71 protein-coding genes and 1 tRNA gene (1 of these 72 cut by a window edge) are annotated in these 53524 nt (G+C 65.9%); 27 read left to right on the top strand and 45 right to left on the bottom strand.

Annotation, left to right across the window (positions count from 1 at the left end; all coding sequences use genetic code 11):
• Window positions 1-55: the end of a methyl-accepting chemotaxis protein gene (locus tag ACYYG1_RS13840; protein ID WP_461210916.1), read on the top strand. It extends 2252 nt beyond the left edge of the window; 55 of the gene's 2307 nt are visible here — the last part of the coding sequence; its start codon lies beyond the left edge, outside the window; the stop codon is at window positions 53-55.
• Between the two features lie 183 nt (window positions 56-238).
• Here the strand turns inward: ACYYG1_RS13840 and ACYYG1_RS13835 are convergent, their stop codons facing one another.
• From ACYYG1_RS13835 to ACYYG1_RS13800, 8 genes are all read right to left on the bottom strand, one after another.
• Window positions 239-1387 (bottom strand): iron-containing alcohol dehydrogenase, encoded by a 1149-nt coding sequence (locus ACYYG1_RS13835; RefSeq protein WP_461210915.1) that lies wholly within the window; start codon window positions 1385-1387, stop codon window positions 239-241.
• A 156-nt stretch (window positions 1388-1543) separates the two neighbouring features.
• On the bottom strand, window positions 1544-2860 hold the full coding sequence (locus tag ACYYG1_RS13830) for an aminotransferase class III-fold pyridoxal phosphate-dependent enzyme (RefSeq protein WP_461210914.1): 1317 nt from the start codon (window positions 2858-2860) through the stop codon (window positions 1544-1546).
• A gap of 212 nt (window positions 2861-3072) precedes the next feature.
• A complete protein-coding gene (locus ACYYG1_RS13825; protein ID WP_461210913.1) occupies window positions 3073-4293 on the bottom strand; it encodes a YgeY family selenium metabolism-linked hydrolase in 1221 nt (406 codons plus the stop codon).
• 18 nt (window positions 4294-4311) lie between these two features.
• Complete coding sequence (locus ACYYG1_RS13820) at window positions 4312-5379, bottom strand: branched-chain amino acid ABC transporter permease (protein ID WP_461210912.1); 1068 nt, start codon at window positions 5377-5379, stop codon at window positions 4312-4314.
• A 2-nt stretch (window positions 5380-5381) separates the two neighbouring features.
• Window positions 5382-6245: a branched-chain amino acid ABC transporter permease gene (locus ACYYG1_RS13815; RefSeq protein WP_461210911.1), complete on the bottom strand. Its 864-nt coding sequence runs from the start codon at window positions 6243-6245 to the stop codon at window positions 5382-5384.
• Between the two features lie 56 nt (window positions 6246-6301).
• Window positions 6302-7522, bottom strand: a complete 1221-nt coding sequence (locus ACYYG1_RS13810; RefSeq protein ID WP_461210910.1) for a substrate-binding domain-containing protein — start codon at window positions 7520-7522, stop codon at window positions 6302-6304.
• Window positions 7523-7588: 66 nt separating this feature from the next.
• Entirely contained in the window at window positions 7589-8299 is a 711-nt protein-coding gene (locus ACYYG1_RS13805; RefSeq protein ID WP_461210909.1) for an ABC transporter ATP-binding protein, read from the bottom strand.
• Window positions 8293-9033: an ABC transporter ATP-binding protein gene (locus ACYYG1_RS13800; RefSeq protein ID WP_461210908.1), complete on the bottom strand. Its 741-nt coding sequence runs from the start codon at window positions 9031-9033 to the stop codon at window positions 8293-8295. The genes ACYYG1_RS13805 and ACYYG1_RS13800 overlap by 7 nt, the downstream gene beginning before the upstream one ends.
• Before the next feature lie 314 nt (window positions 9034-9347).
• Here ACYYG1_RS13800 and ACYYG1_RS13795 point away from each other — a divergent pair, with 314 nt between their 5' ends.
• Complete coding sequence (locus ACYYG1_RS13795) at window positions 9348-9914, top strand: helix-turn-helix domain-containing protein (RefSeq protein ID WP_461210907.1); 567 nt, start codon at window positions 9348-9350, stop codon at window positions 9912-9914.
• A 157-nt stretch (window positions 9915-10071) separates the two neighbouring features.
• Here ACYYG1_RS13795 and ACYYG1_RS13790 read toward each other — a convergent pair whose 3' ends face one another.
• Window positions 10072-10524, bottom strand: a complete 453-nt coding sequence (locus ACYYG1_RS13790; protein WP_461210906.1) for a tRNA (cytidine(34)-2'-O)-methyltransferase — start codon at window positions 10522-10524, stop codon at window positions 10072-10074.
• Window positions 10515-11087, bottom strand: coding sequence for a hypothetical protein (locus ACYYG1_RS13785; RefSeq protein WP_461210905.1), 573 nt, complete (start codon window positions 11085-11087; stop codon window positions 10515-10517). Before ACYYG1_RS13785 ends, ACYYG1_RS13790 begins: the two co-directional genes overlap by 10 nt.
• Window positions 11088-11449: 362 nt before the next feature.
• Here ACYYG1_RS13785 and ACYYG1_RS13780 point away from each other — a divergent pair, with 362 nt between their 5' ends.
• The 3 genes from ACYYG1_RS13780 (at window position 11450) to ACYYG1_RS13770 (ending at window position 12477) form a co-directional block, all read left to right on the top strand.
• On the top strand, window positions 11450-11680 hold the full coding sequence (locus tag ACYYG1_RS13780; protein WP_461210904.1) for a hypothetical protein: 231 nt from the start codon (window positions 11450-11452) through the stop codon (window positions 11678-11680).
• A gap of 109 nt (window positions 11681-11789) precedes the next feature.
• Window positions 11790-12161 (top strand): GrlR family regulatory protein, encoded by a 372-nt coding sequence (locus ACYYG1_RS13775; protein ID WP_461210903.1) that lies wholly within the window; start codon window positions 11790-11792, stop codon window positions 12159-12161.
• Window positions 12162-12273: 112 nt separating this feature from the next.
• Window positions 12274-12477 carry a hypothetical protein gene (locus ACYYG1_RS13770; protein ID WP_461210902.1) on the top strand — a complete coding sequence of 68 codons (204 nt, stop codon included), beginning with the start codon at window positions 12274-12276 and terminating at the stop codon, window positions 12475-12477.
• A 64-nt stretch (window positions 12478-12541) separates the two neighbouring features.
• Here the strand turns inward: ACYYG1_RS13770 and ACYYG1_RS13765 are convergent.
• Window positions 12542-12618: transfer RNA gene (locus ACYYG1_RS13765), tRNA-Val, on the bottom strand.
• A gap of 294 nt (window positions 12619-12912) precedes the next feature.
• On the opposite strand from ACYYG1_RS13765, the gene rfbB reads away from it, so the two are divergent.
• The 18 genes from rfbB to recJ all read left to right on the top strand — a co-directional run bounded on the left by rfbB (window position 12913) and on the right by recJ (window position 32258).
• Complete coding sequence (gene rfbB / locus ACYYG1_RS13760) at window positions 12913-13935, top strand: dTDP-glucose 4,6-dehydratase (protein ID WP_461210901.1); 1023 nt, start codon at window positions 12913-12915, stop codon at window positions 13933-13935.
• Window positions 13932-14804: a dTDP-4-dehydrorhamnose reductase gene (rfbD, locus tag ACYYG1_RS13755; RefSeq protein WP_461210900.1), complete on the top strand. Its 873-nt coding sequence runs from the start codon at window positions 13932-13934 to the stop codon at window positions 14802-14804. The genes rfbB and rfbD overlap by 4 nt, the downstream gene beginning before the upstream one ends.
• 70 nt (window positions 14805-14874) lie before the next feature.
• On the top strand, window positions 14875-15915 hold the full coding sequence (gene hrcA, locus ACYYG1_RS13750) for a heat-inducible transcriptional repressor HrcA (RefSeq protein WP_461210899.1): 1041 nt from the start codon (window positions 14875-14877) through the stop codon (window positions 15913-15915).
• A 17-nt stretch (window positions 15916-15932) separates the two neighbouring features.
• Entirely contained in the window at window positions 15933-16493 is a 561-nt protein-coding gene (locus ACYYG1_RS13745; RefSeq protein WP_461210898.1) for a nucleotide exchange factor GrpE, read from the top strand.
• 181 nt (window positions 16494-16674) lie between these two features.
• Window positions 16675-17250, top strand: a complete 576-nt coding sequence (locus ACYYG1_RS13740) for a TetR/AcrR family transcriptional regulator (protein ID WP_461210897.1) — start codon at window positions 16675-16677, stop codon at window positions 17248-17250.
• A 6-nt stretch (window positions 17251-17256) separates the two neighbouring features.
• Complete coding sequence (locus ACYYG1_RS13735; RefSeq protein ID WP_461210896.1) at window positions 17257-18432, top strand: MBL fold metallo-hydrolase; 1176 nt, start codon at window positions 17257-17259, stop codon at window positions 18430-18432.
• A gap of 270 nt (window positions 18433-18702) precedes the next feature.
• A complete protein-coding gene (gene dnaK / locus ACYYG1_RS13730; protein WP_461210895.1) occupies window positions 18703-20604 on the top strand; it encodes a molecular chaperone DnaK in 1902 nt (633 codons plus the stop codon).
• A gap of 117 nt (window positions 20605-20721) precedes the next feature.
• A complete protein-coding gene (locus tag ACYYG1_RS13725; protein ID WP_461210894.1) occupies window positions 20722-22854 on the top strand; it encodes a penicillin-binding protein activator in 2133 nt (710 codons plus the stop codon).
• A gap of 20 nt (window positions 22855-22874) precedes the next feature.
• Window positions 22875-23159, top strand: a complete 285-nt coding sequence (gatC, locus tag ACYYG1_RS13720; protein WP_461210893.1) for an Asp-tRNA(Asn)/Glu-tRNA(Gln) amidotransferase subunit GatC — start codon at window positions 22875-22877, stop codon at window positions 23157-23159.
• Window positions 23160-23177: 18 nt separating this feature from the next.
• Window positions 23178-24641: an Asp-tRNA(Asn)/Glu-tRNA(Gln) amidotransferase subunit GatA gene (gene gatA, locus ACYYG1_RS13715; RefSeq protein ID WP_461210892.1), complete on the top strand. Its 1464-nt coding sequence runs from the start codon at window positions 23178-23180 to the stop codon at window positions 24639-24641.
• A gap of 127 nt (window positions 24642-24768) precedes the next feature.
• Complete coding sequence (locus ACYYG1_RS13710) at window positions 24769-25812, top strand: tRNA-specific 2-thiouridylase (RefSeq protein ID WP_461210891.1); 1044 nt, start codon at window positions 24769-24771, stop codon at window positions 25810-25812.
• The gene (locus ACYYG1_RS13705) at window positions 25809-27143 is read left to right on the top strand and encodes a MiaB/RimO family radical SAM methylthiotransferase (protein WP_461210890.1); all 1335 of its coding nucleotides are present in this window, start codon (window positions 25809-25811) and stop codon (window positions 27141-27143) included. The genes ACYYG1_RS13710 and ACYYG1_RS13705 overlap by 4 nt, the downstream gene beginning before the upstream one ends.
• Window positions 27140-28021, top strand: a complete 882-nt coding sequence (locus ACYYG1_RS13700; protein WP_461210889.1) for a YicC/YloC family endoribonuclease — start codon at window positions 27140-27142, stop codon at window positions 28019-28021. Before ACYYG1_RS13705 ends, ACYYG1_RS13700 begins: the two co-directional genes overlap by 4 nt.
• Window positions 28022-28045: 24 nt before the next feature.
• On the top strand, window positions 28046-28303 hold the full coding sequence (locus ACYYG1_RS13695; protein WP_461210888.1) for a DUF370 domain-containing protein: 258 nt from the start codon (window positions 28046-28048) through the stop codon (window positions 28301-28303).
• Complete coding sequence (gene gmk, locus ACYYG1_RS13690) at window positions 28296-28925, top strand: guanylate kinase (protein WP_461210887.1); 630 nt, start codon at window positions 28296-28298, stop codon at window positions 28923-28925. The genes ACYYG1_RS13695 and gmk overlap by 8 nt, the downstream gene beginning before the upstream one ends.
• Window positions 28925-29629, top strand: coding sequence for an orotidine-5'-phosphate decarboxylase (pyrF, locus tag ACYYG1_RS13685; protein ID WP_461210886.1), 705 nt, complete (start codon window positions 28925-28927; stop codon window positions 29627-29629). The genes gmk and pyrF overlap by 1 nt, the downstream gene beginning before the upstream one ends.
• A 7-nt stretch (window positions 29630-29636) precedes the next feature.
• Window positions 29637-30563: a tetratricopeptide repeat protein gene (locus ACYYG1_RS13680; protein ID WP_461210885.1), complete on the top strand. Its 927-nt coding sequence runs from the start codon at window positions 29637-29639 to the stop codon at window positions 30561-30563.
• Window positions 30564-32258, top strand: coding sequence for a single-stranded-DNA-specific exonuclease RecJ (gene recJ / locus ACYYG1_RS13675; protein WP_461210884.1), 1695 nt, complete (start codon window positions 30564-30566; stop codon window positions 32256-32258).
• 291 nt (window positions 32259-32549) lie between these two features.
• On the opposite strand, the gene ACYYG1_RS13670 is transcribed toward recJ, so the two are convergent.
• Entirely contained in the window at window positions 32550-33038 is a 489-nt protein-coding gene (locus ACYYG1_RS13670) for a DUF2059 domain-containing protein (protein WP_461210883.1), read from the bottom strand.
• Between the two features lie 362 nt (window positions 33039-33400).
• On the opposite strand from ACYYG1_RS13670, the gene ACYYG1_RS13665 reads away from it, so the two are divergent.
• From ACYYG1_RS13665 to ACYYG1_RS13650, 4 genes are read left to right on the top strand one after another with little or no spacing between them, the layout of a single operon-like run.
• Window positions 33401-33889 (top strand): caspase family protein, encoded by a 489-nt coding sequence (locus tag ACYYG1_RS13665; RefSeq protein ID WP_461210882.1) that lies wholly within the window; start codon window positions 33401-33403, stop codon window positions 33887-33889.
• The gene (locus ACYYG1_RS13660) at window positions 33886-34386 is read left to right on the top strand and encodes a caspase family protein (protein ID WP_461210930.1); all 501 of its coding nucleotides are present in this window, start codon (window positions 33886-33888) and stop codon (window positions 34384-34386) included. Before ACYYG1_RS13665 ends, ACYYG1_RS13660 begins: the two co-directional genes overlap by 4 nt.
• Window positions 34387-34397: 11 nt before the next feature.
• Window positions 34398-34847, top strand: a complete 450-nt coding sequence (locus tag ACYYG1_RS13655; RefSeq protein ID WP_461210881.1) for a hypothetical protein — start codon at window positions 34398-34400, stop codon at window positions 34845-34847.
• A 3-nt stretch (window positions 34848-34850) separates the two neighbouring features.
• Window positions 34851-35306, top strand: coding sequence for a hypothetical protein (locus ACYYG1_RS13650; protein ID WP_461210880.1), 456 nt, complete (start codon window positions 34851-34853; stop codon window positions 35304-35306).
• A 32-nt stretch (window positions 35307-35338) separates the two neighbouring features.
• Here the strand turns inward: ACYYG1_RS13650 and ACYYG1_RS13645 are convergent, their stop codons facing one another.
• The 33 genes from ACYYG1_RS13645 to ACYYG1_RS13485 form a co-directional block, all read right to left on the bottom strand.
• Window positions 35339-36880: an ASKHA domain-containing protein gene (locus tag ACYYG1_RS13645; RefSeq protein ID WP_461210879.1), complete on the bottom strand. Its 1542-nt coding sequence runs from the start codon at window positions 36878-36880 to the stop codon at window positions 35339-35341.
• Between the two features lie 33 nt (window positions 36881-36913).
• On the bottom strand, window positions 36914-37966 hold the full coding sequence (gene selD / locus ACYYG1_RS13640) for a selenide, water dikinase SelD (protein WP_461210878.1): 1053 nt from the start codon (window positions 37964-37966) through the stop codon (window positions 36914-36916).
• 38 nt (window positions 37967-38004) lie between these two features.
• On the bottom strand, window positions 38005-38913 hold the full coding sequence (locus ACYYG1_RS13635; protein WP_461210877.1) for a selenium metabolism-associated LysR family transcriptional regulator: 909 nt from the start codon (window positions 38911-38913) through the stop codon (window positions 38005-38007).
• A gap of 100 nt (window positions 38914-39013) precedes the next feature.
• Window positions 39014-39580 (bottom strand): 50S ribosomal protein L17, encoded by a 567-nt coding sequence (gene rplQ / locus ACYYG1_RS13630; RefSeq protein ID WP_461210876.1) that lies wholly within the window; start codon window positions 39578-39580, stop codon window positions 39014-39016.
• A complete protein-coding gene (locus ACYYG1_RS13625; protein ID WP_461210875.1) occupies window positions 39570-40613 on the bottom strand; it encodes a DNA-directed RNA polymerase subunit alpha in 1044 nt (347 codons plus the stop codon). The genes rplQ and ACYYG1_RS13625 overlap by 11 nt, the downstream gene beginning before the upstream one ends.
• Window positions 40614-40625: 12 nt before the next feature.
• The gene (rpsD, locus tag ACYYG1_RS13620; RefSeq protein ID WP_461210874.1) at window positions 40626-41252 is read right to left on the bottom strand and encodes a 30S ribosomal protein S4; all 627 of its coding nucleotides are present in this window, start codon (window positions 41250-41252) and stop codon (window positions 40626-40628) included.
• A gap of 25 nt (window positions 41253-41277) precedes the next feature.
• Entirely contained in the window at window positions 41278-41667 is a 390-nt protein-coding gene (gene rpsK, locus ACYYG1_RS13615) for a 30S ribosomal protein S11 (RefSeq protein WP_461210873.1), read from the bottom strand.
• 63 nt (window positions 41668-41730) lie between these two features.
• Entirely contained in the window at window positions 41731-42102 is a 372-nt protein-coding gene (gene rpsM / locus ACYYG1_RS13610; RefSeq protein ID WP_461210872.1) for a 30S ribosomal protein S13, read from the bottom strand.
• A gap of 17 nt (window positions 42103-42119) precedes the next feature.
• Window positions 42120-42233, bottom strand: coding sequence for a 50S ribosomal protein L36 (gene rpmJ / locus ACYYG1_RS13605; protein WP_126376079.1), 114 nt, complete (start codon window positions 42231-42233; stop codon window positions 42120-42122).
• Between the two features lie 80 nt (window positions 42234-42313).
• Window positions 42314-43081 carry a type I methionyl aminopeptidase gene (map, locus tag ACYYG1_RS13600; RefSeq protein ID WP_461210871.1) on the bottom strand — a complete coding sequence of 256 codons (768 nt, stop codon included), beginning with the start codon at window positions 43079-43081 and terminating at the stop codon, window positions 42314-42316.
• A gap of 2 nt (window positions 43082-43083) precedes the next feature.
• Window positions 43084-44400, bottom strand: a complete 1317-nt coding sequence (secY, locus tag ACYYG1_RS13595) for a preprotein translocase subunit SecY (protein WP_461210870.1) — start codon at window positions 44398-44400, stop codon at window positions 43084-43086.
• Window positions 44401-44406: 6 nt separating this feature from the next.
• Entirely contained in the window at window positions 44407-44853 is a 447-nt protein-coding gene (rplO, locus tag ACYYG1_RS13590) for a 50S ribosomal protein L15 (RefSeq protein WP_461210869.1), read from the bottom strand.
• Window positions 44853-45029 carry a 50S ribosomal protein L30 gene (gene rpmD, locus ACYYG1_RS13585; RefSeq protein ID WP_461210868.1) on the bottom strand — a complete coding sequence of 59 codons (177 nt, stop codon included), beginning with the start codon at window positions 45027-45029 and terminating at the stop codon, window positions 44853-44855. The genes rplO and rpmD overlap by 1 nt, the downstream gene beginning before the upstream one ends.
• Before the next feature lie 9 nt (window positions 45030-45038).
• Window positions 45039-45587: a 30S ribosomal protein S5 gene (gene rpsE / locus ACYYG1_RS13580; protein ID WP_461210929.1), complete on the bottom strand. Its 549-nt coding sequence runs from the start codon at window positions 45585-45587 to the stop codon at window positions 45039-45041.
• A 24-nt stretch (window positions 45588-45611) separates the two neighbouring features.
• Window positions 45612-45971, bottom strand: a complete 360-nt coding sequence (gene rplR, locus ACYYG1_RS13575; protein WP_461210867.1) for a 50S ribosomal protein L18 — start codon at window positions 45969-45971, stop codon at window positions 45612-45614.
• Window positions 45972-45983: 12 nt separating this feature from the next.
• A complete protein-coding gene (rplF, locus tag ACYYG1_RS13570) occupies window positions 45984-46523 on the bottom strand; it encodes a 50S ribosomal protein L6 (protein ID WP_461210866.1) in 540 nt (179 codons plus the stop codon).
• A gap of 13 nt (window positions 46524-46536) precedes the next feature.
• The gene (gene rpsH, locus ACYYG1_RS13565; protein ID WP_461210865.1) at window positions 46537-46920 is read right to left on the bottom strand and encodes a 30S ribosomal protein S8; all 384 of its coding nucleotides are present in this window, start codon (window positions 46918-46920) and stop codon (window positions 46537-46539) included.
• A gap of 10 nt (window positions 46921-46930) precedes the next feature.
• A complete protein-coding gene (locus tag ACYYG1_RS13560; RefSeq protein ID WP_461210864.1) occupies window positions 46931-47116 on the bottom strand; it encodes a type Z 30S ribosomal protein S14 in 186 nt (61 codons plus the stop codon).
• Window positions 47117-47129: 13 nt separating this feature from the next.
• Window positions 47130-47669 carry a 50S ribosomal protein L5 gene (rplE, locus tag ACYYG1_RS13555; protein WP_461210863.1) on the bottom strand — a complete coding sequence of 180 codons (540 nt, stop codon included), beginning with the start codon at window positions 47667-47669 and terminating at the stop codon, window positions 47130-47132.
• A gap of 11 nt (window positions 47670-47680) precedes the next feature.
• Complete coding sequence (gene rplX, locus ACYYG1_RS13550) at window positions 47681-48004, bottom strand: 50S ribosomal protein L24 (protein ID WP_461210862.1); 324 nt, start codon at window positions 48002-48004, stop codon at window positions 47681-47683.
• An 11-nt stretch (window positions 48005-48015) separates the two neighbouring features.
• Window positions 48016-48384 (bottom strand): 50S ribosomal protein L14, encoded by a 369-nt coding sequence (rplN, locus tag ACYYG1_RS13545; protein WP_461210861.1) that lies wholly within the window; start codon window positions 48382-48384, stop codon window positions 48016-48018.
• Between the two features lie 9 nt (window positions 48385-48393).
• The gene (rpsQ, locus tag ACYYG1_RS13540) at window positions 48394-48657 is read right to left on the bottom strand and encodes a 30S ribosomal protein S17 (RefSeq protein ID WP_461210860.1); all 264 of its coding nucleotides are present in this window, start codon (window positions 48655-48657) and stop codon (window positions 48394-48396) included.
• A 3-nt stretch (window positions 48658-48660) separates the two neighbouring features.
• Complete coding sequence (rpmC, locus tag ACYYG1_RS13535; RefSeq protein WP_461210859.1) at window positions 48661-48855, bottom strand: 50S ribosomal protein L29; 195 nt, start codon at window positions 48853-48855, stop codon at window positions 48661-48663.
• Complete coding sequence (gene rplP, locus ACYYG1_RS13530) at window positions 48856-49269, bottom strand: 50S ribosomal protein L16 (protein ID WP_461210858.1); 414 nt, start codon at window positions 49267-49269, stop codon at window positions 48856-48858.
• Window positions 49269-49913 (bottom strand): 30S ribosomal protein S3, encoded by a 645-nt coding sequence (rpsC, locus tag ACYYG1_RS13525; RefSeq protein ID WP_461210857.1) that lies wholly within the window; start codon window positions 49911-49913, stop codon window positions 49269-49271. The genes rplP and rpsC overlap by 1 nt, the downstream gene beginning before the upstream one ends.
• A gap of 10 nt (window positions 49914-49923) precedes the next feature.
• Complete coding sequence (gene rplV, locus ACYYG1_RS13520) at window positions 49924-50256, bottom strand: 50S ribosomal protein L22 (RefSeq protein WP_461210856.1); 333 nt, start codon at window positions 50254-50256, stop codon at window positions 49924-49926.
• Window positions 50257-50272: 16 nt separating this feature from the next.
• On the bottom strand, window positions 50273-50554 hold the full coding sequence (gene rpsS, locus ACYYG1_RS13515) for a 30S ribosomal protein S19 (RefSeq protein ID WP_461210855.1): 282 nt from the start codon (window positions 50552-50554) through the stop codon (window positions 50273-50275).
• An 8-nt stretch (window positions 50555-50562) separates the two neighbouring features.
• Entirely contained in the window at window positions 50563-51393 is an 831-nt protein-coding gene (gene rplB / locus ACYYG1_RS13510) for a 50S ribosomal protein L2 (protein WP_461210854.1), read from the bottom strand.
• A 3-nt stretch (window positions 51394-51396) separates the two neighbouring features.
• Complete coding sequence (gene rplW / locus ACYYG1_RS13505) at window positions 51397-51687, bottom strand: 50S ribosomal protein L23 (protein WP_461210853.1); 291 nt, start codon at window positions 51685-51687, stop codon at window positions 51397-51399.
• Window positions 51687-52307, bottom strand: coding sequence for a 50S ribosomal protein L4 (rplD, locus tag ACYYG1_RS13500; RefSeq protein ID WP_461210852.1), 621 nt, complete (start codon window positions 52305-52307; stop codon window positions 51687-51689). The genes rplW and rplD overlap by 1 nt, the downstream gene beginning before the upstream one ends.
• 4 nt (window positions 52308-52311) lie before the next feature.
• Entirely contained in the window at window positions 52312-52953 is a 642-nt protein-coding gene (gene rplC / locus ACYYG1_RS13495; RefSeq protein ID WP_461210928.1) for a 50S ribosomal protein L3, read from the bottom strand.
• 15 nt (window positions 52954-52968) lie between these two features.
• Window positions 52969-53286, bottom strand: a complete 318-nt coding sequence (gene rpsJ / locus ACYYG1_RS13490; RefSeq protein ID WP_461210851.1) for a 30S ribosomal protein S10 — start codon at window positions 53284-53286, stop codon at window positions 52969-52971.
• 5 nt (window positions 53287-53291) lie between these two features.
• A partial coding sequence (locus tag ACYYG1_RS13485; RefSeq protein ID WP_461210850.1) for an EF-Tu C-terminal domain-related protein occupies window positions 53292-53524 on the bottom strand: 233 nt, incomplete at its 5' end.

The raw sequence follows: 53524 nt of genomic DNA, 5'->3' as shown, positions 1-53524 counted from the left end.
GGAGGAGCTGAACGAGCTCTCCATACGCCTCAAGGACCTTGCAGGCCACTCATAAGGCGCGATCTGCTTCGTTGCTGCGGAAATTCAAACCCTCGCGTATGAGAATACGCGTCGGTCTTGAATTTCCCTTGCGCCTCGCATCTCACACCTTCTGAGCGGCCTGCGGCATAGTGGAGCTAGTTGAAAAAAGAAAAAGGCCCGGAACCGATGGTCCCGGGCCTTTGTCGGGTGTGGTTGCCTACAGTACTGCCAGGTACAGGGTCCGGATGTCTTCCTTGGTGGGGATGCGGGGGTTGACCCGGCAGCTGGCGCTGGCGAAGGCGTCCGCGGTGAGCTTGTCCAGGTCCGACTCCTTGATGCCGAACTCGGACAGCCGCGAGGGCAGGTCCGTTTCCCGGAAGATGGCGGCCATGGCCTTCACGGCCAGCTCGCCGGCCTCGCGCACGGGCAGGCCCTCGGTGTTCTCGCCGAAGGCCTTGGCCAGCTCCACGAAGCGCTCGGGCGCGGACGGGCGGTTGTACTCCATGACCGTGGCCAGAAGCATGGCGTTGGCCTTGCCGTGGGGCACGCCGAAGTGCGCGCCCAGGGGCCGGGCCATGGCGTGCACCAGGGCCGTGGCCGCGTTGCCGAAGGCGTAGCCCGCCTCCATCTGGCCCAGGAGCATCTGCTCCCTGGCCGCCACGTTGCCGCCGTTCAAGGTGGCGGGCACCAGGGCCCCGGCGATGAGCCGCACGGCCGCCAGGGCGTGGATGTCCGTGAGCGGCGTGCCCACGCTGGAGAGGTAGGCCTCGGTGGCGTGGGTCAGGGCGTCCATGCCCGTGGCCGCGGTCACGGACGGGGGCATGGACATGGTCAGCTCGGGGTCCAGCACCGAAACCTTGGGGATCAGCCCGGGCCCCTGCAAGAGCATCTTCACGGTGCGCTCGGTGTCCGTGATGACCGTGAAGCGGGTGATCTCGCTGCCCGTGCCCGCCGTGGTGGGCACGGCGATGATGGCGGGTCCGTCGATCCCGGGCGATTTGAACTCGTAGTCCACGATGGCGCCGGGGTTGGCCAGCATCATGGAGATGCCCTTGGAGGCGTCCAGGGGGCTGCCGCCGCCCAGCGCCACGATCACGTCGCAGCCCTCGGCCTTGGCCAGCTCCACGCCCGCCTCCACGCTGGGTACGTCGGGGTCCGACGGCACCTTGTCGTACAGGGCCACGCCCACCCCGGCCTCCTTGAGGGAGTCCAGGACCTTGTCCAGGGCGCCGCTCTTCTTGGAAGAGCTGCGGCCGGTGACCACCAGGGCCTTGGTCCCGAAGCGGGCGGCCTCGGCCCCCACCCGGGTCACGGCTCCCGCGCCCAGGACCAGGCGCGAGGGGGATTGGAACAGGGAGATGCTCATTGGGAGACTCCTTACAAATCAGACAGGCGGTTCAAAAAATGAGGGCTGCCGCGATGTTGTCGGCGGACGCCGACCGGTGGACCCGGCCGGCGACCGCCCCTGTGCATTGCCCTCGCACATTTTCAAACCGCCTGGAAGACGATTTTCAAACGGCGTCTAGCCGAGGATGGCCTTCTCGGCCTCGCCGATGCTGGATTCGATGCGGGCCATGGCGTCCCTGAGCTCCTCCTCATTGATGATGATGGGCGGAGTCAGGAAGATGTAGTTCCAGCGCAGGTAGGCGGACACGCCCGCCTCGTCGAAGCGCTTGCCGAACTCCACCATGGGGCCGGCGGGGCCGTTCCAGGGGGTCAAGGGCTCGCGGGTCTCGCGGTCCTTGACCAGCTCGATGGCGCCGAACAGCCCGATGGAGCGCACGTCGCCCACCAGGGGATGCTTCGCCTTGATGTCGGCCAGCAGTTCCGCGAACAGGCCGCCGAGCTTGCCGGAGTTCTCGATGTGGCCCTCGTCCTCGTAGGCGTCGATGGTGGCCAGGGCCGCGGCGCAGGACACGGGGTGCCCCGAGTAGGTCAGGCCGCAGTAGAGCATCTTGTCGTCGAAGAACTTGGCGATCTTCTTGGTCACGGCCACAACGCCGAGCGGCACGTAGCCGGAGTTCACGCCCTTGGCCATGGTCACGATGTCCGGAACGATGTCGAAGTTCTGGAATCCGAACCACTTGCCCGTGCGGCCAAAGCCGGTCATGACCTCGTCGCAGATCATCAGGATGCCGAACTCGTCGCAGATCTCGCGGATGCGCTCCATGTAGCCCTTGGGCGGCGGGAAGATGCCGTTGGTGCCGGTGACGGACTCCATGAGAATGGCGGCCACGGTCTCGGGGTTCTCGTAGAGCAGGACCTCGCGCACGTGCTCGGCGCACTCCATCTTGCAGCTCTCGGGCTTCTGGCCGAAGGGGCAGCGGTAACAGTAGGGGTCCAGCACCCGCACCACGCCGGGGATGCCGGGCTCCACCGGGGGCCTGCGCGGGTCGCCCGTCAGGGTGATGGCCCCGTAGGTGGCGCCGTGGTAGGAGCGGTAGCGGGTCACCAGCTTGTGGCGGCCGGTGACGGCCCGGGCGATCTTGATGGCGTTCTCGTTGGAGTCCGCGCCGCCCAGGGTGAAGAAGCACTTGCCGAACTCTTCGGGCAACAGCCCGATGACGCGCTTGGCCAGCTTGCCGCGCGACTCCTCGGCGAAGCCGGGGGCCACATAGCACAGCTTGTCGGCTTGGGCCTTGATGGCCTCCACGACCTTGGGATGCTGGTGGCCGATGTTCAGATTCACCAGCTGGGAGGCGAAGTCGTAGTAGCGCTTGCCGTCCTCATCCCAGAAGAACACGCCCTCGCCTCTGGTGATGACCTTGGGCTTGAGCTGGCCCTGCACGGACCAGGAATGCAGCACGTATGCTCGGTCGTTCTCGTATGCTTCGGACATCTTCTTTTCCTTTATTGAAAGTAAAGGGTTGTTGAACATTTTACGCGGGCCGTTCAAAAACAGTGAGACGCAAGGCGCAAGAAAAATTCAAGACCGAAGCGTACTCCCCGTACATGAGGGTTTGAATTTTTCGCAGCAGCGAAGCGACGCAGCAGATTGCTGTTTTTCAACGGCCTGCCAGAAGTCAGGGCCGCTTGCGCGGCCCGTGCCGATCAGGCGGAATAGGCCATGGCGATGGCGGCGTAGCCCGCGGTGCCCTTGACCATCTTCTCGATGTCGCAGCGGTCGATGGGCGTGTGGGCGTACTTCTCCTCCATGGGCGAGTAGCCGATGGAGGGAATGCCCATCACGGCCGTGATCTGGCTGCAGTCGGTGCCGAAATCCCAGTAGTGGATGCCCGGGTTCTGGCCGATCTCCTTGAGGGCGGCCAGGCAGGTCAGCACGGCCGGATGGTCCTCGGGGATGACCCATGCGGGCATGTACTTCTCCACGCGCTTGCTCACGCCGGTGTAGGAAGTCTCGGTCACGGCGCGCATGCGCACCTCGGCCTTGAGCTCGGGGTCCTTGGCGACCAGTTCGTCCACGATGGCCTGGATCTCGCCCAGAGCTTCCTCCCTGGTCTCGCCGCGAACCAGGCGGCGGTCAAGAGAAACCGTGCACTTGTCGGGAATGATGGACAGTTCGCCCGGGGAGCAGGAGATGCGCGTGAGCGTCAGGGAGGCCTTGCCCAGGATGGGGTCCTCGGGCAGGGTGTCGACCTTTTCCCGCACCTTTTCCAGGATGGGCAGCATCTTGAACACGGCGTTGATGCCGCGCCAGGGGGCGCTGCCGTGGCTGGTGCGGCCGGTGGTCTCCACTTCGATCTCGGCGCGGCCCTTGTGGCCTGCCACCAGGTCGAGGTCCGTGGCCTCGGAGCTGATGTGCAGGTCGAACGTGATGCCCTTCTCCGGGAAGGTCTTGTCCAGGAGGTAGGTCATGCCGAACATCTCGGCGGGCTCTTCCTGGACCACGGCGGCGAAGATGTAGTCGCCCTTGAGCGGCACGTTCAGGCGCTTCAGGATGTGGCCCGCGTAGATCTGGCAGGCCAGGCCGCATTTCACGTCGCTGGCCGCGCGGCCGTGCACGAAGCCCTCGGCGACCTCGCCGCTGTAGGGGCCATACTCCCAGAGGTTCTCGTCGCCGGGCAGCACGTGGTCCATGTGCGAGTCGTACATGGCCGAGGGGCCGGTGCCGTCGCCCTTGATGATGCCCACCACGTTGCCGATGCCGTCCACGAAGACCTCGTCGTAGCCCAGGTCCTTGAGGGCCTTCTCGATGATCGCCGCCACCTTGCCCTCGGTTCCGCCGATGCTGGGGGTCTGGATCAGGGTGCTGGACAGCGCCACGATGTCGTCCTTGAGTTCCTCTGCGAGCTTGCTGAACTGGGAATACATGGAAATAACCTCTGTGTGTTAGTCGTTGGTGCGCGCGGCGCAGGTGGCCACCCCGAGTTCCCCGGGGAGCTCGCGTTCCGGTTCCTCCACGGCCGCGGGGGCCTGGCTGGAGGAGAATTTCTCCTGGACGGACCTGAGGATGCCCCAGATGCCGCCGCGTGCGAACAGGACGAAGACGATGAAGATCACGCCCTGGATGATCATCCAGCGGTCCCACAGTGTGCTGGCGACCTCCGAGGCGACGGTAAGCAGAAGCGAGCCCACGAACGGCCCCACCAGGGTGCCCATGCCCCCGATGAGGACCATCATCACGATGTTGCCCGAGGTCTCGAAATGCACGTTGTGGATGTGGGCGAAGTTGATGTGCATGCAGTACAGGCTGCCGGCCAGGCCCATGAACAGGCCGCCCAGGGCGAAGACCGCCACCTTGTACAGGCGCACGTTGTAGCCCAGGGCCTGGGCCCGGACCTCGTTCTCGCGGATGCCCTTGAGCACGGCCCCGAAGGGCGAAAGCGTGATGCGCTGGATCAGGGCGAAGCTCAGCAGGAAGACCACGGCGGCGAACACGTAGTAGGCCAGCGAGGACTGGATATCGATGCTGAACAGGCCGGGGATCTCGATGTTCGGCCTGGGCACGCCCGTGAGGCCGTCGTCGCCGCCCGTCACCGCGCTCCACTGGTAGGCGATGAAGTAGATCAGCTCGTTGAAGGCCAGGGTCAGGAGCACGGAATAGCTGCCCGAGCGCGACGAGGCCAGCCAGCCGAAGAACAGGGCCAGGACCGTGGCGAAGCAGACGCCCGCGGCCACGCCCACGAAGATGTTCTGGCTGACGTGGATGAGCGTCAGGGAGGTGACGTAGACGCCGGTGCCGAAGAACGAGGCCTGGCAGAACATCATCACCCCGCTGAAGCCCAGGCAGAGATCGAAGGCCACGGCGGCCAGGGCGAAGAGCACGATCTCCGTGGCCAGGGCGTTGTAGGGCAGCACCAGGGGCATCGCCACCAGGGCCAGGGCCACGCCCGCGAGCATGCAGGCCTCGGAACCGGACATCAAACCGAACGAATGTGTGGTTGACTTGCTGGTCATGATCAATCCCTTATTCCCATGAGTCCCCGCGGCCGGATGAGCAGGATGCCGGCCATGACCACGAAGACGATGATGACGGAGGCGCTGGGCAGGACCAGGGTGATGAGGCTCTGGCAGAGCCCCACGATGAGGCCGCCCACCACGGCGCCGAAGAAGCTCCCCATGCCGCCGATGACCACCACGGCGAAGCAGATGCCCAGGATCAGGTCGCCCATGAAGGGCTCCACCCCGCGCATGGGCGCGGCCAGCACCCCTCCCAGCCCGGCGATGGCCATGGCCAGCCCGAATATCAGGGTGAAGACCAGGGAGATGTTGATGCCCAGGCAGCTGACCATGTTGGCGTTCTCGGTGCCCGCGCGGACGATGGAGCCGTAGCGGGTCTTCTCGATGAGCAGCCACATGCCCACGGTGAGCACGATGACGAAGAGGAAGATGAACAGCCGGTAGCGCGGGAAGAACAGCGAGCCCATTTTGATCACGCCCATGAGCGCGTGGGGCATGGTGAAGCTCTTGCCCACCGGGCCGTAGCCCAGGATGATCAGCTCGCGGCCGATCATGGCCAGACCGAAGGTCATCAGGATCTGGAACAGGATATTCTCACCGTAGAGCTTTCGCAGGAGCAGGCGCTCCAGGATCATGCCTATGAGCGCCGTGCCCAGGGGCACGACCAGGAGCGCGCTCCAGAAGTCGCCCGTGAGCTGCACGTAGGAGTAGGCCAGATAGGCGCCCAGGGCGTAGAACAGCCCGTGGGAAAAATTGATGATGTCCATCATCCCCCAGACGATGGACAGGCCCATGGCCAGGAGCACGTAGATCATGCCCAGCACGAGGCCGTTGAAAATCTGCAGCACGATGAGGTTGGTCATATCCGTATCCCGTATGGGCGGCGCGGCCCGGGGCCGCGCCGCCGTTGATGGTTTGCTCAGCTCATCTTGCAGCCGTTGAGGCCGCTCGCCTGGAAGTTGACCGAGCTGCCGATGATGTCGGCGAAGTCCTCGGGTGTCTTCATGGCCGAGGGAGCCTTGCACTGCAGGGAGTAGTAAGGCTTCAGGCACTGGTGGTCGCTGCCGCGGTAGACTTCCTCGCCGGTGATGCCGACGTATTTGTGGTCCTCCAGGGCGGCGATGACCTTGGCCGGATCGTCGCTCCCGGCGCGCTTGACGGCGTCGAGGATGGTCATGGTGGAGGCGTAGCTCATGGCCGTGACGTAGGGCGGAACCTCGCCGTACTTGGCCTTGAAGGTCTCCACCAGGCGCTTGTTCTCGGGGGAATCGATCTTGTAGAAGTACTGCAGGCCCCAGATGACGCCTTCCAGGGTCTCGGCGCCGATGGCCTTCATCTGGGTGATGCCGGAGCCCCAGGCGCAGGCGATCTTGGAGACCTGCTTGAGGCCGAAGTTGGTGGCCTGCTTCAGGGCGTTGACGGTGTCGCCGCCGAAGTTCAGGAACAGCACGCAGTCGGCCTGGGCGGCCATGGCCTTGGTGATGTGCGAGCTGAAGTCGGCCTCGCCCAGGCTGTGGAAGGAGTTGCCCAAAAGCTTCAGGCCGCGCTCCTCCAGCACTTCCCTGGTGTTGCGCAGAAGGTCCTCACCGAACACGTACTTGGGCGTGATGGTGTAGAAGGTCTTGGCGTCGTATTCCTTGATCACGCGGGGAACGACCTCGCGGATGGCGCCCCAGGTGGGCACCTGCCAGCGGAAGGTGGACTTGTTGCAAGCCTCGCCGGTGATCTTGTCGCTGCCGCCGTGGCCGAAGAGCACGGCGCCCTTCTTCTTGGCATACTCGGCCACGGCCAGGATGGTGGAGCTGCTGGGGGCGATGGTCAGCAGGTTGCAGCCCTGGTTCTCCACGGCTTCCTGCGCCTTGCGCACGCCCTCGGCGGGATTGGGGGTGTCGCGCTCGATGAGCTCGATGGGACGTCCCAGCACGGAGCCGCCGAAGTTCTCGATGGCCAGCTGCATGCCCCGGGAGGTGTACATGCCGGACGAGGCGTAGGCCCCGGACATGGTGCAGCCCAGGAACAATTTCACGGGTTTGTCAGACGCATGGACCAGCCGGGGCATTCCCAGGCCGCCGACGGTCAGGCAGGCGGCCGTGGCCGCGGTGGACTTGATAAAGGTTCTGCGGTTCATCTTCTTGGACATTGTCATGGCCTCCGTAATGGTTGTCTCAAATTCCCGGTCCAGGTTCCGGCCTGAATGCGCGGGCGGTCACACGCCAAGATATCGTTCCTTCAGCTCGGGACGAGCCGTGAACTCCTCACAGGTGCCCTTGAACACCGCCAGCCCCTGCTGCAGGATGCAGTAGTGGTCCGTGACCACCAGGGTGGCGTTGACGTTCTGTTCCACCAGGATGATGGTCACGCCTTCCTTCTTGATGTGCTGGATGGTCTTGAGCAGGGTTTCGACGATGAGCGGGGCGAGGCCCTCGGTGGGCTCGTCCAGGAGCAGAAGCGCCGGGCCGGTCATCAGCGCGCGGGCGATGGCCAGCATCTGCTGCTCGCCGCCGGAGAGCATGTTGCCCATGTTCCTGCGGCGTTCGGCCAAGCGGGGGAACAGTTCGTAGATGCGCATGAGCGTCCACTCGGAGCCCTTGCGCTCGGCGATGAGCAGGTTCTCCTCCACGGACAGGGCCGAAAAGATCTGGCGTTCTTCGGGCACGTAGCCCAGGCCCAGGCGGGCGATCTGAAAGGGCTTCATGGCCGTGGTTTCCTGGTCCATGAAGGTGATGCGTCCCCGGGACGGGGGCACCAGGCCCATGATGCTGCGCAGGGTCGTGGTCTTGCCCGCTCCGTTGCGGCCCAGGAAGGTGAAGCACTCGCCCTTGTCCACGGCGAAGGACAGGCCCTGGATGATGTGGCTCTTGCCGTAGAAGGAATGGATGTCCTCGGCGCGCAAGAGGGGTTGGCTGGACGCTACCATGAGGTCTCTCCGAGATACGCCTTTTTCACGACGTCGTTGTTTTGGATTTCATCGGGCGTGCCCTTGGCGATGATCTTGCCCATCTGCAGCACGCTGATGGTGTCGGAAATGGACATGACCACGTTCATGTGATGCTCGATGAGCACGATGGTGTACTTTTCCGAGAGCTTGGCGATGAGGTCCACCATGCGCAGGGTGTCGTCGGGGCTCATGCCGCTGGTGGGCTCGTCCAACAGCAGCAGGTCCGGGTCCGTGCCGATGGCGATGGCCACGTCCAGGGAACGCTGGCTGCCGTAGGGAATGGTCCCGGCCAGCTCGTCGCGCAGCCTGATGATGCCCATGAATTCGAGGATGGCGTCGGCCCGGTCGTTGACCTCGGCGTTCCCGGCCGCGGGGCGGAACAGGCACTTGCCCAGGCCGCACTTGGCCTGCACGGCCAGGCGCACGTTCTCGGCCACGGTGAGCTCGGGGAAGATGCTGGTGACCTGGAAGGAACGTCCGATGCCCCGGGCGCAGCGCTCGTGCACCGTGAGCTTGGAAATGTCCTGGCCCTTGAAGAGGACCGAACCCGAGGTGGGCGGAAAGATGCCCGCCAGAAGGTTGAAGAGCGTGGTCTTGCCCGCCCCGTTGGGGCCGATGATGGAATGAATGGTCCCCTGGCGCACCTCCAGGTTCACCTCGTGGGTGGCCACAAGGGCGCCGAAGGATTTACAGAGCAGTTGGGTTTGCAGCACAGCGGGCTCCAGTTTCTGGACTTTTGTTCAAGTTACTTGAATCCCATTAGATGCCTAGATCATGCCAACTAAAATACCACATTAAATTTCGATTAGTTACAAATTCAATTCAAGCGAAGACGTCTTTCAGGGCCTAATTTCGCACCCAATTTTTAACAAAAATAGAAATTTTGACCTTTTCGTTTCCAAACCGATGCCGAGATTTCACTGGGTGAAGGAAAATGCGGGATGTGGCGGCCCCACTACAGGAAAGCAACTTGAATTTTTCTCAAGCACCCGGTACAGGCTTCAGACCACACATGGAGGACACGACTGTGAGCGAATTGGAAAGCAATCTGGGGGTGCGCATCCGGCACCGAAGGACCCTGATGAACATGCGGCTGGCGGATCTGGCCGCGGAGGTGGGCTGCTCAGAGAGCATGCTCTCCAAGATAGAACACGGAAAAGCCAACCCTTCCTTGAAGATGCTGCACCGCATCGCCAAGGCCCTGGACATCGCGGCGGGGGCCCTGTTCTACCAGAGCGACGAGGAGGACTGCCTGGCACGCAAGGGCACGCGGCCGCTGTTGAGCATCTCCACCCTGCGCTCGGGCACGGACATCGTGCTGGAGGCCCTCATTCCCCACGCGGCGGGCCGGCTCCTGGCCTCCAACATCCACATCGTCCAGCCCGGCGGGCACACCGACGGCGAATACACCCACGAGGGCGAGGACCTGGGCTACATCCTGGAAGGCCAGCTGGAGCTGCACCTGGACGACAAGGTCCATATTTTAAATGAGGGAGATTCCTTTTATTTCCAGTCGGATAAGAAGCACGGCTACCGCAATCCCGGGACCACGGTAGCCAAGGTCCTGTGGGTCAACACGCCACCTAGTTTCTAGTTTTTCGTTTTCGTATAAAAATACACAGCTGATATTTTCCCGAATTGTTAATTTAGCATTTTTTAGATCATGAGGCGGAATCCACCGCCCGGACGCCAAAAGGGGCCGCCAACGATGGCGGCCCTTTTTTGGGGCCCAAACTGAAATTCGGGGGGAACTATTCCGGCAGGGAGCCGGAGATGCGCAGGGCCTCGAAGAGCAGGATGCCCGCGCTGGTGGACATGTTCAGGCTGCGGATGCCGTCGCGCATGGGGATGCGCACGTGGTGGGGATGGGCGTCGAACAGGTCCTGGGGCAGGCCGCGCGTTTCAGGGCCGAGCACTAGGAGGTCGTCGGGCAGGAAGGGAAAGTCCTGGCAGGCGGTTTCGCGCCGCGCCCCGGCCAGGACCAGCCTGCGCCCCCCGGCATGGGCCAGCAGCGCATCCCAGTCCGCGTGCACCAGCACATCCAGATGCCGCCAGTAGTCCAGGCCCGCGCGGCGCAGGTACTTGTCCTCCAGGCTGAAGCCCAGGGGCTCCACCAGGTTCAGGCGAACCCCCATGGCCGCGCACAAGCGGGCCACGTTGCCCGTGTTGGGCGGGATCTCGGGTTCGAAAAGCACTACTTCCACGGTTTGCCTCCCTTGCGCGCCGGGTGCGGCAAGGGGATGTACAACGCCTCCCGGCCAGGGGCAAGGTCAACGGGCCAGGCCTCGCGCACCTTGGCCGGGTCGTGGGCCGCGCGCAGGCCGTCCAGGCGCGGGGCCCGGGCCCAGCCCGAGCCGTCGGCGTACAGGGTCAGCTCGAAGCCCATGCCCAGGTAGAAGGCGCTGCGCAGGGGGCTGTGCTGGCGAGCGAGGAGATGCAGGGCGCGCACCCGCGCCCCGCCGCAGCCCCGGCCCACGGCGCGGCGCACCAGGGCGCAGAGGATGTAGGTTCCGAGCCCCAGGCCGCGCAGCGCCTCGGGCAGCAGGAGTTCGCGGCTGAATCGCGCCCGGCGCGGGTCCGCGTCCAGGGCCAGGGCCTTGGCCCGCAGCCTTTCCCAGGCCGGGCCGCTCCAGCCCGGACCGCCCGGCGCGCTCACGGCCAGGGGCGTGATGCGCTGGGCCAGCAGCCCACCGGCAAGCTCCAGGCGATGCTCCAGGAGCACCAGCAACTCCCCGCTCCCCACGGCCACCACGCCCATCCGGTGCATGCGCCCTCCCCCGCCGCCCGACGCGGCGCCTGCCCCAGCCTACACCCCGGGGCGGGAAAAAGGCCAGCGCCCGGAACCGGGGACGGGCCCTCGGCCGGAAGCGCGGCCGCCCCTGACACGGCAATGCGATGATACAGAAAAGCGTCGTCCACCAGCATAGCGATAGTCTCATGATTATAGACGCATTCAAAACAATACTTCGCGGATCACCGCGCGAAAAACAGCGATCAGCGTTGATATACGAATGCAAAAGCCAAATGCGACGGACAAACATGCCCGGTTTTTCTCCCATCCTGTTTACCAACATCAAGATATCATGCTACAAGGCAGTACGTCGCACTTTCAAGCAAGGAGGGGACGAGATGTCCGAGGCGACTGTTTTGCAGACGATGATCGAGGAATTCAGGCAGGAGCTGCGGCAGGCCACCGAGCGCATCGTGGCTTCCAACGAAAAGGCGGCGGCCTCGAACCGGGCCCTGGCCCAGGCCATCAAGGAAGCCGGCGGCGGCGGTGAAGGGGCGCGTCCGGCCATGATGTCCGGCGGGCTCACCGACGGCATGGTCTTTTTCGGCCACATCAACCGCACCGAGTAGGGCGCTGGCCGGACACCCCGGGGACGGCGGCCGCCATGTGGGCGCCGTCCCGCAGACGCGACACCGCCAGAGGGGACCGCGGGGCTTGCCCCCGGGGGACGGATGTGCCATGGGAACGAACCCCAGGACATCGACCCCCGAGAAGACCATGATCTCAGGCCTGTTCGGACTCACCTACCATCTAGGCAACAAGGGCAATTCCTCCACGGCCGTGCTCAGGGACGGCCGGATTCGCGGAGGGGATTCCACCTATTTCTACGTGGGCACCTATGCGGAGGAAAGCGGATTCATTCGCGGCGAGGTCCTGGTTACCCACTGGATCGGCCCCATGGATCTCGTGTTCGGCCAGTTCCGCCAGATCCGTCTGATCCTGGCCCTTGAAATCCAGGGCCAGGGGCGGGCCTTCGCGGGGTACGCCCACCCGCCCCACGAACCGGCGCAGAAGATGTCCCTCAAAGGCGTCCTGCTGGCCGACGCGTAACCCCTTCCCGGCGCAGGGCCGCCCCCTGTTTCTTCGCTCCCGGTTTACCCGTTCTCCCGGCTGTGCCATACTGGAGGCAATCCCTTCACTGCAGCAGACAGGAGAAACAACCATGTCGGGACGGACCAGAGAGGATTTGCTGGACCGGGCGGGCCTTGACGAGAAGCCCCAAAATTACCAGCTGGCGTACATCATGGCCCTGGAATTCGCCAAGAACAGCACGGAAAAGCCGACCCCGGCCTTCATTTTCCAGGACACCCTCAAGATCCTGAACCTGGCCGACGCCAAGCCCGAGACCTTCGGCCCCCGGGACTAGAGGGCCGGACGCGGGCCGCAAAAAAAGAACCCCAGGCTAATTACCTGGGGTTCCGTGATTTCGGTGGTGGGCGATACTGGATTTGAACCAGTGACTTCCACCGTGTGAAGATGGCACTCTGACCAGCTGAGTTAATCGCCCACTTTCAAGGATGTGCTAGCACATCACCGCCCGGGATGGCAACGGCGCTGGCCCATCGGGGCCGGGGTCGCCGCCGCGTTTTCCTTGGCGCGGGAGGAGATAGCTACCAACCTTCCCCGCCGCTATCAAGCATTTTTTTCATCCTGCCGCATATTTCCCGCCCGACGCGGTTCGGGGGGCGTTTTCCGGGCCCCGGGGCCGGGCTTTGCTGCGCGACCGTTTTGGGATAACGTGCCTCCAGCGCCGCTCCCGGCGGCCCGGCAACATCGCCCAAACACTGCCAGGACAACATATATGACACTGCTCGTCACCGGCGGGTGCGGATTCATCGGCACCAATTTCATCTATCATATGCTCGGCGCGCGCCCGGACCTGCGCGTGGTCAACCTGGACAAGCTGACCTACGCGGGCAACCGGGCCAACCTCGCCCCCCTCGAAGAAAGCGGGGACGGGCGCTACGCGTTCGTGCGCGCGGACATCGCGGACCCCGAGGCCGTGCCCCGCATCCTCAAGGAATACGCCGTCACCGCGGTGGTCAACTTCGCGGCCGAGTCCCACGTGGACCGCTCCATCTCGGACCCCTCGCCCTTCGTGACCACCAACGTGCTGGGCGCGCAGAACATGATCCACGCGGCCATGGAGGCCGGCATCGAGCGCTACGTGCACGTCTCCACGGACGAGGTCTACGGTTCCCTCGGCCCCGGGGACCCGGCCTTCACGGAAGCCACGCCCCTGGCCCCCAACAGCCCCTATTCGGCGTCCAAGGCCTCGGCGGACCTCTTGGTGCGCTCCTATTGCAAGACCTACGGCTACCCCGCCGTGGTCACCCGCTGCTCCAACAACTACGGCCCCTGGCAGTTCCCGGAGAAGCTCATCCCCCTGATGTTCGGCCTGGCCCGCGCGGGCAAGCCCCTGCCCGTGTACGGCGACGGCGAGAACGTGCGCGACTGGATCCACGTCACGGACCATTGCCGCGGCGTGGAGCTGGCCCTGGCCAAGGGCCGCCCCGGGGCGGTGTACAACCTCGGGGGCAACGCGGAGCGGAGCAACCTGGAGGTGGTGCGCGCCATCCTGGCCGTGGCCGGAGCCGACGAGGGGCTCATCAGCTTCGTCAAGGACCGCCCGGGCCACGACCGGCGCTACGCCATGGACTATTCCCTGGCCGCCCGCGAGCTGGGCTTCGCCCCGGCCTACGAATTCGAGGCCGGGCTGGCCGAGACCCTGGCCTGGTACGAGGCCAACAGCGCCTGGACCGCGTCCATCCAGAGCGGCGAGTACCGCTCCTTCATGGACGCCTGGTACGGGGAGCGCCAGTGACCCCGCACCGCGCCCTGGTGCTCGGCGGGGAGACGGGGCTCTTGGGCCGCTCCCTGACGGCCCTTTTGGAGAAGCAGGGCTGGGAGGCCTCGGCCACGCCCCGCCCCGGCCCCAAGGCCTGGGACTACGAGGCCCTGGGCGCGTTCCTGGACCACTACCAGCCCGACGTGATCTTCAACACCTGGGCCTACACCCAGGTGGACAAGGCCGAGGACGAGCCCGCCGAGGCCCGGCGCGTCAACGCCGCCCTGCCCGAGGCCCTGGGCCGCGCGGCTCTCGGCCGCGACATCACCCTGGTGCATTTTTCCACGGATTTCGTGTTCGGCGGCCCGTCGGAGACGCCGCGCACCGAAGAGGACGACCCCTGCCCCGAAAGCGTGTACGGCCGAACCAAGCTGGAGGGCGAGATGGCCCTGCTGTCCCTGGGCATGCCCTCGCTCCTGGTGCTGCGCACGGCCTGGCTCTTCGGGCCGGGCAAGGGCAACTTCGTGCGCACCATGCTCAACCTCGCGGCCGAGCGCGAGAGCATCAACGTGGTCCACGACCAGGTGGGCTCGCCCACCTACACGCCGGACCTGGCCGAGTACACCCTGGCCCTGGTCAACGCCGAGGCCACGGGCCTCTACCACGTGGCCAACGCGGGCAGCGCCTCCTGGTGCGAGCTGGCCAGCGAGGCCCTGCGCTGCATGGACACCACCTGCGCGGTGCACGCCATCACCTCGGCCGAATATCCCCAGAAGGCCAAGCGCCCGGCCTACTCCGTGCTGGACACGGCCAAATTCACCAGAGCCACGGGCATCACCCCCCGGCCCTGGGTCCAGGCCGTGCGCGACTACGTGTACCGAGAGACCTCGCTGGGCGATGGCTGAGCGCCCGGGCGTTGACACCCCCCCGAGCCGTGATTAGTCAGCAGCGTAAGGCAGAACAGGACGGGTCCGCATGCAGTTGACCAACAGGGAACACGCCGTGCTGGCGACCATCGTCGAGCACTTCATCCGCGACGCGAAGCCCGTGGGCTCTCGCACCGTGGCCCGCGACAGCGGCCTGTCCCTGTCCCCGGCTAGCATGCGCACGGTCATGGCCGACCTCACGGACAAGGGCTTCCTGGAGCAGCCCCACACCTCGGCCGGCCGCGCGCCCACCCCCCGGGCCTTCCGCTGGTATCTTTCCGCCGTGCTCGCGCCCCAGGACCTGGACGGCGAGGCGAGGCGCACCATCCAGGACTCCCTGGACCTGGCCGGGCTGGACATGCCCGAAATGCTGCGCCGGGCCTCCCACGCCCTGTCCTCCTGCGTGCGCCAGGTGGGCATGGCCCTGGCCCCGGGCGGCTTCGACGTGCGCTGGCGGAGCATCGACTTCGTGTCCGTGCGCTCGGACCTGGTCATGGCCGTGCTGGTGCTGGACGGCGGCGTGGTGCAGAACCGCATGCTGCCCGTGCAGGAGGAGCTTTCCAGGGACGAGCTGGTGCGCTTCGGCAACTACCTGAACCACCATTTCGCGGGCATGACCCTGTCCGAGGCGCGCACGCGCATCCTGCGCGAGCTGGACGGCGCGGGCAGGCGCATGGACCGCCTCTATCACCGGGCCCTGACCCTGGCCAACGCCACCTTCGACGCCGAGGACGGCCGCGACCTGTTCGTGGGCGGGGCCTCGCGCCTCCTGGACCAGCCCGAGTTCACCGACGCCGAAACCGTGCGCGAGCTCCTGGACCTGTTCGACGAGCGCTCCCGGCTCCTGGAGCTGTTGGACCGCACCATCGAGGCCGGGGAGATGCGCATCACCTTCTCCACCGAGGCCGAGGCCTCCGGGGAGGACGCCCGCCGCGAATACAGCCTGATCTCCTCGCCCTACGGCGGCCAGGGCGGCCCGCGCGGGGTGGTGGGCGTCATCGGCCCCCTGCGCATGGACTACGCCCGCATCGTCCCGGCGGTTGACTTCACCGCCAGGGTGCTTACCGATTTGATCCGCAATCGACACTGATCCGCCAGGAGAACATAATGAGCGAAGAGAACAAGCCCACCGAGGCCCAGGAAACAGCCGCGCCCGCCAAGGTCGAAGCTCCCTACGAGCCCAGCGACGGGGAACTGAAGACCCTGTGCCGCCAACGCATCTGCCCGGGCTGCGACATCGGGGCGGAGGCCGAGGACGTGCGCCTGCGCGCCCTGGCCGAGCTGGACAACACCAGAAAACGCCTGGAAAAGGAAAAGCAGGAGTTCCGCAAGTTCGCCTGCGAGAACGTCCTGGGACAGCTGCTCCCGGTGCTGGACAACCTGGACCTGGCCCTCAAGCACTCCCCCCAGGAAGACGGCTGCAAGAATTTCGTGCTCGGCGTGGACATGACGCGCAAGGCGTTCCTGGACGTGCTCTCGGCCAACGGCATGGTGCCCGTGGGCGAGGCCAACGAGGCCTTCACCCCCGAGCGCCACGAGGCCGTGGGCCAGGACGAGCGCGAGGACCTGGACGAGGGGACCGTGACCCAGGTCATGCAACGCGGCTACCTCCTGAACGGCCGTCTGCTGCGGCCGGCCAAGGTCATGGTCTCCAAGAAGCCGGAATAGCCTCCTTCCCGGCCGAACTTCAGGGCGCGTCCGCCATGCGGGCGCGCCCTTTGTCTTGCCCGACCGTTCCGCCCCCCCCCGAGGCGGGCCCGGGCGCAGCGTCGCGAGGCCTATTGACAAAGTTTACAATCTAGGTTTATGTCGTAAACAACGTAAACAATGACTCCGCCGGAGCACGCCGATGCCGCCCCATGCCGACACCGCCCAGCGCGACCCGCTGCTGGAAAAGGCCCTGGACCAGTTCGCCCTGTACGGGTACCGCAAGACCTCCCTGGACGCCGTGGCCGAAGCGGCCGGGGTCTCGCGCCAGACCCTGTACAAGCGCTACGGGTCCAAGGAAAACCTTTTCCGCGAGGCCATGGCGGACCATTTCGAGGCCACGGCCCGCGCCGCGCGTCTGGCCCTGGACGACGCGTCCGCGCCTCTGGCCGAACGCCTGCTGGCGGCCTTCGACGCCTCGGCCGGCCAGTTCATCGACACGATGAAGGCCTCGCCGCACTTCGTGGAAATCCTCGACGCCACGCACACCCTGGTGGGCGACCTCTGCGCGGCCAGCCACTTGCGATTCATGCAAATGCTGGCCAACGCCGTGGCCGGATGCCCGGCCGTGCGCGCGGGCGGGCACGCGCCCATGGACGTGGCCCGCACCCTGTACCACGCCCACAAGGGCATCTTCTTCCTGTGCGACGGCCACGCCGGGTATCTCGAAGACCTGCGCCTGGCCATCGCCATCATCTGCCCCGGCACGGCGCCATAGGCCGCCATGTCGCGCCGCGCCAAGCTGATCCTGGCCGCAACGGCGGTCTGCATACCCATCGGAGCGATCCTCATGACCGGTTGCGCCATCATGGGCACCAGCCCCCAGGGCGAGGACCTGGCCCGCATGCGCCGATCCCCGCACTACGACACGGAAAACGGATTCGAGAACCGCCGCCCGGGCCTCCTGGCAACGATGCGCAAGCGCAGCCCCTGGAAGGCGCTGCCCGAAATCATCTTCCGGCGCGGGACCCTGAGGCCCGAGGGCCCGCTGCCCGAGGCGGGCGCGGACCTTTCCGCGCTCGACAGGCCCTCGGAGGATATCCGCCTCGTCTGGTTCGGGCACTCCTCGTTCCTGGTGCAGGTGGCCGGGATCAACGTCCTCGTGGACCCGGTGTTCTCGGCCGCGGCCTCGCCCCTGGAATTCCTGGCGCCCCGCTTCCAGGCTCCCCCGGCCGGCCTGGACGAGTTGCCGCGCATCGACGTGATCTGCATCTCCCACGACCACTACGACCACTTGGACATGCAGACCGTGCGCCACTTCCGTGACACCGATACGCTGTTCGTGACGCCGCTGGGCGTGGGCTCGCACCTCGCGGGCTGGGGCATCGCCCCCCAACGCGTCACCGAACTGGACTGGTGGCAGTCGGCCCGGGTGCGCGGCCTGGAATTCACGGCCGCGCCCGCGCAGCACTTCTCGGGCCGGGGCCTGTTCCAGGGCAACCGGACCCTGTGGGCCTCGTGGGCCATCCGGGGCGGCGGCAAAAGCGTCTTCTACAGCGGCGATTCGGGCTATGACACGCATTTCAAGGAAATCGGCGAACGCCTGGGGCCCTTTGACATCGCCTTCATGGAAAACGGGCAGTACGACGAACTCTGGGAAGAGGTGCACATGCTGCCCGAGCAGACCATCCGAGCCTTTGCCGACGTACGCGCCCGGCGGCTGATGCCCGTGCACTGGGGCATGTTCATTCTCTCGCGCCACACCTGGCGCGCCCCGGCCGAGTCCATCGCCGCCCTGGCCGACCAGCGGGGCATCGACCTCGTGACGCCCAGGCTGGGCGAACTGATCACCCTGGACGACGACCTGCGCACGACCCGCTGGTGGGAAACCGGCGCGTCCTTGGCGGACGGCCCCGCCCCCCCCGGTCCCCTCGGCCCGGAGGCCCCGGCCCGCAACTGATTCCTCCTCCCCCCCGGCGGGCCGAGCCCCCCCCTTGGCCCGCGACAAACGCGCCCCGCAAGGGGCGCGTTCCTTTTCCGACATCCTCCTCCCCCCCCCCTGGAAGCCGCCCGGGGCCGGGGGCCGAGGTGAAGTTTTTTTCACACTCCCCCTTTACACCCGCGCCAACGGACTTAAATTTTCCCCATCCTGCGCCGGGCTGGACCGCAACGGCGCGGATTACAACAAACTCTGATCGCATCATGCATTTGTTCCATACGGAGGAGAACAATGGGTAAAATCATCGGAATCGACCTCGGGACCACCAACTCCTGTGTCTACGTCATGGAGGGCAAGGACCCGAAGTGCATCACCAACCCCGAGGGCGGGCGCACCACACCGTCCATCGTGGCCTTCACGGACAAGGAACGCCTGGTGGGCGAAATGGCCAAGCGCCAGGCCGTGACCAACCCCGAGAAGACCGTCTTCGCCATCAAGCGTCTCATGGGCCGCCAGCACGCGGACCCGGAGATCAAGAAGTGGACCGACTCCTGCCCCTACACCATCGCGGCCAACACCAACGCCGACGCCTGCGTGGAGATTGACGGCAAGAAGTACAGCCCGGCCGAAGTCTCGGCCATGATCCTGGCCAAGCTGAAGAGCGACGCCGAGGCCTACCTGGGCGAGAAGGTCAGCGAGGCCGTCATCACCGTGCCCGCGTACTTCAACGACTCCCAGCGCCAGGCCACCAAGGACGCCGGCCGCATCGCGGGCCTGGACGTCAAGCGCATCATCAACGAGCCCACGGCCGCCTCCCTGGCCTACGGCTTCGACAAGAAGGCCAACGAGAAGATCGCCGTGTTCGACCTGGGCGGCGGCACCTTCGACATCTCCATCCTCGAGGTGGGAGACAACGTAGTGGAAGTGCGCGCCACCAACGGCGACACCTTCCTGGGCGGCGAGGACTTCGACCACCGCGTCATCGACTACCTGGTGGACGAGTTCAAGCGCGAGAACGGCATCGACCTGGCCGCGGACCGCATGGCCCTGCAGCGCCTCAAGGAAGCCGCCGAGAAGGCCAAGAAGGAGCTGTCCACGGCCCAGGAGACCGAGGTCAACCTGCCCTTCATCACCGCGGACCAGTCCGGACCCAAGCACATGCTCATCAAGATCTCCCGCGGCAAGCTGGAGAAGCTGGTGGAGGACCTCGTGGCCCGCACCGAAGGCCCCTGCCGGAAGGCCCTGGCCGACGCCGGGCTGTCCGCCTCGGACATCGACGAGGTGGTCCTCGTGGGCGGCATGACCCGCATGCCCCTGGTGCAGCAGAAGGTGGCCGCCATCTTCGGCAAGGAGCCCAACCGCAGCGTGAACCCCGACGAGGTGGTGGCCATGGGCGCCGCCATCCAGGGCGGCATCCTGGCCGGCGACGTGAAGGACGTGCTGCTTCTGGACGTGACCCCTCTGTCCCTGGGCATCGAGACCCTGGGCGGCGTGTTCACCAAGCTCATCGACCGCAACACGACCATCCCCACCAAGAAGAGCCAGGTCTTCACCACGGCGGCGGACAACCAGCCCAGCGTGTCCATCCACGTGCTCCAGGGCGAGCGCCCCATGTCCTCGGACAACATGACGCTCGGCCGCTTCGAGCTCACGGGCCTGCCCCCGGCGCCGCGCGGCGTGCCCCAGGTGGAGGTGGCCTTCGACATCGACGCCAACGGCATCGTCAACGTGTCCGCCAAGGACATGGGCACCGGCAAGGAGCAGTCCATCCGCATCACCGCCTCCTCCGGCCTGGCCGAGGAGGAGATCGAGCGCCTGGTCAAGGAAGCCGAGTCCCACGCCGAGGAGGACAAGGCCAAGCAGAAGCTCATCGAGGTGCGCAACCAGGCCGACACCCTGATCTACACCTCGGAGAAATCCCTGCGCGACCTGGGCGACAAGGTGGACGCCGCCGTGAAGGCGGACATCGAATCCAAGGTCGAGGCCCTGAAGAAGGCCATGGAGGGCGACGACGCCCAGGCCATCGAGACCGCCACCCAGGAACTGGCCCAGGCCTCCCACAAGCTCGCCGAGCAGCTCTACCAGCAGCAAAGCGAGGCCCATGGCGGCCCGGACGCCGGAGCCTCCGGCGCGGCCGGTCCCGCGGGTGGCAACGACGAGGACGTGGTGGACGCGGACTACAAGGAAGTCTAACCCGTGCCCGGGGAGAGCGGGCTTGCCTTCCCTCCCGAACATGGATAGCTTTGCCTGTCCGCGCATTGCGCGGACAGGCTTTTTCTTTACCCGAACCCCGGCAGCCGCCATACGGCCATGAAATCCATACGCACCACCCCCGCTTCCCCGTCGCCCAGGACCCTGCGCGCCCTGGCCCTGGCCGTCCTGATCCTGGCCCTGGTCCTTGGGGCCGGCTGCGCCAAGCGGCTCGTGCCCACCACCCCCGCGCCCGGCGAGGGCAGGCCCGCCATAGTCGGCACCGCCCAACAGGCCGAACAGGCCTGGGAGGCGGGCGACCACGAGGCCAGCGAGGTCCTGAACCGCCGCCTGCTGGACAGGGGCGGGCTCACGGCGGCCGAGCGGGCCGAGGCCTGGGAACGCCTGGCCGTGTCCGCCCTGCAGAACGGCCACGGCCACGTGGCCCTGGAGGCCCTGCGCCACCTGGCGGAGCTGCGCCCGTCCGCGCCCCAGACCTGGCAGTGGAACGACGTCTACCTTCGCGCCCTCATCTCCATCCACCGGCCCGACGCGGCCCGCAGGCACATGGATTCGCTCTTGCGCGACAAGACGCGCCCCTGGGACCTGCGCTTCCGCGCCGGACTGTCCCTGGCCCGCGACCAGTGGAACGAGCGGAGCTACGAGCAGTCCATGCAGACCCTGGCGCGCCTGTACCAGGCCTCCCCGGCCCCGGCTCCCGTGTCGCGCGGGCGGCTGGAGCGGGCCTTCCTGGAAGAGTTCAAGCTCGTGGACGAGGCCACCCTCACGGCCCTGGCCTCTGTGGTGCCGCCCGAGGCCCAGTGGACCTTCCCCTACACCATCGTGCGCCTGGAGCAGGCCCGTCGCTACGCCGCCATGGAGGCCACGCGGCCCCAGGCCTGGCAGCTCCTGAACAATCTTTCGCGCCTGGGCGAATTCGCGGACCAGCAGATGGTGGCCGAGGTGGCCGCCCCCCTGAAGCAGGCCTACGGCCCGCCCACGGGCGGCCTGGTCCTGGCCCTGCCGCTCTCCGGCCCCTATTCCGAGATCGGCTGGAAGGTCCTGCGCGGTGCCGGGGCGGCCCAGTGGCAGGCCCTGACCCAGGGCGCGCAGACCCGCATCCGGGTCCTGAACACCGAGGCCCCGGACTGGCTGGACCGCCTGGCGGACCTGCCCGAGGGCTTCACCGTGCTCGGCGGCCCCCTGCGCCTGGACCGCTTCGAACAGCTGGTGCAGCGCGGCCAGACCGGCAAGCACCCCTGCTTCGCCTTCCTGCCCCGGCTCACCGGGGCCGTGGAGGGCATGGACGCTTGGCGTTTCTTCCCGGGGTCCCATGACGAGGCCCGGGCCCTGGTGGGCCTGGCCATGGATCGCATGGGCGTCTCGCAGTTCGGCGTGCTGCACCCGGCCGAACCCTACGGCGAACGCTTCAGCGAGGTCTTCCGCTCCGAGGTGGAGGACCGCCTGGGCTCGGTGAACGCCACGGGCAGCTATCCCCCGGACGCTCCCACCAAATGGGCCAAAAGCGTGGCGCCCTTCCTGGGCGTGGACCTCGCGGTCCCCGAAGAGGAGCGCGAGCCGGTGGAGCCGCCCTTCCAGGCCGTGTTCATCCCGGACAGCTGGTCCCAGGCCAAGATCCTGGTGCCGCAGCTCTTTTTCTACGACGAGGACCGGCTCCTGGTGCTGGGCCCGTCCCTCTGGAACCAGGGCCTGGCCCGCGACGACAACGTGGAGGCCCACTACTTCCGCACCACGGCCTTCCCTGGGGCCTGGTGGGCCGACAACCCCGCCCCCGGCACCGCCGCCCTGCGCCAGGCCCTGGAGCAGGACGGCCTGGGCGAGCCCGATTTCTGGGTGGCGCTGGGCTTCGACTTCGTGCACTTCGCCGGGCTCATGCCGCCCCTGCCCGCGGCCTGGAGCGCGGACAGCGTGAACACGGCCCTGGCCTCGGCCCAGGGCATGGACTGGAGCATGGCCCCCCTGTCCTGGAACGACGCGGGCCGCGCGCGGCAGGAACTGTTCCTGTTCCGCCCCACGGCCAAGGGCCGGGTGGTGCTGGACGAGGACCTGCTCGCCAAGCGCCTCGCGCGCGTGCGCGAGAACCACGCCGAGCGCGTGCAGATGCAAAAGGACAAGCGCGAGCTGGAGGAACTCCTGAAGCTCCAGGAGGCCGACCCCACCAACGAGAACATCAACATGCGCCTGCAGCTGCTCAAGGAGAGCATCGAGGAGCGCAAGCAGGAACGGCCGTAGCCGTCACGAGAGGAAGCATCATGGCCATCACGCGCGACGACGTCGTGGGCATCGCCAAGCTGGCGCGCCTGGACCTGCCCGAGGACAGGATCGAGGCCTTCGCCGGGCAGTTCAACGACATCCTGGGCTACATGGACCAGTTGGGCCAGGCGGACACCGGGGGCGTGGAGCCCCTGTACTCCCCCGTGGAGCACGTGTCCCGCATGCGCGCCGACGAGGTCCGGGACGAGTTCGCCCGCGAGGACGTCCTGTCCAACGCCCCGGAGACCGACGGCAGCCACTTCATAGTCCCCAAAATCGTTTAATCGCACGGCGACACCACCATGCCCGAAATATACGAACAATCCTTGCTGGAAATCCGCGACGCCCTGGCCCGTGGCGAAGTCACTGCCGAGGCGGCCACGGCCTCGTGCCTGGCGCGCATCAAGGCCACGGAACCGTCCCTGCGCGCCCTGCTCTGCGTGCGCGAAGAAGAGGCCCTGGCCGAGGCCCGGGCCCTGGACGCCGCCGGGCCGGACCCCGCCAAGCCCCTCTGGGGCGTGCCCCTGGGGGTCAAGGACGTGCTCTGCACCAAAGGCACGCCCACCACGTGCGGCTCGCGCATCCTGGAAAATTTCAAGCCCTTCTATGACGCCACGGCCGTGGCCAAGCTGCGCGAGGCCGGGGCCGTGATCCTGGCCAAGGCCAACATGGACGAGTTCGCCATGGGCTCGTCCACGGAGAACTCGGCCTTCCAGACCACGGCCAACCCCTGGGACCTCGCCAAGGTGCCCGGCGGGTCCAGCGGCGGGTCCGCCGCGGGCGTGGCCGCGCGCCAGTTCTTCGGGGCGCTGGGCACGGACACGGGCGGCTCCATCCGCCAGCCCTCGTCCTTCTGCGGCTGCGTGGGCCTGAAGCCCACCTACGGACGGGTCTCGCGCTTCGGCTGCGTGGCCTACGGCTCCAGCCTGGACCAGATCGGCCCCATGGCCCGCACCGTGGGCGACGTGGCCGCCCTGCTCTCGGCCATCGCCGGATTCGACGAGCGCGACTCCACCAGCGTGGACGCGCCCGTGCCCGACTACCTGGCCGCAGCCAAAGGCCTGGATATTGCGGGCCTGCGCATCGGCCTGCCCAAGGAATACTGGGGCCCGGGCCTGGCCCCGGAGGTGGAGGCCGCGTGCCGCGCCGCCGTGGACAAGGCCGCTGAACTCGGGGCCGAGATCGTGCCCGTGGACCTGCCGCACACGGACTACGCCGTGGCGGCCTACTACATCGTGGCCATGGCCGAGGCCAGCTCCAACCTGGCGCGCTTCGACGGGGTGCGCTACGGCCGGCGCGACAAGGATGCCAAGGAACTCATCGAGATGTACACGGCCTCGCGCTCCAAGGGCTTCGGCGAGGAGGTGCAGCGGCGCATCATGCTCGGCACCTACGTGCTCTCGGCGGGCTACTACGACGCCTACTACCGCAAGGCCGCCCAGGTGCGCCGCCTGATCCGCGACGACTTCCAGAAGGCCTTCGAGTCCTGCGACGTCATCGCGGGCCCGGCCTCGCCCGTGACGGCCTGGGGCCTGGACGAGAAGACCGGCGACCCGCTGCAGATGTACCTCATGGACATCTTCACCATCAGCCTGAACCTGGCGGGCCTGCCGGGCATGAGCCTGCCCGTGGGCCTGGGCGCGGACTCCAGGATGCCCGTGGGCCTGCAGCTGTTGGGACCGGCCTTCGGCGAGGAGCGCCTGCTGGGCGCGGCCGCGACCCTGGAAAAGGCCCTGGGCCCGCTGCCCGAACCCATGGGCATATAGCTCCAACCCCGCCCGCCCCGGACACCGGTTTTTGGGGCAGAGGGAGGGGGCGCGGGGGAGGGAGGAACCCCTTTTCACCGTCAGGAAAAGGGGTTCCTCCCTCCCCCGCATTCCCCGGGAAGACCCGATGCAAGCACCCATCGCCATCGCCGTGAGCGGCGGCGCGGACAGCCTGTACGCCACGGCCCTGCTCGTGGAGTCCGGGCGCGACGTGCTGGCCGTGCACGCCCACTTCCTGCCGCCCCGCCCGGCCTCGTCGCGCGCAGCCGGGGAACTGGGCCGGGCCGTGGAGGCGCTGGGCGCGCGCTTCGCCGTGGTGGACCTGTCCCGGGAATTCGAGGAGCTGGTGGTGGCGCCCTTCGCCCGGGCCTACGCCCGGAGCCTGACCCCCAACCCCTGCGCCGCGTGCAACCCGGCCATGAAGTTCGGCCTGCTGCGTGAGCGCGCCCGCGACCTGGGGGCCGAAGCCTTCGCCACGGGCCACTACGCCCGGGTGGAGCAGGGGCCGAACGGGCCGCGCCTCATGCGCGGGGCCGACCCGGCCAAGGACCAGAGCTATTTCCTGTCCCTGGTGCCGCGCAGGAGCCTTCAAGGCGTGGAACTGCCCCTGGGCGGCCTGACCAAGGAGGCGGTGCTGGCCGAACTCAAGCGGCGCGGCCTGCGCCCGCCCCTGCCCAAGGAAAGCCAGGAAATCTGCTTCGTGCCCGGCGACGACTACCGCGCCTTTCTCCAGGCCCGGGGCGAGGCCCTGCCCGGGCCCGGGCCCATCGTGCTGGCGGGCGGCGGGCAGGTGGGCGAGCACCAGGGCCTGTGGCGGCACACCGAGGGCCAGCGCCGGGGCCTGGGCGTGGCCTGGAGCGAGCCCCTGTACGTGGTGGGCAAGGACCTGGCGGCCAACGCCCTGCTGGTGGGCCCGCGCGAGGCGGCCCTGGCCCGGGGCTGCGCGGTGCGCGACGTGAACACGCTCCTGCCGCCGGACCAGTGGCCGGACACGGTGCTGGCGCGCACGCGCTATCGCCAGGAGAGCTTTGCCGTGAAGGCCGAAATGCGCGACACCGCCCTCGCGCTGCATTTTTTCGAACCCCGCACCCTGCCCGCGCCGGGCCAGGTGGCCGCGTTGTACGATACCGACGGCCGGGTCCTGGCGGGCGGGATAATCGCCGAACAATGAGCAATCCCTTGAAATTCCACATCCATACCCTGGGCTGCAAGATCAACCAGTACGAGAGCCAGTCCCTGCGCGAGGCCTGGGCCGCGCGCGGCCTGGAGGAGGCCCCCTCCCCGCAGGAGGCGGACCTGCTGGTGGTCAACTCCTGCGCCGTGACCAACCGGGCCGTGGCCGATCTGCGGCGCACCACCCGGCGCATGCTGCGCGAGAACCCCGGGGCCAGGCTGGTCATCACGGGCTGCGCGGCCCAGGTCCTGTCCGAGGAGCTGGCCAGGGACTTCCCCGACGCCCTGCTGGTGCCCCAGGAGGCCAAGGACGCCCTGCTGGACCCGGCGGCTCTTGACGCCCCGGCCTGCTCCGGTTCCGGCGGCCCCGGCGGGCCGCGCTTCCAGGGCTTCAGCATCTCGGGCTCCAGCCGCGCCCGGGGCGTGGTCAAGGTCCAGGACGGCTGCTCCCACCGCTGCACCTACTGCATCGTGCCCGACACCCGGGGCCCGGCCGTGAGCCGCCCGGTCGGGGACGCCCTGGCCGAGGTGCGCCGCCTGTTCGCGTCGGGCTGGCGGGAGGTGACCCTCTCGGGCATCAACCTGCGCCAGTTCGGCGGGGACCTCGACCCGGCCATGGATTTCTGGGACCTGGTGGCGCGCCTGGAAGCGGAGCTGGCTCCGGAATGGGCCGGGCGGGCGCGGCTGCGCCTGAGCTCCCTGGACCCCGGCCAGCTGGACGACAAGGCCCTCGACGTCCTGGCGACCTCGCGCCTAGTCTGCCCGCACCTGCACATCTCCGTGCAAAGCCTGGCCCCGGCCGTGTTGCGGCGCATGGGGCGGGGCCACTACGCCCCGGAGGACATCCTGGCCTGGGTGGACAGGCTCGGGGGAGTCTGGCCCGTTTTCGGCCTGGGTGCGGACCTGCTGGTCGGTTTTCCCGGGGAAACGGACGAACACTTCGAGCAGACGCTGCAAAACTGCGAAAAACTGCCCCTTTCCTACGCGCATGTTTTCCCGTATTCTTGCAGACCCGGAACCCCGGCCGCGGCCTGGCCAGACCAGGTGCCAGCGGCGGTGAGCCGGGAGCGCGCGGCCCGGCTGCGCGGCCTGGTGGGAGACAAGAAGGCCGCGTTCCTCTCGGGCCTGGCCTCGTTGCCGGAGTTGACCATGGTCCCCGAGGGCAAGAACTCGGGACGGGGAGTCAGCGAATTCTATGCGGAATGCCGCCTTGCCAAGCCCGCGCGCGTGGCGCCGGGCAGCTTGGTGCGCGTGCGGCCCGTGAGCGCGGGCCCCGACTTCATAACCGTGACGCCCGCGAACGACGCGGCCACAGGAAACAACGAATGATCAAGAGCATGACCGGCTTCGGCCGATTTCTCCTTCAGGACAAGGACTGGTCCCAGGAATGGGAGATCCGCAGCGTCAACGGCCGCCATCTGGACGTGAAATGGCGGCTGCCCGCCAACGTGCGCTGCCTGGAGACGAATTTCGAGCGCCAGGTGCGCAACCACGCCTCCCGGGGCCGGGTGAACATCAACCTCAATCTGCAGGTCACGCGCGCGGACATCCTGGGCGTGCATCTGAACCAGCCCATGGCCGAGGCCATGCTGACGCAGATGGAGCGCTTCGCCTCGCGCATGGAATACCCCTTCAAGCCCGACTTCTCGCGGCTCATGGGCATGTCCTTCCTCTGGGAGGACCAGGGCGGCGAGCCCGATCCCGAGTTGGTGGAGAGCTTGGCCGCCGGGCTGGAGGAGGCCCTCAGGGACTGGGACGAGTCCCGCTCCGTGGAGGGCCAGGCCACACGCAAGGACCTCTCGCGCCGCCTGATCAGCCTGGAGGAATGGCTGGCCCAGCTCAAGGAACGCGCCCCGCAGATCAAGGAGGAACGTTTCGCCACGGTGGAGGCCCGCATCCAGCAGGTGCTGGACCGCTACTCCATCGACCTGGACCAGGAGCGGCTGCTGCAGGAGGTGGCCGTGCTCTCGGACAAGCTGGACGTGTCCGAGGAGCTGTCGCGGCTCTCCGCGCATCTGGAGGGCATCGGCAAGATCCTGGAGAACGGGGCCGACGCGGGCAAGCGCCTGGACTTCATGCTCCAGGAATGCTTCCGCGAGATCAACACCTGCGGCAACAAGGCCCAGGACACCCAGGTCTCGCGCATCGTGGTGGACTTCAAGACCGAACTGGAAAAGTGCCGCGAACAGGTGCAGAACGTCGAATAGCAACAGCACGACAAGGAATTTTTCATGTCCAAGTCAGGGCTTCTGAACATCGGCTTCGGCAATTTCGTGGTTTCGGACCGCGTCATCGCCATCGTCAACCCCTCGTCCTCGCCCATGCGCAGGCTGCGCGAGGACGCGCGCCAGGGCGGGCGGCTCATAGACGCCACCCAGGGCCGCAAGACCCGCTCCATCATCGTCTCGGACTCCAACCACGTGATCCTCTCGGCCATCCAGGCCGAGACCATCGGCCAACGCTACAGCTCCGAGGAAGACGATGACTGAGCGCACCGGGCTGATGCTGATCATCTGCGCGCCCTCGGGCACGGGCAAGAGCACCCTCGTTGCAAGGCTGCGCAACGAATTCCAGCGCCTGGCCTTTTCCGTGTCCTGCACCACCCGCGCCCCGCGCCCGGGGGAACGGGACGGGGTGCACTACCATTTCCTGACCCGCGAGGAGTTCATGCGCCGCAAGGACGACGGCTTCTTCGCGGAATGGGCCGAGGTCCACGGCAACTTCTACGGCACGCCCAAGCCGGGGCTCACGGAGATGCTGCGCGAGGGCCGCGACGTGCTCTTCGACATCGACGTGCAGGGCGCGGCGCAGCTGCGCGAGTCCATGCCCGGCCAGGGCTGCCACGTATTCCTGTTCCCGCCGTCGCTGGCGGCCCTGCGTGAGCGCCTCCTGGGCCGGAACAGCGACGCGGACGTCGTCGTCCGCCGCCGCCTGGACAACGCGCCCGGCGAGATAGCGCGGGCCGTCGAATTCGACTTCTGGATCGTCAACGACGACCTGGACGCGGCCTACGACGCCCTGCGCGCCGCCTACCTGGCCGAAGGGCTGAAACCCGCCTACCGCCCGGGCCTGCCCCAGGAAGTGCTGGACGGCGTGGGAGGAGGCGACTGATGGCCGAGTTGGTTGTCGCCCTGGACTTCCCCACCCGGGGCGAGGCCCTGGACATGGCCCGCCGCCTGGCCGGGACCGTGCCCTGGGTCAAGGTGGGCCTGGAGCTGTACACGGCCGAGGGCCCGTCCATGGTGGCGGAGCTGAAGTCCATGGGCTTCAAGGTCTTCGTGGACCTCAAGTTTCTCGACATTCCCAACACCGTGCGCGGCGCGGTGAAGAGCGCCATGGCCGCCGGGGCGGACATGCTCAACGTGCACGCCACGGGCGGGCGGCGCATGCTGGAGGCCGCGCGCCAGGGCCTCGACGAGGCCGCCAAGGCCACGGGATCGCGCCCCCTGCTGCTGGGGGTCACGGTGCTGACCAGCATGGACGAGTCGGACCTGGCCCTGGCCCCGGGGCAGAGCGTGGCGGACCTGGCTCTGGGCCTGGCGCGCGCCTGCCGCGACGCGGGCCTGCACGGTGTGGTCTGCTCCGGGCACGAGGCCGCGGCCATCAAGGCCGCCTGCGGCAAGGACTTTCTCTGCCTGACCCCGGGCATCCGCCTTGCGGACGCGGACGACGACCAACGCCGCGTCATGACACCGGCGCAGGCCGTGGCCCAGGGGTCGGATTTCCTGGTGGCGGGACGGCCCGTGACCCGTGCGAACGACCCGTTGGCCGCCGCCAAAGACTTTATTGCACAAATACCCCCAAGGGCTGTATAGAAGGCATATGAGTCAAGAGAACGAATCCATCCAGAACGGCCAAGCCAAGGGCGGGGCCGCGCAGAACGGCAAGGCCAAGAACGGCACTCCCCGCCATGTCGAGCACGGCAAGTCGGACAAGATCAGCGGCGTGTTCTCCACCCAGACCATCCAGAGGGTGGGCACTGGCACGACCACGCGCAAGACAGTGAAGAAGACGTTCTGGATGGTGCTGCAGGATGCCAACGACACCCTGAGCATCCAGCCGCTGAACATTAACTACGTTCCCTCGGGCCCCAAGCGCACCGTCCCCAAGGATGACTTCCTGGAAAAATTCTCCCCGGAGCCGGAGTTTTACGTCTCCACGGTCTACCCCAAGATGAAGGAAATGCAGGAGAGCGTGGACAAGGGCGAGCAGCACCGCGAAAAGGGCGAGACCTTCAGCGCGGAGCTTGAGTTCAACAACGCCCTGAACATCGACGAGGAAAACGTGCGCGCCAACTTCGGCCTGGGGCTCACGTATCTGGAGCGCGGGGACGACACCAAGGCCAACGACATCTTCGAGCGCCTGGTGAAGCTGGACGCGGCCTTCGAGCCGGAGCACAAGCACCTGTTCAACGACTTCGGCATCAATCTGCGCAAGAACAAGATGTACCAGCAGTCCCTGGACTACTACGAACGGGCCATCGAGCTGGTCTCCACGGACGAGAACCTGTTCTACAACATCGCCCGCGTGTTCTACGAGCGCGAGGAGTTCGACAGGGCCGCCGCCAACCTGCAAAAGGCCATCGAGATGAGCCCCCATTTCGAGGAGGCCGCCAAGTTCCTGCAGTTCCTCAAGGAAAAGAACCTGGTGGACGAATCAGGAGCCGCCGTGGACGGAGCCGTGAAGCCCGACGGCGTGCGCAAGAAGCCCAAGAAGAGCTCCGGCGCCACGTACGACATGAAGTTTTAGATGCGCCACGTCTGGACCTCCCGACCGGCAGACCCGGAACCCGGAAACCTTGGCCGCTGGGCCGAACGGCTCCAGATATCCCCGCTCATCGCCAGCATCCTCTGGGGCCGCGGCCTGCGCGCGCCCGAGGAGATGGACGTCTTCCTCTCCCCGCTCCTCAGACACCTGGAACCGCCCTCCAGCGTGCCCGGCATGGCCGAGGCCGCCGAGGTACTGGCCGACGGCTTGGCGCGCGGCGCGCGCTTCTGCGTCTGGGGGGACTACGACGTGGACGGCGTGACCTCCACGGCCCTGGTCAAGACCTTCCTGGCCCGGCGCGGCATCGAGGCCGCCCACTACATCCCCAGCCGCCTGGAGCACGGCTACGGCATGAACGCCGACGGCGTGCGCGGGCTGGCCGAGGCCGGGGTGGAGATCCTGCTCACCGTGGACTGCGGCATCACCAGCCTGGAGGAGATCGCCCTGGCCCGGAGCCTGGGCATGACCGTGGTGGTCTCGGACCACCACCTGCCCGGGGACGCCCTGCCCGAGGCCCACGCCGTGACCAACCCGCGCCTGGGGGACTGCCCCTGCCCGGACCTGGCCGGGGTGGGCGTGGCCTGGCTGCTCATGGCCGCCGTGAACCGCCTGCTCCCGGGCGAGCCCGAGGACATGCGCGACTACCTGGACCTCGTGGCGCTGGGCACCATCGCCGACGTGGTGCGCCTGCGCGGGCAGAACCGCATCCTGGTCAAGAACGGCCTGCTCGGCCTGGCCCGGGCGGACCGGCCCGGCATCGCGGCCCTCAAGGAGGCCAGCGGGTTCGCGCCCTCGGCGGCCCTAGGCGCGGGACAAGTGGGCTTCGGCCTGGCCCCGCGCATCAACGCCGCAGGCCGCCTGGGCGACGCCCAGACCGCCCTGGACCTGCTCCTGGCACCGGACTACGACACGGCCCGGCCCCTGGCCAAGCGATTGGACGAATTGAACAGCAACCGCCGGGGCGAGGAGGACGCCATCCTGCGCCAGGCTCTGGAACAGGCCGGGGAGCACCCCGAAAGCCTGGGGCTGGTGCTGGTGGGCGAGGACTGGCACCCCGGGGTCATCGGCATTGTGGCCTCGCGCCTTGTGGAGGCCCACTACCGCCCGACCCTGATACTGACCCGCGAGAACGGCCTGCTCAAGGGCTCGGGGCGCAGCACGCGGGAGTTCGACCTGCACGCCGGGCTCACGGCCTGCGCCGACCTGCTGAAGGGCTTCGGTGGCCACCCCATGGCCGCGGGCCTGTCCCTGGAGCCGGAGAACCTCGACGCGCTGCGCGCGCGGTTCGACGAGGCCGTGGCCGCGCAATGCGGGTCCGAGCCCCTGTCCCCCACCCTGTTCCTGGACGGAGAGCTGCCCTTCGCGGACCTGGACTTCGACCTGCTCAAGGAGCTGGAAATGCTCCAGCCCTTCGGCCCGGCCAACGCCCAGCCCGTGTTCGGCTCGCCGCCCGTGCTGGTGGCGGACCGCCGCGTGTTCGGCAAGGACCACGTCAAGCTCACCCTCAAGGACGAGGCCAGCGGCGTGACCCTCGCGGCCAAGGCCTGGCGCCAGGCCGACGCCCTGCCCGCGAGCCTGCGCGGCACGCGCATCCGCATCGCCTACACCCCCAAGATCGACCGCTACCAGGGCGTGGCCAGCATCGACCTACAGATCAAGGACTGGCAAGCAGTCTGACAGGCCGCCCCAAAACAGCGATCGGCCGAGCGTAATAGCGCCCGGCAGGGGCCCGCAGACATTTGAAATCCATTTTGCGCAGGCCGTTCAAAAATAGTGAGATGCAAGGCGCAAGGGCAATTGTCGGCCAGCCATCGTGGCTGTCCGCTTTGCGGGCGACGCGCTACGCCGCGTCGACCAATTTTGCTTCCTGCAAAATTGTCGAGACCGACGCGTATCCCAACGCTTCCGCTACGCGAGGGTTTGAATTGTTCGCAGCAACGCCGCAGATCGCTGTTTGTGGGCGGCCTGCTAGATGTCCATGCCCAGTTCGTCCCGCAGGCGATCCTTTATCCGGGGCATGACGCGCTGCATGAGCTGCTGGGCCATGGCCTGGCTCTGGGCCATGCTCCGCTGCATGATCTGCGGCCCCAGCTTGACGGCCTTCTTGAACACCGGATTCTGGTACAGCCTGGTCAGTTCCAGGACCTCACCGCGCGTGAGGTGGCATCCCCAGGCGTCGGCGGTCATGTTGAGCATCTCGCGGCTCACGGCCCTGCGCTCCTTGGCGAATTCCTCGGTGAGGATGTCCAAGAGGGCGTCGGGCGCGTCCGGGCTCTTGGCCTTCACGCCCTTGAATATCTGCATCGGGACCATGTCCAGAATGGCTCCGATGACCTCCATGCTCCCCGAGGCCCTGGCCAGCTCCACCAGCTCCGCACGGCTGGCCTGGTCCGCACGGGCCAGGGCGGGTGCGAACAGCAACAAACACAACACGGCCGCGGTCAGTCTCTTGCACATGCGCATGATTTCCCCCTGATGCCGAATGGTTGCGTGAAAGCGGCCCTCGCACCATAGCAGCACGCCCCGGCCTCTCGCAAGAGACGAATACATACAGACCAGACGAACAGCCCGCGCATGCAGCCAGGGGATCCCGAAGCATGGGTGCCCGGCCGGCGGATATCCTCCTTCAGGTTCGATGTTGCAAATCTCGCCAGGCGTGCTACGAATATCAATAATCCTGTATACCCTTCCAAAGGAGACGGCCTGGCGACGCATGCCGATGCGGCCGGTCTGCAAAAGTGGAGGAAGGCATGAGGTCTCCCGGCCCGCATGGCCCCGCGCGTCCGTTCTTGCGTCGGTTTGTACACGCCGCATGCATCGTGTTCCTGCTGGCGTCGACGTGCATTGCCGCGTCGGAAGAACCGCGCAAGCTGGCCCTGGTCATCGGGAATTCGGCCTACCAAAACGCCACGGCCCTGCCGAACCCGAAAAACGACGCCACCGCCGTGGCCGCCGGGCTGAAGCGGTCGGGCTTCACGGTCATCCGGCTCGTGGACGCCAACCGGGCGCAACAGAAGGACGGCGTCGGAATGTTCCTCGAAAGGCTCCGCGAGTACGACGTGGGGCTCTTTTTTTATGCCGGTCACGGCATCTCCATCGACGGCCGCAACTACCTGATTCCGGTGGACGCGGCCCTGCGCTCCCAAATTGCTGCTGGTGGACGAGGTGCTGGGCATGAATCCCAAGGACCGGCAAATGCTCGTCTTCCTGGACGCCTGCCGGGACAACCCCTTCGTCGAGGAGGTGGCCAAGATCGGGGACGTCGTGGTTTCGCGCGGCCTGGCGGCCACAAAGGGCATCGCGCCTGAAGAGCGGCAACCAAAACCTGTTCGTGGCCTTCTCCACCCAGCCGGGCAACGTGGCCCTGGACGGCAGCGGAAAGCACAGCCCGTTCTCCAAGGCGTTGATCCTGCACCTCAACGAACGGCTCGAGGTCCGCAAGCTGATGACCAAGGTGCGCCGGTCCGTGGCCGAGGAAACCGGCTACAGGCAGATTCCCTGGGAGCAGAATTCCCTGCTCAAGCCGGTCTACCTCTCGGGCAAGCCCGATCTGGGCAAGATGCGCATCCACCACATCGCCGACGTGACCAAGGTGATCATGAAATGGGGCTACGTGGTGGCGGGCTATGTGGGCGACCGCCGCCCCCAGGAGGGCGACATGGTCCGCATCGACCTGGGAGGGCGCAGGATCGAGGCCAAGGTGGGCAAGGTCATGGCGACGGGAATCTCGGTGATCCCGTCCGCCTGGGACAACGAAATCCATGTGTGCGCGCAGGTGGTCCAAGAGGAGTTCAGCGAGGAATGATGAAACGAAGAATGGCGATTATCGCCCTGGCGCTGCTTTTGTCCGCATGCAACTCCGCCTATCACATCAGGCAAACCACGTCCGATCCGCAGGAGATCGAAAGCATGCCCCGCGAGGTGGCCATGGAAGCCGTCCTGGTGTTCTCCAAAGCCAGGGCCACGGCCGGCAAGGGCATGTGCGTGCTGACGGAGGAAGGCGTCGCCAACCGGGAACGGGGAGAGTTCGTGCGCTACGGCAGGACGTGCTTCAGGCTGGCCTATCAGGACCATGTCGCGCCCGGGGCGCAGGACGGCCCCGCCATCGTGTTCACGGACCTGGATGCGCACGCGACCATCTGCGGAACGGAATTCACGTGGGCCGAACTCGCCGGGTCCAGCCCGCAATACGTCGACAAGACGTTCAAGTGGATCGGGGCGGCTGTCCAGTCCCTCGGATCGACGTACTGCCCCCAAGGAGAATAGCGCATGAAAAAATCACTGTTGCTTCTGCTCGTCGCGGCGCTGCCCGGCGGATGCGCGGACAGGGGGACGGGCCTGGAGATCGACTCCAGCCACGCGAACATGCCCAGGGATGTCGCCATCAGCTACCTGCAGAATGAAAGCGTGAAGTTCTCGCCCACGATGCCCTGCCACTTCACGAACAACGGGGTGCTCGGCGTGCCGTACGAGGACATCGTGTTCTACGGCCACAGCGGGCTGGAGCGCATGATATTCATCATCCCCCTCTACGAGGGCGCAAAGTCCGGAGGGACCTATCTGTGCCGCGCCGTCGAATACAACGCCTGGTACAGCGACTACGGCACCGACGAGTACGTCGACGTCATGAACAAGACGGTCACGGCGCTGGTTTCCCTCGGGGCGAGGGAGGTCGGCGGCGGGGCGTACGGGGCCAAAAAGGAGACCAGGACGGTGGACCAGTGAGCGCTAGCTCCTAAGCCGGCCCAGGCACCGGATCAACCATAAGTCAGGCGCATGCGCCCCACGAACTCCCGGGTGAAGTCCGGGCGCGAGGCGAGGTCCAGGCAGCGCGTGGACGCGGGCAGGGACTCGGCGAAGGCCCTGGCCTCGGCGCTGGCGAGCAGCAGGGCCGCCCCGTCCAGGGAGGCGTTGCCCACGGCGCGCACGCGCGCGCCCAGGCCCGGGGGGATGAAGCCCAGGGACTCCAGATCCGAAGGCGCGACGTGCTCTCCCAGGGCCCCGGCCAGGCACACGGAGCCGAGGTCCGACGGCCGCAGCCCGGCCTCGGCCAGCAGCGTGGAGCAGGCCAGGTCGAAGGCCGCCTTGACCTTGAGCACCTCCTCCACGTCCGAGGCGGCCAAATACAGCCCCCCGGGCAGGTCCAGGCGCGCCTCGCCGCCCTCCTCGCCCAGGTCCTGGGCCAGGCGGCGCGCCAGGGGCGTATTCCCGGCCGAAAAGCCGCCCTTGGAATCCAGGACGCCCTGCTCCGCCAGAAGCGCCATGAGGGACAGATAGCCCGCCCCCGTGATCCCGGCGGCCAGCGAGGGCGCGCCCCCGCCGATGCAGTGGGTTTCGAGGCCCCTGGGCGTGAGCGCGAAACGGGACACCGCGCCCGGCCCGGCCACGTTGCCGCAGGCTAGGCCCGCGCCCTCCAGGGCCGGGCCCAGGGGCACCGAGGCCGCCACCTGGGTTCCGTCCGAGAGAGCCAGGAGAAATTCGCCGTTGGTGCCCATGTCCGCCAGCAGGAACGGCCGCCGCACCGACTCGGGGCCCAGGCTCAGGGCCGTCAGCCCGGCGCTCAGGTCCCCGCCCACGAAGGGCGCCAGCTGCGGCGGCACGTAGGCCTCGGGCAGGCCCTCTCCCAGGGCCGCGAAGCGGCCGCCCGGCTCGTCCAGGGTGTAGGGCGCGGCCGAAAGCCCGTCCACGGGCAGGCCGAGAAGCAGCAGGGTCATGGCCGGGTTGCCCGCCACGGCCAGGGACGCGGCCCGGCCCGGCAGGGACGCGGCCACGCGGCGCAGGGCGTCCAGCACCAGGCCGCGCAGGACTTCGGCCCCGGCGGCGGAGCGCGCAAAGGCCAGCCGCGACATGACCTCGCTGCCCGCACCCATCTGGGGGTTGAGGAACGAGCCCGAGGCGGCCTCGCGGCCTCCGGCGTCCAGGGCGCGCCAATGCACTGTGGTGGTTCCCAGATCCACGGCCAGGAGCAGGTCCAATCCGGCGGCGGTTGCGGCGGCCGGGGCTTCGTCCATGGGAGGCGCGGGCAGGAAGATGCGCGTGCCGGCAAGGGCCTTGTGGCGGCAGCCCAGGCGCCAGCCCCGGGCCAGCTCCGCCGCGTCCAGCACCAGGTCCTCCCCGGGCGCGGGCAACGGGGCCGGGGACTCGAAGCGCACCCGGCAGCGGCCGCAGCGCCCCAGGCCCGAACACAGGGCCCGGGTCTCGTAGCGGCCCGACAGGTACGCCGCCTGGACCAGGGTGCGTTCGGGGTCGGCTGGGAGCCGCAGTTCGCGGCCCGCCGCGTCGGTGATGGAAATGCTCATTGCCCGCTCTTTGCCGGGGATTCGGGGGCGCGGCTACGCGCCGATGTTCAGCCTGCCCTTGCCGTCGGCCGCCTCGGCCACGCGCCCGATGCGCGCGGCCAGGTCGCCGGCTTCGGTAAGCAGGCCGCAGACGCCGTCCACGTGCTCCGGGGGCACGGAAAGCACCAGCCCGCCCGAGGTCTGGGCGTCGAAGACCAGGTCCACGAGCACCGTGTCCAGGCCCGGGGCCACGCTCACCAGGCCCGCGCAGAAATGCTTGTTGGCGAAGCTGCCCGCCGGGATCAGGCCCATGCCCGCCAACTCCACGGCATGGGGCAGGAACGGCACCCCGGCCAGGGAAAGCTCCACGGCCACCCGCGAGGCGCGGGCCATCTCCAGCAGATGCCCGCCCAGGCCGAAGCCCGTGACGTCCGTGGCCCCGATGAGGGAAAAACGGCGGATGGCCTCGCCCCCGGCCTTGTTCAGACGCGAGGCCGAGCGGTACAGGATGTCCTCCAGCTCGTCGGCGTTCTCCCACTTGCCCTTGATCGCCGTGGCCAGGACCCCGGTGCCCAGGGCCTTGGTCAGGATCAATTCGTCCCCGGGCCTGAGGCCCGCGTTGGTGGCGAAGGCGTCGGGGTCCACCACGCCGGACACGGCCAGGCCGTACTTGATCTCCTTATCCTCCACGCTGTGGCCGCCCGCCAGCACGGCCCCGGCCTCGCGCACCTTGTCGTAGCCGCCGCGCAGGATGTCCTGCAGGATCTCCGGCCCCAGGTCCTTGATGGGGTAGCAGACGATATTCATGGCGGCCATGGGCTCGCCGCCCATGGCGTAGACGTCGGACAGGGAGTTGGCCGCCGCCACCTGGCCGAACCTGTAGGGATCATTGACGATGGGCGTAAAAAAGTCCACCGTCTGCACCAGGGCCTTGCCCCCGGGGAAACGGAGAATGGCGGCATCCTCGCCCAATGCCTGGCCAGCGAGGATCCGCGCGTCGGACTGCCCGGGAAGGGCCGCCAGCACCTGCTCCAGGTCCCCTGGAGCGATCTTGGCGGCTCAACCAGCAGCTTTGACGGTGTCCACGAGAACGATCTTCTCGGACATCACGGCTCCTTGTGGATGCTGTCTTGCTCCCGTACCTGTCAGGACGGGAAGGTGTCCTGGGCGCGGCATTCCTGGCGCAGGAACTCCACGAAATACCGGGCCACAGGGAAAAGATGGCGCTTGGCGTGGTACACGAGATAGAAGTCGCGGCGCATGGCCAGCCCCTGCACCTTGAGCTCCGTGACCACGCCCCGGGCCAGGGCCTCGCCAGCGGCCAGCCGGGAGGTCACGGTGGCGCCGATGCCCGCGCGGGCGCACTGGATGGCCGACTCGGTGCTCTGCACGCGCATACTGGGCGTGGGCGGCTCCAGGCCCAGGCTCGCCAAAGCCTGGACAAAGGCGCGCAGGGTGCCGCTGCCCTGCTCCCGCTCCACCCAGGGCAAATCCGCAAGGTCGCCGGGGGACAGCAGGCCGTCGCCCACATAGGGCTCCCCGGGCGCGGCGATGATCACCAGGTCGTCCCTTATGAGCGGCTCGAAGGTCAGGTCCGGGTGCTCCTCCATGGCGCCGACCATGCCCACCATGTCCTCGCCCCCGGCGATGCGCCGGATGATGGACTCGGAGTCCCCGAGCCTGAGCATGAAGTGGACCTCGGGATAGCGCGCGGAAAAGCGCTTCACCAGGGGGGGCAGCACGTAGGTGGCGGGGATGGTGCTGCCGCCCACGAACAGGTCGCCCACCACGCGCTCCTGCAGGAGTTGGATCTCGGCCGTGGCCGCGGCCAGCGAGGAAAACACGTCCTGGGCGTGGCGGTAGAGGATTTCCGCCGCCCTGGTGGGCAGGATGGAACGACCCAGGCGGTCGAACAGGGGCATGCCCAACTCGGACTCCAGGGCGGAGATATGGGCGGAAATGGTGGGCTGCGAGAGATACAGCTCCTCCCCTGCCCTGGAAAAACTCATCAATTCGTAGACCTTGATAAAGGCCTCAAGCTTTCGTACATCCATGCGGCGCTCCGGGTCACCCTGTTCAGGCCTGCCGGCGACGGCAAAAAAAAAGCAGGCCATACGGCCTGCTTTTTAAGCTGTTTCAATGGAAAAAGCCAGATTAATCAGCTTTGCCTTCCTTGGGCTCGGCTTCTTCCTCGGCTTCTTCGGCTTCGGGAGCCTCGGCGGCGTCTTCGGCCTCGGGGGCCTCAGGAGCCTCCTCGACCTCGGGGGCCTCGGCCTTGGGCTCCTCGGCGGCGGCCTTGGACGCGGCGGCCTTCTTGGGAGCGGCCTTCTTGGCGGGCTTGGCTTCCTCGGCCTTCTCCCCGGCCTTCTTGGTGAACTCGATCACCGCCAGGGGGGCGCAGTCGCCGACGCGGGGCATGCCCAGCTTGATGACGCGGGTGTACCCGCCGCCGCCAGCGGCGTAGCGGGGCCCGATCTCATCGAACAGGCGCTGCACCAGGGCGTGATTGCCCAGGACCTTGTAAGCCTCGCGGCGCGAAGCCACGGTATTCTTCAGAGCGTAGGTGACGAGCCGCTCAACGACCTTGCGCAGTTCCTTGGCGCGGGTCTCGGTGGTGCGGATGGACTCGTGCACGACCATGGACCGGGCCATGTTGCGGAACATCGCCTTGCGCTGGGAGCTGTCCATGTTCAGCTTCTTGCCGGCTTTCTTATGCCTCATCGGTTTCCTTCCTCTTCAGCCAATCCTCGTAACGTTCCTGGAAGTTCTCGACGGTCATGCCGAATTCCAGCTCCATTTCGGACAGGATGCGGCGGATCTCGTCGAGGGACTTGCGACCGAAGTTCTTGGTCTTGAGCATCTCGGCCTCGGTACGCTGCACCAGCTCGCCCACGGAACGGATATTGGCGCTCTTCAGGCAGTTGGTGGCGCGCACGGACAGCTCCAGCTCGTCGATCCCCTTGAACAGGTTGGGATTGAGGTCGTCGCCATGGGAGCTGTGGGCCTGCTCGTCGTCGGAGCTCTGCTCATCGAAGTTGATGAACACGGTGAGCTGATCCTTGAGGATCTTGGCGCTGTAGGCCAGGGCATCCTCGGGAGAGATCGAGCCGTCCGTCCAGATTTCGAGGACCAGCTTGTCGTAGTTGGTCATCTGACCGACGCGGGCCGGCTCGATGGAGTAGGCGACCTTCTTCACGGGGGAGAAGCTCGCGTCCAGCCGGATCAGGCCGATCTCGTCGGTCAAGGTGTCGCCCATCTCGGCGGGCACGTAGCCCTTGCCCATCTGGACCTCGAGCTCCATGCGGAGCTTGATGTCCTCGGACAGGGTGGCGATGTGCTGATCCTTGTTCAGGACCGTGACCCGCTGGTTTTCCTTGATGGCCGCGGCGGTGACGGCGCCCTTCTTGTCGGCCTCCAGCACCAGCCTCTGCGGCTCTTCGGAGGTCATGGCGAACCGCACCTGCTTCAGGTTCAGCACGATGTCCGTGACGTCCTCGATGACACCGGACATGGTGGTGAACTCATGCTGGATGCCCTCGATGTTCACGGACACGATGGCCGCGCCCTGCAGGGAGGAAAGCAGAACCCTCCTCAGCGCGTTGCCGATGGTCGTCCCGAAGCCGCGTTCCAGCGGCTCGCACACGAACTTGCCGTACGTGTTCGAGCTCTTGCCGTCCCGCATCAGCTGCTCGGGCTTGACCAGCTCGGACCAGTTGCGCGTATTGACCATTTTGTCGCCGTCTTGGATGATCATCTTGGCTCCCTGTTATTTGGAGTACAACTCGACGATCAGCTGCTCGTTGATGGGGAACTGGATGTCCTCGCGGACCGGGCGGGCCTTGATCGTGCCCTTCAGCGCCTGACCGTCAACCTCCAGCCAATCGGGGCAACCGCGCCGGGCGATCACTTCCTGGGCTTCCTGGATCACGGGGATCTTCTTGGACTCCTCGCGCACGGTAACGATATCGCCTTCCCTGATCTGCATGGAAGGAACGTTCACGCGACGGCCGTTGAGCACAAACACCCCGTGGCGCACGAGCTGGCGCGCCTGATCGCGGGAGTTGGCGAAGCCAAGACGGTAAATCACGTTGTCCAGACGCATTTCCAGAAGGGCCAACAGGTTGTGGCCGGTGACGCCCTTCTTCATTTCAGCCTGGTGATAGTAGCTGCGGAACTGCTTCTCCAGCACGCCGTACATGCGGCGGACCTTCTGCTTCTCGCGCAACTGCAGGGCGTAGTCGGTGATCTTGCTACGGCGGCGGCCATGCTGGCCGGGCACGTAGGGACGGCGCTCGTACGAGCACTTGTCCGTGAAGCAGCGGTCGCCCTTCAAAAACAGCTTCTGCCCCTCGCGGCGGCAGAGGCGGCATTTAGCTCCGGTATATCTTGCCACTGTATCCTCCTAAAAGATCGACCGGTTAGACCCTGCGGCGCTTGGGCGGCCGGCAGCCATTGTGCGGAACGGGGGTGATGTCGCGCATGAAGCTGACCTTGAAGCCGGCGTTGTTGATAGCGCGCATGGCGGCCTCGCGGCCGGATCCCGGGCCCTTCACGAGGATGCCCACGGTACGCATGCCGTGCTCCTGGGCCGCGCGAGCCGCGCGCTCGGCGGCAACCTGGGCGGCGAAGGGGGTGCTCTTGCGGGAGCCCTTGAAACCGCTGGCGCCGGATGTGGCCCAGCTCACCACATTGCCCTTCATGTCGGTGAAGGTAATGATGGTGTTGTTGAAGGACGCCTTGATATGGGCGATGCCCATAGGCACGCTCTTCTTTTCCTTCTTCTTCCCGGTGCGGCGGGGTTTGGCCATAGTCGTGTCTCTCCGTATTGGAACGTTCTTTTGCCGCCGCCCCTGTGGACGGCCAAACAAATGTTACTTCTTCTTCCGGCCCACGACGGAACGCCTGGGACCCTTGCGGGTGCGGGCGTTGGTGTGGGTGCGCTGCCCATGGCACGGCAGGCCGCGGCGATGGCGCAGGCCCCGGTAGCAGCCGATGTCCATGAGGCGCTTGATGTTGGCCTGGATATCGCGACGCAGGTCGCCTTCCACCTTGTGGTTCTCTTCGATCTCCTTACGGATATCGTTGGTCTCCTCGGCGGTCAGGTCGTCCGTGGTCTTGGTCCAGTCGACACCGGTGGCGTCGAGAATCTGCAACGCGGTGGTGCGCCCGATCCCGTAAATATAGGTCAGGGCGATGTCCAGACGCTTGGCCTTGGGCAAGTTGATGCCTGCAATGCGTGCCACTTTCCAATCCCCTTATTCTAGCCCTGGCGCTGCTTGTGCCTGGGGTTTTCGCAGATAACCCGGAGAACGCCCCTGCGGCGGATCACCTTGCACTTCGGGCACATCTTCTTGACAGAAGGTCTGACTTTCATGACCTGCTCCATTTTCCGCGGGGTCGCAGCCTTGCGCGCACCGCCGCTCATGTTCGTTTCTTCAGGTTCCCGTCAAGCTTTTAGCTTAGACTGAGGATCTCCGGACCATCCGGGGTCACGGCGACCGTATGTTCAAAGTGGGCGGACAGCTTACGATCTTTTGTCACGGCTGTCCACTTGTCTTCGAGGACCTCCACTTCGTGGGTTCCCTCGCAGACCATGGGCTCGATGGCGAGCACCATTCCGGCTTTCAGCGGTACGCCAATGCTCCCCTTGGGAACGAAGTTGGGCACCTCTGGCTTCTCATGAAGCTTTCGTCCTATCCCGTGTCCCACGAACCGCCGAACCACGGAGTAGCCGCGGGATTCGACGTGGTCCTGCACAGCTCGCGAGACGTCGTACAGGTGGTTTCCGGGGTGAGCCTGCTCGATGCCGAGCATCAGAGACTCCTCGGTGACCTTCAACAGGTCGCGGGTGGATTGCGCCACCGCGCCGACCGCGAAGGTCCGGGCCGAGTCCCCGTTGAATCCGTCGTACACCACACCCATGTCAAAGCTGACGATATCCCCTTCTTCAAGGATGCGGGTCTGCGACGGAAAACCGTGGACGACTTCTTCATTCACAGAACAACACAGGGCGTAGGGAAACCCGCCATATCCCTGAAAGGCGGGCTTCACGCCAAATTCCTTGCACATATCCTGGGCGATGGTTTCGAAGTGCATGGTGGGGACTCCCGGCTTCACCGCTGCGCCCATGGCGTCCAGAATCAGTGAAACCATCCGGTTAGCCTCGCGCATGATCGCGATTTCACTCGGATTCTTGAGATAGATGCCCCGCACCTTGCGCAAAACTACCGTCGCCCCTTGATCTTCTGTCCCTTGCCCATCAGCCCCTCGTACTGGCGGGAGATCAGATAGGACTCGATCTGGGACATGAAATCCATGGACACGCCCACCACGATGAGCAGGCTGGTGCCGCCGAAGTAGAACGGCACCCCGATCTTGGAAATGAGCAGCATGGGCAGCACGCAGATCGCGGAGATGTACAGCGCGCCCCAGAGAGTGATGCGGCCCAGAACCTTGTCGATGTATTCCCTGGTCTTCTGCCCGGGGCGGATGCCCGGGATGAAGCCGCCCTGCTTGCGCAGGTTCTCGGCGATGTCTTTCGGATCAAAAATGATCGCCGTGTAGAAGAAGCAGAAGAAAACAATGAGGGCCACGAAGAGCACGTTGTACAGAAGCGTGCTCGGCGCGAACCAGGCCGCCGCGTCGTTGATCCACTCGACCTTGGAGAACTGCCCCACGGTGGCCGGGAACATCAGGATCGAGGAGGCGAAGATGGGCGGAATCACGCCCGCGGTGTTGACCCTAAGCGGCAGATGCGAGGACTGGCCCCCGTACATCTTCCGGCCGACCATGCGCTTGGCGTAGGAAATGGGTATCCTGCGCTGGGCCCGCTCCATGAAGACGATGAAGCCGAGGACCACGGCCATGGCGGCCACGAGGATCAGCACGATGAAAAGCGTCAGCTCGCCGGCGCTCATCAGGCGGAAGGTCTTGAATATGGCGCCCGGAAGCCCGGCCACGATACCCGCGAAGATGATCAGCGAAATGCCGTTGCCCAGGCCCTTCTCGGTGATCTGCTCGCCAATCCACATGATGAACACGGTACCCGCCGTCAGCGTGATGATGGTCACCAGGCGGAAACCCCAGCCCGGATCCACCACCACGGACGCGCCGCCGGGGCTGGACATGCCCTCCAGGCCGATGGCGATGGCCAGGCCCTGGACCACGGTGATGAGCACCGTGCCGTAGCGGGTGTACTGGGTGATCTTCTTGCGGCCGGCCGCGCCCTCCTCCTTCTGCAGCCGTTTCAGCTCGGGGCTGACGACTTGGAGCAGTTGGATGATGATGGACGCGGAAATGTAGGGCATGATTCCCAGGGCGAAGATGGAAAGGTTTCTCAACCCTCCGCCCGAGAACATGTCGAACAGTCCGAACAGCGTGTTGGACATGCTGTCGAAAAAGTCCTGCAACGCGGCGGTGTCCACCCCGGGGGTGGGCACGTGGATACCGATGCGGTAGACTGCCAGGAGGACGAAGGTCCACAGAAGCTTCTTCTTCAGCTCCGGCAGCTTGGCGAGATTCTCAACCCCAGAAAGAGCCACGTTCTCTTACCCTTCCAATTTCTTGGCGGTTCCGCCGGCAGCGGCGATCTTCTCCTCAGCGGACTTGCTGAAGCGATGGGCCTCGATGGTCACGGCGGCGGGGACGTCGCCCTCGCCCAGGATCTTCACCGGGGCATCGACCTTGGCCAGGCCGCGCTGGTAGATGTCGGCCACGGTGATCTCCGAGGCGCCCTCGAAGGCGGCCAGCAGGCGGCCCAGGTTGAGGACCTCGTAGCTCACGCGAAAACGGTTCTTGAACCCACGCTTGGGCAGGCGGCGCGCCAGGGGCATCTGTCCGCCCTCGAACCAGGGCGGAGTTCCGCCGCCGGAACGGGCGTTCTGACCCTTGTGGCCCTTGCCGGAGGTGGAGCCCTGACCGGAAGCCGGACCGCGGCCGATGCGCTTGCGGTCCTTGCGCTCCTCGGGGAACGAATACAGCTCGTGCAGTCTCATTATCCAATCACCTCGACGAGATGGTTCACTCGATTGATCATGCCGAGAACGGCCTCGTTCTTGGGAAGTTCCTTTTCCTGGCGGATCTTCCTCAAACCCAGGGCCGCAACGGTCTTCCTCTGGTTCGGCGGGCAGCCGATGACGCTCTTCTTCAGGCGAATCTTAATCGTTTCCATGATCCTCACCTACTTCCTGGGCGTTTCCAGCTTCTTGCCGCGCAGGGCGGAGACTTCCTTGGCGTCGCGCAGGGAGGTCAGGCCTTCCATGGTGGCCTTGAGCACGTTGTGCGGATTGTTGGTGCCGATGGCCTTGGTCAGGATGTCCCTGACGCCCACGGCTTCCATGACCGCGCGCACCGGGCCGCCGGCGATGATGCCGGTACCCTTGGACGCGGGCTTCAAGACCACGCGGGCGGCGCCGAAGCGGCCCAGGACCTCGTAAGGCAGGGTGCCGTCGAGCAGGGAAACCTTGCCCATGGTCTTGCGCGCCTTTTCGCTGGCCTTGCGGATGGCCTCGGGGACCTCCACGGCCTTGCCCAGGCCCCAGCCCACCGAGCCCTTGCCGTCGCCGACGACAACCAGGGCGCTAAAGTTGAAGCGCCGGCCGCCCTTGACGACCTTGGCCACGCGGTTGAGGTAGACGATCTTTTCGATCAGCCCCAACTCGTCCTGCTGCTGTTCCTTGCGGGAATCCTTGCGAGAGTCCCTGTCCCTGCGAGGGCCTTTCCCTTCCATTGCCATGTGTTACCTTCCGCAGTCTTAGAAGTTCAGACCGCCCTCGCGGGCGCCGTCAGCAAGGGCCTTGACCCTGCCATGGTAAAGATAGCCGTTGCGGTCGAAAACCACGTCCGCAACGTTCTTTTCCTTTGCCAGCTTCGCGATCTCGCGACCCACTTCCGTGGCCAACTCCTTGTTCAGGCTCTTGGCCGCCCCGTCCTTGGACAAGGACAAGGTGGACGCGGACAGGATGGTCTCGCCCGTCTCGTCGTTGACGAGGTTCGCGTAGATGTGGGCGTTGGAGCGGAACACGCACAGGCGAGGACGCTCGGCGGTGCCGCTGACCTTCTTGCGGATGCGGATCTTCCTGCGAAGGCGCTTGGTATTCTTAGAGTGGTTCATAGCGATACCCTATTATTTCTTCGCGCCGGATTTGCCGGCCTTGCGACGGATGGTCTCGTCCGCGTACTTGATGCCCTTGCCCTTGAACGGCTCGGGCGGACGCACGCGGCGGATCTGGGCCGCAACCTCGCCGACAAGCTGCTTGTCGACGCCGGAAATGGTCAGCTTGATGCCCTCGGCCTTGGCTTCCACGCCCGTGGGCAGCGGGTACTCCACGGGATGGGAGAAGCCCACGCTGAGCACCACGTTCTTGCCCTGCACCTGGACCTTGTAGCCCACGCCCACGACCTCGAGAGTCTTCTCGAAGCCCTTGGTGACGCCTTCGATGCAGTTGGCGATAAGGGTGCGGCGCAGCCCGTGCTGGGCTCGCGCGGTGCGGGACTCGTCGGCGCGGGTCAGCACGAGGGACTCCCCGTCCTTGGCCACCACGACCTTGTCATGCACCGGCGTGGAGAGGATGCCCTTGGGCCCCTTCACATCTATCTTCGTCTTCCCGATCGTCACCTCGACCCCGGAGGGGATGGCGATGGGTTTCTTACCGATCCTGGACATGACTCTTCCTCATTTACCAGAGTTCAAACAGCACTTCGCCGCCCACATTCTGCTCACGAGCCACGGTGCCTTCGAGAAGGCCGCGGGATGTGGACAGCACGCAGATGCCCAAGCCGTTCTGGACGCTGGGAATATCCTGGGCGCCGACGTACACGCGGCGGCCGGGCTTGCTGATCTTCTTGATGCCGCTGATGAGCGGACGTCCGTCAGCATACTTGAGCGTGATGTTGATCTCGCGCTCGGCCTCGGTATAATCGGTGATGTAGCCCTCTTCCTTCAGGATACCGGCAACGGCGCTCTTCACATTGGAGCGGGGCACGGTAACTTCCTTGTGCAGCGCCTGGTGGGCGTTGCGGATGCGGGCCAGCATATCCGCGATGGGATCAATCACTGCCATGATAATCTCCTTACCAGCTCGATTTGCGCACGCCGGGCAGCTCGCCGGCCAGCGCCTTGTTGCGGAAGCAGATACGGCAGATGCCGAACTTCCTCATGAAGGCGCGGGGACGGCCGCAAATGGGGCAGCGGTTGTAGCCGCGGCTGGAAAACTTGGGTTTCGCCTGCGACTTATTCAGCAAAGCTTTGCGAGACACGTATGTATCCTCCCTACTTCTTGAACGGCATGCCAAGCATGTCGAGCAGGACTTTCCCTTCCTTATCGGTCCGGGCGGTGGTGACAATGGTCACGTTCATGCCCTTGACGCGTTCCACCCTGTCCATGTTGACTTCGGGAAAGATGGTGTGCTCGCGTATGCCCATGGTGAAGTTGCCCCGGCCGTCGAAGCCGCGGTCCGGGATCCCCCGGAAGTCACGCACCCGAGGCAGGGCGAAATTCATCAGCTTGTCCAGGAAGTCCCACATGCCGTCGCCGCGCAGGGTCACGCGGCAACCCACGGGCAGGCCTTCGCGCAACTTGAAGTTGGCGATGGACTTCCGGGCGCGGGTGACCACGGCCCGCTGACCGGCGATGGCGGTCAGCTCCTCGACGGCGTCCTCGATCAACTTGTTGTTGGTGCTCGCCTCGCCCAGGCCGATGTTCAGGCTCACGCTCTTGACCTTGGGCATCTCCATGGGGCTCTTGTAGCCGAACTCCTTCTGGAGGGCGGGGGCGACCTTTTCCTTATATATGCTTTCGAGACGTGTCATTGTCGTCCACCCTAGTCGATGACTTCGTTGCACTTCTTGCAGAAGCGGACCTTCTTGCCGTCGGTCGTTTCCTTGAACCCGACGCGGGTCGGCTTGGCGCACGCGTCGCACATCAGCGCCACGTTCGAAATGTGGATCGGGGCTTCCTTCTCCACGATGCCGCCCGGCTGCTGGGTGTAGGGGTTGGCCTTGGTGTGGCGCTTGACCATGTTCACCTTCTCGATCAGGACCCGGTCCTTCTTGCGAAGGATCTTCAGGACCTTGCCGACCTTCCCCTTGTCCTTGCCGGCGATGACCATAACTTTGTCATCTTTGCGAATCTTGTACTTCTTCATGTCCATATCTCCTACAGCACTTCAGGCGCCAGCGAGACGATCTTCATGAAGTTCCGGGCGCGAAGTTCACGCGCCACGGGGCCAAAGATACGCGTCCCGACGGGCTCCATGCTCTTGTTGAGAAGCACCGCGGAGTTGGTGTCGAACTTGATGTACGAGCCGTCGGGACGGCCCACTTCCTTTTTCGTACGCACCACGACGGCCTGCATGACATCGCCCTTCTTCACCTTGGAATGGGGCATGGCTTCCTTCACGGCCACCACGATGATGTCGCCCACACTGGCGTAACGGCGTTTGCTGCCGCCGAGCACCTTGATGCAGGAAACCTTCTTGGCGCCGGAGTTATCGGCAACGTCGAGTTTGCTTTCCACCTGAATCATGGTCGGCTCCTAGACAGCTTTTTCCAGAATGGACTTGAGGGCCCACCGCTTGCGGCGGCTCAAGGGACGGTGCTCGACAATCTGGACCTTGTCGCCCACGCCACACGCGTTCTCGGGATCATGCGCCATGAACTTGTTGCGGCGGCGGATGTACTTCTTCAGCAAGGGGTGCTTCACCAGGGTCTCGACGCGCACGACAATGGTCTTGTCGTTGGCGTTGGAGACGACCATACCGGTCAGCACGCGCTTGTTGGACTTGTGTTCGTCAGCCATGGCTTACGCTCCAACTTCCTTTTCCCGGAGAATGGTAAGAATCCGGGCTATGGTCTTCTTCACTTCAGGAAGACGCTGGGTGTTCTCCAGCTGGGCCGTGGCATGCTGGAAGCGCAGGTTGAACAGCTCCTGGCGAAACTCGCCAAGCTTCGCGTTCAACTCGGCCGCGGACAGCTCCTTCAGTTCCTTGGCAGTCATTTACAGCCCCTCCCTCAGGACGATGGCGGTCTTGATGGGCAGCTTGTGGCGGGCCCTGACGAGCGCCTCCTTGGCCAGCTCCAGATCCACGCCGTGGATTTCATAGAGCACGTGGCCGGGCTTCACCGGGGCGTAGAAGCCCTGGGGAGCGCCCTTACCCTTGCCCTGGCGGACCTCGGCGGGCTTGGAGGTGTAGACCTGGTCCGGGAAGATCCGGATCCAGACCTTTCCACCGCGCTTGATGTGGCGCATCATGGCCACACGGGCGGCCTCGATCTGCTGGCTGGTGAGCTTGCCGTGCTCAAGAGCCTTGATGCCGATGTCACCGAAGGCGATGGTGTTGCCCCTCGTGGCCTTGCCACGCAGGCGGCCCTTCTGCCGCTTCCGGTATTTGGTTCTTTTGGGTGTAAGCATTACTGTTCCACCTCTTGATCAAGGATTTCACCCTTGAAAATCCAGACCTTGACGCCGATCACACCGTAGGTGGTGCGGGCGGTGGCAAAGCCGTAGTCCAGGTCGGCGCGCAGGGTGTGCAGGGGCACGCGGCCCTCGCGGTACCACTCGCTGCGAGCGATTTCGGCACCGGCCAGACGACCGGCGCAGGCGACCTTGATGCCCTCGGCCCCGAACTTGCGGGCCATGCCAACGGTGCGCTTCATGGCGCGGCGGAAAGCCACGCGGCGCTCCAGCTGAACGGCGATGTTCTCGGCCACGAGCTGGGCGTCGGTCTCCGGGCGGCGAATCTCGTTCACCTCGATGGAGAACTCGCGCTGGAACTTGTGCTTGAGGTCGTCGCGCAGCTTCTCGATCTCCACGCCCTTGCGGCCGATGACGATGCCCGGGCGGGCCGTGAAGATGATCAGGCGGATCTTGCCGCCGGCGCGCTCGATCTCCAGCCGGGAAATGCCGGCATGATAGAGCTTGGTCTTGATGAACTTACGGATCTTGTCGTCTTCGAACACATTGGCTGCGTAATCCTTCTTGCCGGCGAACCAGCGGGAGAGCCAATTCTTGTTGTATCCAAGACGGAATCCGTACGGATGAACTTTCTGTCCCACGTCAGCCTCCCTAGGACTCTGCGACAACCACAGTGATATGGCTGGTACGTTTCAGGATTCGGTTGGCCCGGCCCATGGCGCGGGGACGGATGCGCTTGAGCGTCGGGCCGCCGTCGATGAGCACCTGCTTGACCACCAGATTGTCGATGTCGACGCCGGGAAGCTGCTCCGCGTTGGCCACTGCGGAATTCAGGACCTTGTTGATCAGCTTCGCAGCCTTCTTGGGCGTAAACCGCAAGAGGTTCATGGCGTCCTCAACGGGAAGCCCCTTGACGTTCTCGGCGACGAGCCGCGCCTTCTGGGGCGACAGGCGCACGTACTTGGCAACTGCTTTCATTTCCATTTCAGCCACCTGTCCTTTAGCGTTTCGCCGCGCTCTTGCGGTCCGCGGCGTGCCCGAAATAGGTGCGGGTGGGAGCGAATTCGCCGAGCTTGTGGCCGACCATGTTCTCGGTGACGAACACCGGGATGAACTTGCGGCCGTTGTGCACGGCAAACGTCATGCCCACCATTTCGGGAATGATGGTGGAACGGCGGGACCAAGTCTTGATGACACGGCGGTCACCGCTCTCGGATGCCTTCTCCACTTTCTGCAGGAGGTGGCCGTCAACGAACGGCCCTTTCTTCAGAGACCTGGGCATGACAACTCCTATTTCTGGCCGCGTCGCTTAACGATGAGCTTGGACGACGGCTTCTTCTTGTTGCGGGTCTTGTACCCCTTCGTGGGCATGCCCCAGGGGGAGACCGGATGACGGCCGCCGGAGCTGCGTCCCTCGCCGCCGCCCAGGGGGTGGTCGACGGGGTTCATGGCCACGCCGCGGACTTCGGGGCGCTTGCCCATCCAGCGCGCGCGGCCGGCCTTGCCCACGGAGATGTTCTCGTGGTGGATGTTCCCCACCTGGCCGATGGTGGCCATGCAGGTCGCCAGCACGTTGCGCACCTCGCCGGAGGGCATGCGCAGGAGCGCGTACTTGCCTTCCTTGGCCACGAGCTGGGCGTAGGTCCCGGCGGCGCGGCAGAACTGGCCGCCCTTGCCGGGATGCAGCTCGATGTTGTGCACCACGGTGCCCACGGGCACGCGGGACAGGACCAGGGCGTTGCCGGGCTTGATGTCCGCGCCCTCGCCCGAGACCACGGTGTCGCCCACATTCACGCCCACCGGGGCGAGGATGTAGCGCTTCTCGCCATCCACATAGTGGAGCAGGGCGATACGGGCGCTGCGGTTCGGGTCGTATTCAATGGTCGCGACCTTGGCCGGCACTCCGGCCTTGTCACGCTTGAAATCAATGATGCGGTACAGACGCTTGTGGCCGCCGCCACGGCGGCGGGAGGTCACCCGGCCGAGGTTGTTGCGACCGCTCTTCTTGGTCAACCCGACCGTCAGGGACTTCTCGGGCGTGACCTCGGTGATCTCCTCAAAAGTGGAGATCGTCTGGAAGCGCCGGCCCGGCGAAGTGGGTTTCAGCTTACGCGTGGCCATGGCTTAGACTCCTTCGAACAGTTCGATCTTTTCACCCTCGGCCAAGGTCACATACGCCTTCTTGCAGCCGGCCAGGCGGCCGGTGACACGGCCGAAGCGGGTGCGGGGGCGCGGGCGACGCTTGACGACGTTGACGCCGGTAACCTTGACGTTGAACGCCTTTTCCACGGCAGCGCCGATCTGGATCTTGTTGGCGTCCGGATGCACATAGAACACGACCTGGTTGGCCTGCTCCTTGGCATTGGTCGCCTTCTCGGAGACCAGCGGGCGAATGAGTATCTGGGTGTAGTCCATTACTTCAACCTCTCTTCCACTGCCTTGGCGGCATCCTGGAACAGGACGATCTGGGGATGACGCAGCACGTCGTAGACGTTCAACATGTCCTGCTTGAGAATGGTGATGCCGGGAATATTCCGGGCAGAAAGACGGAGAGTCTTATCGTCTTCAGGCAGAACAATCAAGGCTTTTTTCAGTCCGAGGCCCTTGGCGATCTCGGCGAACTGCTTGGTCTTGACGTCCTCCATCTTGATGGAATCGACCACCGTCAGAGAGGATTCCGCAACCCGGGAAGACAGGGCCATGCGAAGGGCCAGCTTGCGGACCTTCTTGTTGACCTTGAAGTCGTAGGAGCGGACCTGGGGCCCGAAGACCGTGCCGCCGCCGCGCCAGATGGGGCTGCGGTTGGAGCCGGCGCGGGCGCGGCCCGTGCCCTTCTGACGCCAGGGCTTGGCCCCGCCGCCGCGGACAAGGCCCTTGCTCTTCACGGCGTGGGTCCCGGCATGCTGCTGGGCGCGCTGGGAGCGAACCACGAGGTTCAGAATCTCGGGCTTGACCTCGACTTCGAAGACCTCGGGCGCAAGCTCCAGTTCGCCGACCTCTTTATTGGCCTGATCGTAAACTTTCACGAGTGCCATGTTCTTACCCTCGATTCTGCTTGCGGACCATGACGATCCCGTTCTTGGGCCCGGGAACCTGGCCCTTAAGGATCAACAGGTTTTCATCCGGACGCACGTCCAGAATCTCCACATTGATGCAGGTAACGTTCTTGTTGCCCATCTGCCCGGCCATCTTGCGGCCCTTGAAGACCTTGGCCGGCCAGGCGCACTGGCCGATGCCGCCGGTGGAGCGATGCACCTTCTCGTGGCCGTGGGAGGCCGGGGCGCCGCGGAAGTTCCAGCGCTTCATGGGGCCCTGGAATCCCTTGCCCTTGGAGGTGCCGGTGACCTTGACCTTCTCGCCCGGGGCGAACATGTCCACGGTCAGGTCCTGTCCCAATTCGAACTCACCGCTGTCTTCCAGACGAATTTCCTTGAGGAAGCGATAGTAGGCCTTGCCGGCCTTGGCCTGGTGGCCTTTGGCGGGCTTGGTGAGCTTCTTCTCGTCCACTTCCTCAAAGCCGATCTGGACGGCGGAGTAATTATCTTTCGTGGTCGCGTCCTTCACCTGAAGGATGGGGCACGGACCGGCGGCAATGACGGTGCAGGGGATGGCCGTTCCGTCGTCGCCGAATATGCGGGTCATGCCCAGCTTGCGTCCCATGATGCCAAGCGTGTTAGCCATCATGCTTTCCTCGTTCTAGAGTTTGATCTCGACATCCACGCCCGCGGGCAGCGAAAGCTTGCCCAATGCGTCGACGGTCTGCTGAGTAGGCTCCAGGATGTCGAGCAGGCGTTTGTGGACGCGCATCTCGAACTGCTCCCGGGACTTCTTGTCCACGTGCACCGACTTCTGGATGGTGTACTTGTGGATATTCGTCGGCAACGGGATCGGTCCCGCGATGCTCGCACCCGTGTTGCGGGCCGTGTCCACGATCTCGGAAACGGCCTTGTCCAGGATGCGGTAATCGTATGCCTTCATCTTGATACGAATGCGGTCGCTCTGCATGGAGACCATCTTGCTTACTCCTCGATTTTGGAGACGACGCCGGCGCCCACGGTGCGGCCGCCTTCGCGGATGGCGAAGCGCAGGCCAAGCTCCATGGCGATGGGAGCGATGAGCTCGACATTGAACACGGCGTTGTCGCCGGGCATGACCATCTCGACGCCTTCATCCAACGCGATCACGCCGGTGATGTCGGTGGTCCGGAAGTAGAACTGCGGACGGTAGCCCGAGAAGAACGGGGTGTGGCGGC

The sequence above is a fragment of the Desulfocurvus sp. DL1XJH-121 genome, assembly GCF_054819825.1.
The sequence above is the reverse complement of the archived record's forward strand: the minus strand, read 5'-3'. Positions and strand labels throughout refer to the sequence as shown.

Coding starts and splice junctions, on each gene's coding strand:
- ACYYG1_RS13835 (WP_461210915.1), bottom strand. CDS start 1,387: ATGAGCATCTCCCTGTTCCAATCCCCCTCGCGCCTGGTCCTGGGCGCG.
- ACYYG1_RS13830 (WP_461210914.1), bottom strand. CDS start 2,860: ATGTCCGAAGCATACGAGAACGACCGAGCATACGTGCTGCATTCCTGG.
- ACYYG1_RS13825 (WP_461210913.1), bottom strand. CDS start 4,293: ATGTATTCCCAGTTCAGCAAGCTCGCAGAGGAACTCAAGGACGACATC.
- ACYYG1_RS13820 (WP_461210912.1), bottom strand. CDS start 5,379: ATGACCAGCAAGTCAACCACACATTCGTTCGGTTTGATGTCCGGTTCC.
- ACYYG1_RS13815 (WP_461210911.1), bottom strand. CDS start 6,245: ATGACCAACCTCATCGTGCTGCAGATTTTCAACGGCCTCGTGCTGGGC.
- ACYYG1_RS13810 (WP_461210910.1), bottom strand. CDS start 7,522: ATGTCCAAGAAGATGAACCGCAGAACCTTTATCAAGTCCACCGCGGCC.
- ACYYG1_RS13805 (WP_461210909.1), bottom strand. CDS start 8,299: ATGGTAGCGTCCAGCCAACCCCTCTTGCGCGCCGAGGACATCCATTCC.
- ACYYG1_RS13785 (WP_461210905.1), bottom strand. CDS start 11,087: ATGCACCGGATGGGCGTGGTGGCCGTGGGGAGCGGGGAGTTGCTGGTG.
- ACYYG1_RS13780 (WP_461210904.1), top strand. CDS start 11,450: ATGTCCGAGGCGACTGTTTTGCAGACGATGATCGAGGAATTCAGGCAG.
- ACYYG1_RS13775 (WP_461210903.1), top strand. CDS start 11,790: ATGGGAACGAACCCCAGGACATCGACCCCCGAGAAGACCATGATCTCA.
- ACYYG1_RS13770 (WP_461210902.1), top strand. CDS start 12,274: ATGTCGGGACGGACCAGAGAGGATTTGCTGGACCGGGCGGGCCTTGAC.
- rfbB (WP_461210901.1), top strand. CDS start 12,913: ATGACACTGCTCGTCACCGGCGGGTGCGGATTCATCGGCACCAATTTC.
- hrcA (WP_461210899.1), top strand. CDS start 14,875: ATGCAGTTGACCAACAGGGAACACGCCGTGCTGGCGACCATCGTCGAG.
- ACYYG1_RS13745 (WP_461210898.1), top strand. CDS start 15,933: ATGAGCGAAGAGAACAAGCCCACCGAGGCCCAGGAAACAGCCGCGCCC.
- ACYYG1_RS13740 (WP_461210897.1), top strand. CDS start 16,675: ATGCCGCCCCATGCCGACACCGCCCAGCGCGACCCGCTGCTGGAAAAG.
- ACYYG1_RS13735 (WP_461210896.1), top strand. CDS start 17,257: ATGTCGCGCCGCGCCAAGCTGATCCTGGCCGCAACGGCGGTCTGCATA.
- dnaK (WP_461210895.1), top strand. CDS start 18,703: ATGGGTAAAATCATCGGAATCGACCTCGGGACCACCAACTCCTGTGTC.
- ACYYG1_RS13725 (WP_461210894.1), top strand. CDS start 20,722: ATGAAATCCATACGCACCACCCCCGCTTCCCCGTCGCCCAGGACCCTG.
- gatC (WP_461210893.1), top strand. CDS start 22,875: ATGGCCATCACGCGCGACGACGTCGTGGGCATCGCCAAGCTGGCGCGC.
- gatA (WP_461210892.1), top strand. CDS start 23,178: ATGCCCGAAATATACGAACAATCCTTGCTGGAAATCCGCGACGCCCTG.
- ACYYG1_RS13710 (WP_461210891.1), top strand. CDS start 24,769: ATGCAAGCACCCATCGCCATCGCCGTGAGCGGCGGCGCGGACAGCCTG.
- ACYYG1_RS13705 (WP_461210890.1), top strand. CDS start 25,809: ATGAGCAATCCCTTGAAATTCCACATCCATACCCTGGGCTGCAAGATC.
- ACYYG1_RS13700 (WP_461210889.1), top strand. CDS start 27,140: ATGATCAAGAGCATGACCGGCTTCGGCCGATTTCTCCTTCAGGACAAG.
- ACYYG1_RS13695 (WP_461210888.1), top strand. CDS start 28,046: ATGTCCAAGTCAGGGCTTCTGAACATCGGCTTCGGCAATTTCGTGGTT.
- gmk (WP_461210887.1), top strand. CDS start 28,296: ATGACTGAGCGCACCGGGCTGATGCTGATCATCTGCGCGCCCTCGGGC.
- pyrF (WP_461210886.1), top strand. CDS start 28,925: ATGGCCGAGTTGGTTGTCGCCCTGGACTTCCCCACCCGGGGCGAGGCC.
- ACYYG1_RS13680 (WP_461210885.1), top strand. CDS start 29,637: ATGAGTCAAGAGAACGAATCCATCCAGAACGGCCAAGCCAAGGGCGGG.
- recJ (WP_461210884.1), top strand. CDS start 30,564: ATGCGCCACGTCTGGACCTCCCGACCGGCAGACCCGGAACCCGGAAAC.
- ACYYG1_RS13670 (WP_461210883.1), bottom strand. CDS start 33,038: ATGTGCAAGAGACTGACCGCGGCCGTGTTGTGTTTGTTGCTGTTCGCA.
- ACYYG1_RS13655 (WP_461210881.1), top strand. CDS start 34,398: ATGGCGATTATCGCCCTGGCGCTGCTTTTGTCCGCATGCAACTCCGCC.
- ACYYG1_RS13650 (WP_461210880.1), top strand. CDS start 34,851: ATGAAAAAATCACTGTTGCTTCTGCTCGTCGCGGCGCTGCCCGGCGGA.
- ACYYG1_RS13645 (WP_461210879.1), bottom strand. CDS start 36,880: ATGAGCATTTCCATCACCGACGCGGCGGGCCGCGAACTGCGGCTCCCA.
- ACYYG1_RS13635 (WP_461210877.1), bottom strand. CDS start 38,913: ATGGATGTACGAAAGCTTGAGGCCTTTATCAAGGTCTACGAATTGATG.
- rplQ (WP_461210876.1), bottom strand. CDS start 39,580: ATGAGGCATAAGAAAGCCGGCAAGAAGCTGAACATGGACAGCTCCCAG.
- ACYYG1_RS13625 (WP_461210875.1), bottom strand. CDS start 40,613: ATGATCATCCAAGACGGCGACAAAATGGTCAATACGCGCAACTGGTCC.
- rpsK (WP_461210873.1), bottom strand. CDS start 41,667: ATGGCCAAACCCCGCCGCACCGGGAAGAAGAAGGAAAAGAAGAGCGTG.
- rpmJ (WP_126376079.1), bottom strand. CDS start 42,233: ATGAAAGTCAGACCTTCTGTCAAGAAGATGTGCCCGAAGTGCAAGGTG.
- rplO (WP_461210869.1), bottom strand. CDS start 44,853: ATGAGACTGCACGAGCTGTATTCGTTCCCCGAGGAGCGCAAGGACCGC.
- rpmD (WP_461210868.1), bottom strand. CDS start 45,029: ATGGAAACGATTAAGATTCGCCTGAAGAAGAGCGTCATCGGCTGCCCG.
- rpsE (WP_461210929.1), bottom strand. CDS start 45,587: ATGGAAGGGAAAGGCCCTCGCAGGGACAGGGACTCTCGCAAGGATTCC.
- rplR (WP_461210867.1), bottom strand. CDS start 45,971: ATGAACCACTCTAAGAATACCAAGCGCCTTCGCAGGAAGATCCGCATC.
- rplF (WP_461210866.1), bottom strand. CDS start 46,523: ATGTCCAGGATCGGTAAGAAACCCATCGCCATCCCCTCCGGGGTCGAG.
- rpsH (WP_461210865.1), bottom strand. CDS start 46,920: ATGGCAGTGATTGATCCCATCGCGGATATGCTGGCCCGCATCCGCAAC.
- rplE (WP_461210863.1), bottom strand. CDS start 47,669: ATGACACGTCTCGAAAGCATATATAAGGAAAAGGTCGCCCCCGCCCTC.
- rplX (WP_461210862.1), bottom strand. CDS start 48,004: ATGAAGAAGTACAAGATTCGCAAAGATGACAAAGTTATGGTCATCGCC.
- rplN (WP_461210861.1), bottom strand. CDS start 48,384: ATGATTCAGGTGGAAAGCAAACTCGACGTTGCCGATAACTCCGGCGCC.
- rpsQ (WP_461210860.1), bottom strand. CDS start 48,657: ATGGCTGACGAACACAAGTCCAACAAGCGCGTGCTGACCGGTATGGTC.
- rpmC (WP_461210859.1), bottom strand. CDS start 48,855: ATGACTGCCAAGGAACTGAAGGAGCTGTCCGCGGCCGAGTTGAACGCG.
- rplP (WP_461210858.1), bottom strand. CDS start 49,269: ATGCTTACACCCAAAAGAACCAAATACCGGAAGCGGCAGAAGGGCCGC.
- rplV (WP_461210856.1), bottom strand. CDS start 50,256: ATGGAAATGAAAGCAGTTGCCAAGTACGTGCGCCTGTCGCCCCAGAAG.
- rpsS (WP_461210855.1), bottom strand. CDS start 50,554: ATGCCCAGGTCTCTGAAGAAAGGGCCGTTCGTTGACGGCCACCTCCTG.
- rplB (WP_461210854.1), bottom strand. CDS start 51,393: ATGGCCACGCGTAAGCTGAAACCCACTTCGCCGGGCCGGCGCTTCCAG.
- rplW (WP_461210853.1), bottom strand. CDS start 51,687: ATGGACTACACCCAGATACTCATTCGCCCGCTGGTCTCCGAGAAGGCG.
- rplD (WP_461210852.1), bottom strand. CDS start 52,307: ATGGCACTCGTGAAAGTTTACGATCAGGCCAATAAAGAGGTCGGCGAA.
- rplC (WP_461210928.1), bottom strand. CDS start 52,953: ATGGCTAACACGCTTGGCATCATGGGACGCAAGCTGGGCATGACCCGC.
- rpsJ (WP_461210851.1), bottom strand. CDS start 53,286: ATGGTCTCCATGCAGAGCGACCGCATTCGTATCAAGATGAAGGCATAC.